Source organism: Acidovorax sp. Leaf191 (assembly GCF_001424425.1).
Lineage (GTDB): Bacteria > Pseudomonadota > Gammaproteobacteria > Burkholderiales > Burkholderiaceae_C > Acidovorax.
The window spans coordinates 229,999-285,804 of record NZ_LMPT01000012.1 but is presented as its reverse complement, the minus strand read 5'-3'; the positions used below and the strand labels follow the sequence as shown (position 1 = coordinate 285,804).

Sequence of the window (55,806 nt, the reverse complement as noted above, 5' to 3'; positions counted from 1 at the left end):
ATGAAAAATGCTGGCCGCCAGCACCGCGTCCGCCCCGCCCTGCTGCACGCCGTCGGCCAGGTGGTCGAGGTTGCCCACGCCGCCCGAGGCGATCACGGGCACGCTGACCGCGTCGCTCACAGCACGGGTCAGGGTCAGGTCAAAACCCGCCTTGGTGCCGTCGCGGTCCATGCTGGTCAACAGGATTTCGCCGGCGCCGCGGCGCGCCATCTCGGTGGCCCAGGCCACCACGTCCAGGCCCGTGTTCTTGCGGCCGCCGTGGCTGTAGACGTCCCAGCCTTCGCCCACAGGCTGGCCGTGGGCGCCGATGCGCTGCGCGTCCTCGGCCGAGCGGCGCTTGGCGTCGATGGCCACCACGATGCACTGCGCGCCGTACTTGGCGGACACGGCATCGATCACGTCGGGGTTGGCAATCGCGGCCGAGTTGAAGCTGGTCTTGTCGGCACCCGCGTTCAGCAGTCGGCGCACGTCTTCCACCGTGCGCACGCCGCCACCCACCGTGAGCGGAATGAACACCTGGCTGGCCACCGCTTCGATGATGGGCAGGATCAGGTCGCGGCCGTCGCTGGTGGCGGTGATGTCCAGGAAGGTGAGCTCGTCGGCGCCCTGCGCGTTGTAGCGCGCGGCGATCTCGACGGGGTCGCCCGCGTCGCGCAGCTCCAGAAAATTGACACCCTTGACCACGCGGCCTCCGGTGACGTCGAGGCAGGGGATGATGCGTTTGGCGAGCATGTCGGTCAGTCAGTCAGCGATTCGTGGATGGGGCGCTGCCGAGGCCAGCGGACGCCGGGGACCTGGCTTCGCCAGGCCACTGGCGTCGTGCCCCCGGGGGCAAGCGGCGCAGCCGCTCAGGGCGGATGGGAGGGTCACCCGTTCAATTCGTCGGCACGGGCCTGTGCAGCCGCAAAGTCGAGGTCTCCGCTGTAGATCGCGCGGCCGCAGATCACGCCTTCGACGCCCTCGCCCTCGACGGCGCACAGCTGCTCGATGTCGGCCATGTTCGACAGGCCGCCCGATGCGATCACCGGAATGGCCAGTGCCTGCGCGAGCTTGACGGTGGCATCGATGTTGATGCCCGACAGCATGCCGTCGCGGCCGATGTCGGTGTAGATGATGGACTCGACGCCCCAGTCCTCGAACTTCTTGGCCAGGTCCACGACCTCGTGCCCCGTGAGCTTGCTCCAGCCATCGGTGGCGACCTTGCCGTCCTTGGCGTCGAGCCCCACGATGATGTGGCCGCCGAAGGCGCTGCACGCGTCCTTCAGGAAGCCGGGGTTCTTGACCGCCGCCGTGCCGATGATCACGTAGCGCAGGCCGCCGTCGATGTACTTTTCGATGGTGTCCAGGTCGCGGATGCCGCCGCCCAGCTGCACGGGGATGTCGTCGCCCACTTCCTTGAGGATGGCCTTGATGGCGCTGTAGTTCTTGGGCACGCCCGCGAACGCCCCGTTCAGGTCGACCAGGTGCAGGCGCCGCGCGCCTGCGTCCACCCACTTGCGCGCCATGGCGGCCGGGTCTTCGCCGAAGGTGGTGGATTGGTCCATATCGCCTTGCTTGAGGCGAACGCAATGACCGTCTTTCAGATCGATGGCGGGAATGAGCAGCATGGTGGTGGTGGAGGGTTCGGGAAAAAAGGACGAGTCAGTGCTCGGACCGAACAGGCTGGTGGAGTAAGGGGTGAACGAGGACGGAAGGATCAGGGGTTCCAGTGCAGGAAATTGCGGTACAGGGCCAGGCCGTGCTCCGCGCTTTTCTCTGGATGGAATTGCGTGGCAAAAATATTATCGCGCGCAATGGCCGCTGCGAACAAACCGCCGTAGTCGGTCTGCCCCGCGCAGTGCGCAGCATCTTGCGGTTGCGCATAGAAGCTGTGCACGAAATAGTAGTAGCTGCCGTCGGGCACGCCCGCCCAGACCGGGTGCACCGCGCCCGCACGGCCGGCGTCCGGCATCTGGTGCACCTGGTTCCAGCCCATCTGCGGCACCTTGTAGCGGCTGCCGTCGGGCTGGGTGCGGCCGATCAGGTCGAACTTGCTCACCCGGCCGTGGATCAGGCCCAGGCCCGGGGTATCCCCCTCGGCGCTGTGGTCCAGCAGCATCTGCATGCCCACGCACACGCCGAACATGGGCTTGCTGGCAGCGGCTTCGAGCACGGATTCCTGCAGGCCCGATTCGCGCAGCTCGCGCATGCAGTCGGGCATGGCGCCCTGCCCTGGCAGCACGATGCGCTGTGCGGCGCGCACGTCGTCGGGCCGCTGGGTGACGACCACGGTCCAGCCGGTGCCCTCGGCGGCGGCCTGAACGGCCTGCGACACCGAGCGAAGGTTGCCCATGCCGTAGTCCACGACTGCGACGGTTTTTGCTTCCATATTCATAGCTGCTAGCGCTTATCCATCAAGCGCTAGCGCTTGATTTGATTCAAAAAACTCACAAGGAACCCTTGGTGGACGGGATGACGCCCGCCGAGCGCGGGTCGCGCTCCAGCGCCGCGCGCAGCGTGCGCCCGAACGCTTTGAAGATGGTCTCGCACTGGTGGTGGGCGTTGAAGCCCTTGAGGTTGTCGATGTGCAGCGTGACGCCCGCGTGGTTCACGAAGCCCTGGAAGAACTCGTACACCAGCTGCGTATCGAGCTGGCCGATGCTGCCGGCCGTGAACTTCACGTCGATGTGCAGCCCCGGGCGGCCCGAGAAATCGACCACCACGCGCGACAGCGCTTCGTCGAGCGGCACGTAGGCGTGGCCGTAGCGGCGGATGCCCTTCTTGTCGCCCACGGCACGCGCAAAGGCCTGGCCCAGCGTGATGCCCACGTCTTCGACCGTGTGGTGGCCGTCGATGTGCAGGTCGCCTTCGCAGTCGATGTCGAGGTCGATCAGCCCGTGGCGGGCGATCTGGTCGAGCATGTGGTCGAAGAAGCCGATGCCCGTGTGCAGCTTGGCCTGGCCCGTGCCGTCGAGGTTGATGCGCACGCGGATGCGCGTCTCGGCGGTGTTGCGGCTGACTTCGGCGATGCGGTCGGCCAGGGGGTCGGTGGTCGTGGAGGTGACGAGTGCGGAGGAAGTCATAGGGAGGCTTGCAGGGCGGCCAGCATCTGCGCGTTGTCGGAGGCGGCGCCGACCGTCAGGCGCAGGCAGTTGGCCAGCAATGGGTGCATTGTAGAAACGTTCTTGACGAGGACCTTGCGGTTTTTCATGCCGTCGTACGCCCGGGCGGAATCCGCCACGCGGACCAGGATCATGTTGGCCTCGCTGTCCCAGCATTTTTCGATGCCGGGCATCTGGCGCAGGGCCGCCAGGACCTTGGTGCGCTCGGCGCGGATCTCGGCGGCCTGCTCGGCGAACACTTCGGCGTGTTCCAAGGCGAACAGCGCGGCCTCGCAGTTGAGCACGCTCACGTTGTAGGGCGGGCGCACCTTGTCGATCTCGCTCACGAACGCAGCGGGGCCGATGAGGTAGCCCAGGCGCACACCCGCCAGGCCGAACTTGCTGAGCGTGCGCATCAGCAGCACGTGGGCATTGCGGGCGGGCTCGGCCCGCATGCGGTCGATGAAGGTGCGGCTGGCGAACGGCTGGTAGGCCTCGTCCATGACCACGATGCCGCCCTGCGCGCCCGCGGCGTCGATGATGCGCTGCACCGCGCCCTCGTCCCACAGCGTGGCCGTGGGGTTGTTGGGGTAGGCGATGTAGGTGATGGCGGGGTTGTGCTGGGCGATGGCGGCCAGCATGGCGGGCTCGTCCAGCTCGAAGTCCGGCGTGAGCGGCACGCCGACGAAGTCCAGGCCCTGCAGCTGCGCGGACAGCGGGTACATCACGAAGCCTGGCATGGGTGCGAGCATGGTGGCGCGCTGACCGGTGCCGGGTTGCGCGCAGGCCAGCGCCAGCAAGGTGATGAGTTCGTCCGAGCCGTTGCCCAGCACGATACCGTAGCCCTCGGGCAGGCCGGCGTACTGGGCGAGGGACGCCTTCAGGTCCAGCAGGCGGTCGCCGGGGTAGCGGTTGAGCGCGAGCGCCCCCAGGCGCTGGCCCAGCGCGGCCTGCAGATGTGCGGGCAGGCGGAACGGGTTCTCCATCGCGTCCATCTTGAGCATGCCGGTGGACGGCTGCACGCCGTACGCGTGCATGGCGCGCACATCGGCGCGGATGCGGGCCAGGGCCTGGAGCGGTGAAGATGGAGCGGCGGAGGTGGTCATTCGGCGGTGTCCAATTCTGAAGGTGCAACGAGGAAGGGGTTGATGGGCCGCACCGCGTCCAGCGGCTGGTCGTGCGGCAGCGCCTCGGTCAGCAGATAGCGGCAGCCCTGCTGGTGGGCGGACGAGAGGATGAGCGCATCCCAGTAGCCCAGGCGGTAGCGGTCCTGCAGGTCCCAGGCGCCGTCCACGGTGTAGGAGTCGAGGTGCGGCGGCAGCCACACGCGCAGGCGGCGCACCTGGGCGCGCACCTGCTGCAGCACCTGCGGGCCATCAAAACGCTGGATGGCCTGGTTGTACAGCTCGTTGAGCACCTGCGAGCTGATGCGGCCGCTGCGCGTCTGCCAGCAAAAGCTGATCCACTCGCGGGCGCGCGCCTGGCGCTCGGCATCGCGGTCGTCCACGCTGGCCAGCAGGATCTCGGTATCGACAAAGATGGGGACGGTGCTCATGCGTGTCGCGCCATTCAGCGCAGGAACAAGGTCTCGCGGGGCACGTACGGCCCCGTGGACGCGCCCCAGGATTCAAAGCCCAGCGCCTCGCGCATCGCCTGGGCGTAGGCGTCTTCCTGGCGCATCTTTTCGGCCAGCCATTCACCGAGCAGGCGCGACACGCTGCTGCCGCGCTTGGCAGCTTCCACGCGCACCCATTCGGCAACGGTGTCGTCCATGGTCACGGTGACGTTTTTCATGCGGTTGATATTACACGAAGTTCGTGCCCCACGAAGTTCGTGTATTTTATTTGCTTTTGCCGTTGGAATACGCCGCCTGCCGCTGGCTCTGCAGCATCTGCGTGGCCATGTCGCCCACGGTGCGCAGGGCCTCCAGGTGGGCGGGCGACCAGTCGCCTCCCACCCCGATGCGCAGGCAGTTGCGAAAGCGCCCGCTGGTGCTGAACACCGTGCCCGGCGCGATCAGGATTTGCCGGGCCAGACAAGCCTCGTGCAGTTGCACCGAATCGAGCGCGCGTGGCAGCTCCAGCCACATCAGGAGGCCGCCGGGCGGGTCGCTCACCCGGGTGCCCTGCGGGAAGTGCGATGCGATCACCCGCCGCGCCTCGTCCATGCGCGCCGCCACGCCCGCACGCAGCTGGCGCATGGCGGCGGCGTGGCCGGCCTGGGTGATGAGGTCGGCCAGCGCCAGCTCCAGCACGGCCGACTGCCCGCCCGCCTGCAGGTCCTTGATGCCACGCACCTTGTCGCTCCAGCGCCCGGCCTCCAGCCAGCCCAGGCGCAGCCCCGGCGCCAGCGTCTTCGAAAACGAATCGCACAGCATCACGTGGCCCGTGGTGTCGTACGACTTGACCGTGCGGCGCATCTCGTCGACCTCGACCAGGTCGTTGTAGATCGCGTCCTCGATGACTGCCATGTCGTGCCGCGCCGCCATCTGCGCCAGCCGCTTGCGCTCGGCCTGCGGCATGCAGCTGCCCAGCGGGTTGCTGAGCGTGGGGACGATCATCACGGCCTTGACCGGCTGGGTGTCCAGCGCCAGCTGCAGCGCATCGAGCGACAAACCGTGGCGCGGGTGCGTGGGGATCTCCAGCGCGCGCAGGTGCAGGCCCTGCAGCACCTCCAGAAACGAAAAATGCGTCGGCGACTCCAGCGCCACCACGTCGCCCGGCTGGGTCACGGCCCGCAGGCACAGCGCGATGGAGTCCATGCAGCCGCCGGTGACCACGATGTTCTCGGGGTCCAGGCTGCAGCCCATGCCGACGGCGTAGCGCGCCAGGGCGCGGCGCGCATCCTCGTGCCCCGCCGACGTGGGGTAGGTGCACAGCAGGTTGCGGTGGCGCTGCGCGGCGCGCACCACGGCGCGGCGCACGCGGTCGGGGTTGAACAGCTCGAAGCCCGGCGTGCCGCTGCTGAAGGAGATCATGTCCTCGGGCTGGTTGCGCCCCAGGATGCGCTGGCCCAGCCAGTCCACAGACACCTCGCGCGGGCGGCGCATGGGGCGCGGCGTGCTGGGCTCGGGCAGGCTCACCGGCCGCGCCGCCACGAAGAAACCCGAGCGCGGGCGCGCGGTGATCAGGCGCGCATCCTCCAGCCAGTGGTAGGCCTGCACCACCGTGGTCTGCGCCACGCCGTGCTGGCGGGCCAGCTCGCGCACCGACGGCAGCTTTTCGCCGCGCGCGAGCGTGCCATTGCGGATCAGCTGCGCGAGCTGTTCGCCGATCTGGAGGTAGAGCGGGGGTGCGTCGTCGGTGGAGGCCATGGCTGCATTCTGTACTGGCAGCCGCAAAAACAGCCAGTACAGAGCAAGTGCACCCCGTACAGTACAGATGGCCAGTACAGACCATCTGTACTGGATCAGGTCGTGCGAGCCTGTCCGTGGCGCCGCGCGGGGCCTGGCCGCACAGTGAAGGCATGAACACGCTACACCACACCCCCACCCCGCCGTCGCCCACGCTGCCCGCCCAGCTTGCGGTGCCCCTCACACTGCAATGGAAGCGCCAGCCGCTGCCCCCACTGCAGGCCGTCCAGGTGCTGGACTTCCGCGCAGGCGACATCGCCCTGCTCGAAGTCGAGCAAGGCCGCGTCTGGGTGACCTGCGACGGCCTGCTGGAAGACTATTTTCTGGAGGCCGGCCAGCGCCTGTCGTTCGCGGGCCCCGTGCGGCTGCGGGTGAGCGCAGAAGGCAGCCAGCCCGCGCGGCTGAACTGGGCGAAGCACCGTGCGGTGCAGGGCGCTGCGTATCCGCCTGTGCCCTCGGCAGCACCCCAGGCCCTGGCCGTGGTGCCGCACACCGGCAGCGCGGCGGGTGGGGCGAATGGGGCCCTGCCCCTGGGCCCGGTCGGCGCCGTCAGCGCGGCTTGAGCGGGGTCTTCAGGCGCATCTCGGCCGCCTGCGCGTGGGCCTGCAGGCCCTCGCCGTAGGCCAGCTCGGCGGCGATGGTGCCCAGCACCTGGGCACCGGCTTCGCTCACCTCGATGATGCTGCTGCGCTTTTGGAAGTCGTACACGCCCAAGGGCGACGAAAAGCGTGCCGTGCCGCTGGTGGGCAGCACGTGGTTGGGGCCCGCGCAGTAGTCGCCCAGGGACTCGCTGGTGTAGGCCCCCAGGAAGATCGCGCCCGCGTGGCGCAGCAGCGGCTCCCAGCGGTGCGGGTCGGTAGAGCTCACTTCCAGATGCTCGGGTGCGATGCGGTTGCTGATCGCGCAGGCTTCTTCCATGTCCTTGGTGAGGATCAGCGCACCCCGGCCGTTGAGGCTCTTGGCGATGATTTCGGCGCGCGGCATGGTGGGCAGCAGGCGGTCGATCTCGCGCTGCACGGCGGCGATGTAGGCGGCGTCGGGGCACAACAGGATGCTCTGGGCCAGCTCGTCGTGTTCGGCCTGGCTGAAGAGGTCCATCGCGACCCAGTCGGGCGGCGTGCTGCCGTCGGCCAGCACCAGGATTTCGCTCGGGCCCGCGATCATGTCGATGCCGACTGTGCCGAACACGCGCTTCTTGGCGCTGGCCACGTAGGCGTTGCCCGGGCCGGTGATCTTGTCGACCTTCGGAATCGTGGCCGTGCCATAGGCCAGCGCGGCCACGGCCTGCGCACCGCCGATGGTGAAGGCACGCGTGACGCCCGCCACGTAGGCGGCCGCCAGCACCAGGTCGTTGCGCTCGCCCTTGTCGGAGGCAAGCTGCGCGCCCGAGCCACCCGTGGCCACGCTGCCGCGCACGGGCGTGGGCACGACCATGATGATTTCCTGCACGCCGGCCACGTGGGCCGGGATGGCGTTCATCAGCAGGCTGGACGGGTACGCCGCCTTGCCACCGGGCACGTAGATGCCCACGCGGTCCAGCGGCGTGACCTTCTGGCCCAGCAAGGTGCCGTCCTCGTCACGGTAGCTCCAGCTTTCGCCCGAGGCTTTTTTCTGCGCCTCGTGGTAGCTGCGCACGCGCTTGGCAGCGGCCTGCAGCGCGTCGCGCTGGGCCTGCGCAATGGCGTCGAACGCGGCCTTGAAGTCGGCCTGGGTCAGCTCCAGTGCCGCCACGTCGGGGGCCGAGAGGCCGTCGAATCGGGCGGTGTAATCCAGCACGGCGGCATCGCCCCGCTCTTGCACATCGGCCAGGATGTCGGCCACGCGCTGCTCGATGGCGGCGTCGGTGTCGGCAGACCAGTGCAGGCGCTGCTGGAATTTTTGCTCAAAATCGGCTTCAGCCGTGGACAGGTAAGCGGGGGCAGCTATTGATTTCATAGTCATTCTTCAGTCGGTGGCCTCATCCGGCTGTCAGGGTGGATGTGTCCCGCCAGCGGTGCGACTTTCGCGGGGCAGCACGGTGCGCTCGAACGGAGCGGTTTTGAACTGCCGCTCCAGCGTCCCTTGCCCTGCACCGCACGCAGACGCAGGCAGCACTCACGTTTTTCGGGGCGCGGCTCTTGGCCCAGGATGATGAGGTGGTGTGTCCCAGGCCATTGTCTCCGCAGTGCCGAGACAATTTGCGCATCGGGGTACGCCTCGTCAAACTGCCGCATCCGCAAGAGGTTCGGCCGGGTGAAGCCTCGCAGCACCAGCTGCGTCTGCGCCATGTAGTCCGCCAGCTGCGCCACCACCCCATCACCCCACTCAGCCGCTGCAATCTTGGGGCTGATGCGCTCGCCGATCTGCCAGTACAGCTCGACCAGCAGGGTGTTGACCGCCTGCACGGCCTGCTGCCGGCTGGCGGCGATGAGGCGCGCACTGTCGGCGGAATCGGCGGGCTGTGGGACGCTCGTCACGGCGCTGGGCGGGGGCGACAACAGTCAGTCTTTGGGAATGGCACCCGCAAACGCATCGATGATGCGGCGCAGCGGCGCCTGCTTGAGCTTGAGCGCGGCCTGGTTCACGACCAAGTAGGAGCTGATGTCCATGATGCGTTCGACCTCCACCAGGTGGTTGGCCTTGAGCGTGTTGCCGGTGGAGACCAGATCGACGATGGCGTCGGCCAGGCCGATCAGCGGGGCCAGTTCCATGCTGCCGTACAGCTTGACCATGTCCACGTGCACGCCCTTGCTCGCAAAGAAGTCGCGGGCGATGCTGGTGTACTTGGTGGCCACCTTCAGGCGCGAGCCCTGCTTGACGGCGCGCTCGTAGTCGAAGTCGCTGCGCACGGCCACGCTCACCCGACACTTGGCGATGCGCAAATCGAGCGGCTGGTACAGGCCCTGGCCGCCGTGCTCGATGAGGGTGTCCTTGCCGGTCACGCCGATGTCGGCGCCGCCGTATTCCACGTAGGTGGGCACGTCGGTGGCGCGCACCAGCACCACGCGCACGTCGGGCTGGTTGGTGGTCAGGATGAGCTTGCGGGATTTTTCGGGGTCTTCCAGCACCTCGATGCCGGCGGCGGCCAGCAAGGGCAGGGTTTCGTCGAAGATGCGGCCTTTCGAGAGGGCCAGGGTGATCGTCATTGCAATTGCTCCACTGTTCTTTGGTAGGCCCCAAACCCTATGAAACTGGCACGCCGCAAGCATGGGCCGCCGTGTAAGGGCCGCCCCGCCACACGGGCGGCGTCCCCCTTCCCGCATTGCGCAGCAAGGCGAGAGAAGGGGGAAGCGGCGAAGCCGCTCAGGGGGTTGTTCTTCATGTCATCCGTTCAATGTGGGCGCCGATGCCGCGCAGTTTGGCTTCCATGCAGTCGTAGCCACGGTCCAGGTGGTAGATGCGGTCCACCACGGTTTCGCCGTCGGCCACCAGGCCCGCGATGACGAGGCTGGCGGACGCGCGCAGGTCGGTGGCCATCACGGTGGCGCCGGACAGGCGGCTGGATGTGGTGCTCAGGCCTTCGATGATGGCGACCTTGCCGTCGGTCTGGATCTTGGCGCCCAGGCGCACCAGTTCGTCGACGTGCATGAAGCGGTTCTCGAAGATGGTCTCGGTCACCGTGGCCGTGCCCTGCGCGATGCAATTGAGCGCCATGAACTGGGCCTGCATATCGGTCGGAAAGCCGGGGTATTCGGTGGTGCGGAAACCCTGGGCCTTGAGCGTGGCGCCGCCTGCGCTCTTCACGCGGATGCCGCCGTCCACGCCCTGCACTTCCACGCCGGCTTCGCGCAGCTTCTCGATGACGGCGTCCAGGTGGTCGGCGCGGCCATGGCGCAGCGTGACGTCGCCGCCCGTGGCGGCCACCGCGCACAGGAAGGTGCCGGCCTCGATGCGATCGGCCACCACACGGTGGGTGCAGCCGCGCAGCTTGTCGACGCCCTGGATGCGGATGCGGCTGGTGCCGTGGCCTTCGATCTGCGCGCCCATGGCGATCAGCATCTCGGCCAGGTCGATGATCTCGGGCTCCTGCGCGGCGTTCTCGAGCACTGTTTCACCCTCGGCCAGAGCCGCGGCCATGAGGAAGTTTTCGGTGCCGGTCACGGTGACCATGTCGGTGGTGATGCGAGCGCCTTTCAGGCGCGTCCAGCCGGCGGGCAGCTTGGCGATCATGTAGCCGTGCTCGACCACGATCTCTGCGCCCATGGCCGTGAGGCCCTTGATGTGCTGGTCCACCGGCCGCGAGCCGATGGCGCAGCCGCCGGGCAGCGAGACGGTCGCCTCGCCAAAGCGCGCCAGCAGCGGGCCCAGGGCCAGCACCGACGCCCGCATGGTCTTGACCAGCTCGTACGGTGCCTCGGGCGTGCTCAGCGCACCGGCGTCGATGAGCACCGTGCCGTCGTCCGAGCGGCTGGCCGTGACGCCCATGTTGCGGATCAGCGTGAGCATGGTCGCCACGTCCTGCAATTGCGGCACGTTCAGCAGGGTCACCGGCTCGGCGGTCAGCAACGCCGCACACAGCTCGGGCAGCGCGGCGTTCTTGGCGCCGGAGACCAGCACCTCGCCCTGCAGGCTGCGTCCACCGCGGATCAGGAGTTTGTCCATCTCGAAAAGAACCAGGAATAGGGGTAAAAAATGCCGCTACCGCGCTTTCAGCAAGCGGCAGCAGCTATAAAAATCATAGCTATTAGAGTTACTTCGGCTGCGCGGCCCATTCGGCGGGCGTGAAGGTCTTCATCGACAGCGCGTGCACCTCGTCGGTGTGCATTTTGGCGCCCAGCGTGGCGTACACCCGCTGGTGGCGCTGGATGGAGCGCTTGCCTTCGAACTCGGCCGAGACGATGGTGGCGTACCAGTGGCGGCCATCGCCTTCGAGCGTGATGTGTTCGCAGGCGAGGCCGGCGGTGATGATGTTCTGGAGCTCTTCTGCAGTCATGTCATGGGTCCATTGCTGGGGGTAGCATTCACGCCGCTGAAACACGCACGGCGCAGGCGCGAAGCGACTCGGAGGGATGCGCGCTAGTTCCTGATTTTGTAGCCGGTGCGCAGCAGGTGCACCGCCAGCGCGCTCACGGCCAGCCAGGCCACGCCCACGATGCTCAGGCTCAGCCAGGGCGAGGTGTCGCTCTGTCCGAAGAAGCCGTAGCGAAAGCCGTCGATCATGTAGAAGAACGGGTTCAGGTGGCTTACCGTCTGCCAGAAGGGTGGCAGCGACTGGATGGAATAGAACACGCCCGACAGGAAGGTCATGGGCACGATGATGAAGTTCTGGAAGGCGGCCATCTGGTCGAACTTGTCGGCCCACAGGCCCGCCAGCAGCCCCAGCGTGGCCAGCAGCGCCGCACCCAGAAAGGCGAACGCCAGGATCCACAGCGGCGCTGCGAATTCGGGCCGCGCGAACGCCAGCGTGACGATGAACACCCCGAGCCCCACCGCCAGACCGCGCACGATGGACGAGCCCACGTAGGCACAGAACCACGCCCAGTGCGACAGCGGCGTGAGCAGCACGAACACCAGGCTGCCCATGATCTTGCTCTGGATGATGCTGGACGAGCTGTTGGCAAACGCGTTCTGCAGCACGCTCATCATCACGAGGCCGGGCACCAGAAACGCGGTGTAGCTGATGCGGTCGTAGACCTTGACGTGGTCTTCCAGCACATGGCCGAAGATCAGCAGGTACAGCACGGCGGTGAGCACCGGGGCGGCCACGGTCTGGAAGCTGACCTTCCAGAAGCGAAGCACCTCTTTATAAAACAGGGTCTGCCAGCCGGTCATAGTGGCGCCCCCACGCTCGGCACTGGCGTGTCCTCGCTGCCCCCCGAGGGGGCCACGCCTTGCTTGGGGCGGCCCGGCGCTGCGGCGGACGCGATCTTGTCCAGGGAAATATTCGATGCGGAGGTGCCCGACATCACCTGCAGGAACACATCTTCCAGGTCGGGCCTGCGGATCTCCATGTCGTGCACGTCGACACCCGCCACACGCAGCGCGGCCAGGTGGCTTTCGATCTCGGCGGCGTCGTGCGCGGGCAGTTGCACGATGCGGCCCGTGACACGTGCCACGGTCGCCAGCGACGGCGGCAGCGCGGCATCGGTCTTGAATTGCAGCACGCTGCCCGAGGCCGCCTGCAGCAGCTCGCTGGTGCGGTTGAGCGCCACGATCTGCCCGGTCTTGAGCATGGCGATGCGCCCGCACAGCGCCTCGGCTTCTTCGAGGTAGTGCGTCGTCAGCAGCACGGTGTGGCCTTCCTTGTTCAGGCGCGCCACGAAGTGCCAGAGCGTCTGGCGCAGCTCGACGTCCACACCGGCGGTGGGTTCGTCCAGCACGATGATCGGCGGCTTGTGCACCAGCGCCTGCGCCACCAGCACGCGGCGCTTCATGCCGCCCGAGAGCTGGCGAAGGTTGGAGTTGGCCTTGTCGGTGAGGCCCAGGTTCTCGAGCAGCTCGTCGATCCAGGCGTCGTTGTTCTTCACACCGAAGTAGCCCGACTGGATGCGCAACGATTCACGGACGTTGAAGAACGGGTCGAACACCAGCTCCTGCGGCACGATACCGAGCTTGCGGCGTGCGTCGGCATAGTCGGCCTGCACATCGCTGCCCTGCACGAGCACCCTCCCTTGGCTGGCGCGGGCCAGGCCCGCCAGGATGCTGATGAGGGTGGTCTTGCCCGCACCGTTGGGGCCCAGAAGGCCGAAGAACTCGCCCTCCTGGATATCCAGGCTGACGTTGTTCAGCGCCTGGAAAGGGCCCTTGGGCGTGGAGAAGGTCTTGGAGACGGCTTGGAATGAGACTGCGGGCATGAAGCCCCTGATTTTACGGCCTAGCCCCGAACTGCGCCCGCGTGGGGGCGGAACGACGATGCCGCGCCGGCCGTGTGGCGCGGCAGCACCGCAGGATCAGGACGCCGGAGTGAGCAAGGTGCCCACGCCGTACAGGCCCGCCATGCCCCGCAGCGCGGTGGGCAGGCCCTGCACCGAAAACGTCTTGCGCATGGCCAGCGCCTCGCGCCGGCATTCGAGCAGCACGGCGAGCGCCGACGTATCGAACACGGTGAGCGCATTCGCATCGACCACCACCCCCGGCTCGCGGTGCACCTTCAGGCCCTGCAGCAGCATGCGCAGGCAGGCCGTGGCCTGGCGGTGGGTGAGTTCGGCGGGCAGGACGAGCATCTCAAATTCCCCCGACTGCAAACGCAACGCGCGGCCGTTGCAACCGGCGCCACCCAGCCAGCGCACCAGCGGAACTGACTCCGGTGCGCCCCCCTCCCGCAGCGCGCAGCTCAGCGAGAAAGGGGGGTGACGCGAAGCGACTCAGGGGGATCATCACTTACTTACTTACTTGCGTTGCTCTTGTTGCGAGCCACCAGGGTCTCGATGAGGCCGTCGACGCCCTTGGCATTGATCTCCTGCGCGAACTGGCCGCGGTAGGTTTCCACCAGCCACACGCCCAGCACATTCAGGTTGTAGATCTTCCAGCCGGCACCGTCGCCGGGGGTTTTTTCCAGGCGGTAGTCGAGCTGGATCGGGTCGCCACGGCCGACGATCTCGGTGCGCACCAGCACGTCCTTGTCCTCGGGCGCTGCCCGCAGGGGCTTGACCTGGATGGTCTGGTCGTTCACTTGCGCCAGCGCGCCGGCATAGGTGCGCACCAGCAGGATCTTGAACTCGTCCTGCAGGCGCTTTTGCTGCTCGGGCGTGGCCTGGCGCCAGCCGGGGCCCACGGCGGCGGCGGTCATGCGGCGGAAGTTGACATTCGGCATCACGGTCTTGTCGACCAGCGCGATGATCTTGGAGAGGTCACCGCCCTGGATGGCCTTGTCGGACTTCACGGTGGTCAGCACGTCGGCCGACAGGCGCTTGATCAGCGCATCGGGCGCTTCGTCCGCCGCCAGCGCAGCAAAGGGCAGGCCCAGTGCGGCCACAGCGGTCAGGCACAAGGCGGCTTGGCCCAGGGTGCGTCGGTTCATCATGATGGTGTCTACTTTCTTGTCGAAGGCTGCGGGCGCCGGTGGCGCCCTGCATTCATTTCATTGTGGGCGCAGCACAATGGCCCTGTGCGTCGCCCGGGTTGCGGGTTGCAAGCAAGTGCAACGAACGCGCCGCGGCGACTACGCCACGGCGCGGCGCGCATTCAGCGCGGAGGCTCCTGGGGCAGCACGCCGTCGTTGCCGTTGCGGTCTTCCTTATCGTCGCCGTTCACTGCCGTGCTCACCAGCTGCTGGCTGCGCACCTGCAGGAACACGTCACGCGTGAAGCTGTACTTGTCCAGCGCGGCGCTGTCGAGCACGGAGCCCGCGCGCAGCAGGTTGGCGCGCACGTCCACCGCACGCAGGGCGTACAGCGAGTTGCGGGCCGACACCGGGTCCACATAGCTGACCACATTGCCCTTCATGTCCACCGGCAGCGCCAGCGTGTCGCGCACGGTCGATGGCCCCAGGATGGGCAGCACCAGGTACGGCCCCGTGTCCACGCCCCAGTAACCGAGCGTCAGGCCGAAGTCCTGCTTGTAGCGGTCGATGCCCAGTTCGCTGGCGATGTCGAGCACGCCGCCCAGTCCCATGAAGGTGTTCACATTGACCCGCATGAAGGTGGATGCGGCCGCCTCGCCGCGCAGTTGCAGCACATTGTTCACGAACGACCACACGTCGCCGATGTTGGCGAAGAAATTGCTCACGCCGGTGCGCACCGGCGCCGGCGTGACGTCCTTGTAGGCAATCGCCACCGGCCGGAGCACCAGCGCATCGACCTGCTCGTTGAAGTTGGTCATGCTGCGGTTGTACGACTCGAACGGATCGCGCGGGTCGGGGTTGGCCACGGTGGCGCAGCCGGTGAGCAGTGCGGCTCCCAGCAGAAAGGCCAGCCACGCGGCGGCGCGGGCGGCGGGTTGGGAGAGCTTGGTCATCGTCGTCATTTCTTGTCACCTGCCCCTGCGGGCTTGCTGTTGCTGCCGTCTTCGGCCTTGTTGTAGAGGAATTGTCCGATCAGGTTCTCGAGCACCACGGCGGACTGCGTGGAAGTGACCATGTCGCCGGCCACCAGATTCTTTTCGTCGGCACCGGCCTCGATGCCGATGTACTGCTCGCCCAGCAGGCCGCTGGTGAGGATCTTGAGGGAGCTGTCCTTGGGGAAAGCGTAACGGTTTTCCATCGCCAGCGTCACGCGGGCCTGGTAGGTCTTGTCGTCGAACGTGATGGACTCCACGCGCCCGACCACCACGCCCGCGCCGCGCACCGCGGCCTGGGGCTTGAGCCCCCCGATGTTGTCGAAGCGCGCGGTGATGCGGTAGCCCGGCTGGAGGTTCAGGCTCAGCAGGTTGGCCGACTGCAGCGCCAGAAACACCAGCGCCACCGTGCCGAGCATGACGAAAAGCCCTACCCAGAGATCGTTTTTGGATGGTTGCATTGTTTGGATTCCTCTTGGCCAGCGGCTGTGCCGGCGTCAGATACTGAACATCAGGGCCGTCAGGATGAAGTCGAGCGCCAGCACGGCCAGGGACGCCATCACCACCGTGCGGGTCGTGGCGCGCGCCACGCCCTCAGGCGTGGGCTTGGCCGCAAAACCCTGCAGCAGCGCCACGAAGGTGACGGTGACGCCGAACACGAAGCTCTTGATCACGCCATTGCCCACGTCGCGCCAGACATCCACACCGCCCTGCATCTGACTCCAGAACGCACCGTGGTCCACGCCGATCATGACCACGCCGACGACCCAGCCGCCGATCACGCCGACGGCGCTGAACACCGCCGCCAGCAGGGGCATGGTGATCACGCCGGCCCAAAAGCGCGGCGCCAGGATGCGGCGCACCGGGTCGACCGCCATCATTTCCATCGCACTGAGCTGCTCGCCCGCGCGCATCAGGCCGATCTCGGCCGTGAGCGAGGTGCCCGCCCGGCCCGCGAAGAGCAAGGCCGTGACCACCGGGCCCAGCTCGCGCACCAGCGACAGCGCCACCAGCAGGCCCAGCGCTTCCGAGGCGCCATAGCGCTGCAGCGTGTAATAGCCCTGCAGGCCCAGCACAAAACCGACGAACAGCCCGGACACCGCGATGATGGCCAGCGAATAGTTGCCCAGGAAGTGGATCTGGTCGCGCACCAGCGCAGGCCGCATGAAAGCGGCGCCGCCCAGGCGCAGCAGCCGCGCGAACAGGCGCGCAGCCATGCCGATGTCGGCCAGCTTCTGGCGCACCGCGAAACCCACGTCGGACGGCTTGTACCAGCTCACAGCACCTTCCCTCCGAGCGGGCCGAAGTCCTCTTCCGCGGAGGGCCCTGCGTAATGAAAAGGAACCGGCCCCGTGGGCAGCGCGTTCACGAACTGGTGCACCAGCGGGTCGGTGCTGGCACGCACTTCATCGGGCGTGCCCTGCGCCGCCACCACGCCGGCGCCCAGGATGATCACGTGGTCGGCCAGGCGAAAGGTCTCTTCCAGGTCGTGCGAGACGATGATGCTGGTCAGGCCCATGGCGTCGTTGAGCTGGCGGATGAGCTGCGCGGCCGTGCCCAGCGAGATCGGGTCCAGCCCCGCAAAGGGCTCGTCGTACATGACGAGCTCCGGGTCCAGCGCAATCGCCCGCGCCAGCGCCACACGCCGCGCCATGCCGCCGGAGATCTGGCTGGGCATGAGGTCGCGTGCGCCGCGCAGGCCCACGGCGTGCAGCTTCATGAGCACCACGTCGCGGATCAGCGTATCGGAGAGGTCGGTGTGCTCGCGCAGCGGAAACGCCACGTTCTCGAACACCGACAGGTCGGTGAACAGCGCACCGAACTGGAATAGCATGCCCATGCGCCGGCGGGCTGCGTACAGGCCCGCGGCATCGAGCCCTGCCACGTCCTGGCCGTCGAACAGCACCTGGCCGCTCTGGGCCTTCTGCTGCCCGCCGATCAGGCGCAGCACGGTGGTCTTGCCGCCCCCGGACGCGCCCATGAGGGCCGTCACCTTGCCGCGCGGCACGGAGAGCGTCACATCGCGCAGGATCGTGCGGTCACCGTACGAGAAGGTGACGTTGCGCAATTCGGCAAGAAAGGAGGACTCAGGCATGCAGGACGGGATGGATTTCAGGCGATCCAGGCTGGCCGGAGCCAGAAAACAAGGGAAATGGCAGCTGCGATGGTAGCCGAAGACTTAAACATACATTCATGTATGTTTGCAATTTGAAGCACCTGCAGAGGGGGTTAAAGAACCGCTCATGGGTGTTTGCCCCCTACCGCCACAGACCTCGATTGTGCCAAGAAAGGCAAAGCTGGGTGTGGGCGGTGCCCATGCGGCACAGAATGCTGTCTCGGCGGTCGCCCGAGCCGCGCCGCCCTCAGGGAACATCGGGCTGGCTTGGTGCATGAAGCGATCAGGCCGTCACCGTCCCAGGACCGCCCTCTCCAAGAGTTTCACGGCCGCGCCCGTTGCGTTACGACGTCCTTCCAGCGCCCTGCCCGACCCCAAGCACCTGCCCCACAACTGCCGATCAACTGCCACGCCCCCGGCGTTTGTGTCGGTTGCGGCCCCCCCTGCGTCACAAGAAAAACGGCGCCCGAAGGCGCCGTTGGCAGCCCGCGGCACGCAGGCTCAGGGTCCAGGTCCGAGCCCGCAACCGCTCAGCGGGGCAGGTCCGAATAGCCCATGAGGAATTCGTCGACGGCCCGTGCCGCCTGGCGGCCTTCGCGGATCGCCCACACCACCAGCGACTGGCCGCGGCGGATGTCGCCGGCTGCAAACACCTTGGGCACGTTGGTCGCATAGCCACCGTCGAATTCGGTGGTGGCGCGCGCGTTGCCGCGGGCGTCCTTGTCCACGCCGAAGGCTTCGAGCACGGCAGCCACAGGGCTCACGAAGCCCATGGCCAACAGAACCAGGTCGGCCTTGAGCACCGTCTCGGAGCCCGCCACTTCGACCATCTTGCCGTCCTTCCACTCCACGCGCACGGTCTTGAGGCCGGTGACCTTGCCCTTTTCGCCGATGAACTCCTTGGTGGAGATGGCGAACTCGCGCTCGCAGCCCTCATCGTGGCTGGAGCTCGTGCGCAGCTTGATCGGCCAGTAGGGCCAGGTCATGGGGCGGTTTTCTTCGGCGGGCGGCTGGGGCATCAGCTCGAACTGCGTGACGCTCACGGCGCCGTGGCGGTTGCTGGTGCCCACGCAGTCGCTGCCGGTGTCGCCGCCACCGATCACGATGACGTGCTTGCCATCGGCGCGCAACTGGCCCTTGAGCTTGTCGCCCGCGTTGACCTTGTTCTGCTGCGGCAGGAATTCCATCGCGAAGTGGATACCGTCCAGGTCGCGGCCGGGCACGGGCAGGTCGCGCGACTGCTCGGCGCCACCGGTCAGCACCACGGCGTCGAAGTCCTTTTGCAGCTGCTCGGGCGTGATAGTTTCCTTGGCCCAGTTGGTCACCTTGGAATCCTTGCCCAGGCCGTCCTTGGCGGCACCGACGAACACGCCGGTGCGGATGGTCACGCCTTCGGCTTCCATCTGCTTGGCGCGGCGGTCGATGTGCGACTTCTCCATCTTGAAGTCAGGGATGCCATAGCGCAGCAGCCCGCCGATGCGGTCGTTCTTCTCGAACAGCGTGACGCTGTGGCCGGCGCGCGCCAGTTGCTGCGCCGCCGCCATGCCTGCAGGGCCCGAGCCCACCACGGCGACCTTCTTGCCGGTCTGGTGCTTGGCGGGGCGCGGCTGCACCCAGCCTTCGTCCCAAGCGCGGTCGATGATGGCGTGCTCGATGGACTTGATGCCCACGGCGTCGTCGTTCACATTGAGCACGCAGGCAGCCTCGCAGGGCGCGGGGCAGATGCGGCCGGTGAACTCGGGGAAGTTGTTGGTGCTGTGCAGCACCTCGATCGCGCTCTTCCAGTCCTGGTGATAGACCAGGTCGTTGAAGTCCGGAATGATGTTGTTGACGGGGCAGCCGCTGTTGCAGAACGGCGTGCCGCAGTCCATGCAGCGCGCGCCCTGGATCTTGGCCTGCGAGTCATCGAGGCCGATGACGAATTCCTTGTAGTGCTTCAGGCGCTCGCCGACGGGCTTGTAACCCTCTTCGATGCGCTCGTACTCCATGAAGCCGGTGGTCTTTCCCATGACGGTGTCCTTGAATCTTTGGTCTATGAACGGTGAGGTGTGGGTCGCGGCTCGCCTTACTTGGCGGGCACCGCTACCTTTTCAGGAGCTGCTACCGCAGGTGTAGCGGGCTCTTCCAGCACTTTTCGTTCATAAATTTCAGCCAGTGCGCGCTTGTACTCGGTCGGGAAGACCTTGACGAACTTGCCGCGCGACGCGGCCCAGTTGTCCAGCAGTTCGCGGGCACGCTTGCTGCCGGTCCAGCGGTTGTGGTCTTCCAGCAGCTTCTTGAGCTGCGCTTCGTCGCTCTGGCCACCGTGCCAGATGGAACGGGGCACCGTGGCCTCTTGCTCCGAGGCGGGCAGGATGCGCTCCAGCGTCACCATGGACATGTTGCAGCGCGTGTCGAACTGGCCGTCCTCGTCGTACACATAGGCCACGCCACCGCTCATGCCCGCCGCGAAGTTGCGGCCGGTCTTGCCGAGCACCACCACGGTGCCGCCGGTCATGTATTCGCAGCCATGGTCGCCCGTGCCTTCCACCACCGCAGTGGCACCCGACAGGCGCACGGCAAAGCGTTCGCCGGCCACGCCGCTGAAGAAGGCCTCGCCCGTGGTGGCGCCGTACATCACCGTGTTGCCCACGATGGTGTTGCGCACGGATTCACCGCGGAAGTCGATGCTGGGGCGCACGATCACGCGGCCGCCGGACAGGCCCTTGCCGGTGTAGTCGTTGGCGTCGCCAATCAGGTACAGCGTGATGCCGCGGGTGAGGAACGCACCGAACGACTGCCCGCCCGTGCCTTCGAGCTGGATGCGGATGGTGTCGTCCGGCAGGCCTTCGGGGTGCACGCGCGTCACGGCGCCGGAGAGCATGGCGCCCACGGAGCGGTTCACGTTGCGGGCCACCTCGATGAACTGCACGCGCTCGCCCTTTTCGATGGCGGGCTTGCTGCGCTCGATGAGCTTGCGGTCCAGGGTGTTGGTGATGTTGTGGTCCTGCACGTCCACGTGGAAGCGCGGCACATCGGCGGGCACATTGGGCTGGGCGAACAGGCGGCCGAAGTCCAGGCCGCGTGCCTTCCAGTGGGCGATGCCAGAGCGGGTGTCGAGCAGGTCGGAGCGGCCGATCAGGTCGTCGAACTTCCTGATGCCGAGCTGCGCCATGATCTGGCGCACTTCTTCGGCGATGAAGAAGAAGTAGTTCACCACGTGCTCGGGCTTGCCCGAGAACTTCTTGCGCAGTTCGGGGTCCTGCGTGGCCACGCCCACGGGGCAGGTGTTCAGGTGGCACTTGCGCATCATGATGCAGCCCTCGACCACCAGCGGTGCCGTGGCGAAGCCGAATTCATCCGCGCCCAGCAGCGCGCCGATGGCGACGTCGCGGCCGGTCTTCATCTGGCCGTCGGCCTGCACGCGCACACGGCCGCGCAGGCGGTTGAGCACCAGGGTCTGCTGGGTTTCGGCCAGGCCGATCTCCCACGGGCCGCCTGCGTGCTTGATGGACGACCAGGGCGATGCGCCCGTGCCGCCGTCGTGCCCGGCGATCACAAGGTGGTCGCTCTTGCACTTGGTGACGCCCGCGGCGATGGTGCCCACGCCCACTTCTGACACCAGCTTGGTGCTGATGGTGGCGTGCGGCGCCACGTTCTTCAGGTCATGGATCAGCTGGGCCAGGTCTTCGATGGAGTAGATGTCGTGGTGCGGCGGGGGCGAGATCAGGCCCACGCCCGGCACGCTGTGGCGCAGCTTGCCGATGTAGTTGGACACCTTGCCGCCGGGCAGCTGGCCGCCTTCGCCGGGCTTGGCGCCCTGGGCCATCTTGATCTGGATCTGGTCGGCCGACGACAGGTACTCGGCCGTGACGCCGAAGCGGCCCGACGCGACCTGCTTGATGCGGCTGCGCAGCGAGTCGCCGTCCTGCAGGGGCAGGTCGACCTCGACGTTGGCGGCGCCGATCACGCTTTTGAGCGTATCGCCCTTCTTGATCGGGATGCCCTTGAGTTCGTTGCGGTAGCGCGCAGCGTCTTCGCCGCCTTCGCCGGTATTGCTCTTGCCGCCGATGCGGTTCATGGCCACGGCCAGCGTGGCGTGCGCCTCGGTGGAGATGGAGCCCAGCGACATCGCTCCGGTGGCGAAACGCTTGACGATTTCCTTGGCGGGCTCGACCTCGTCGATGGAGATGGCCTTGGAGGGATCGATCTTGAACTCGAACAGGCCGCGCAGCGTGAGGTGGCGCTTGCTCTGGTCGTTGATGATCTGGGCGTATTCCTTGTACGTGTTCCAGTTGTTGGCGCGCGTGCTGTGCTGCAGCTTGGCGATCGCGTCGGGCGTCCACATATGGTCTTCGCCGCGGGTGCGCCACGCGTATTCGCCGCCGGCGTCCAGCATGGTGGCCAGCACGGGGTCGTCGCCGAACGCGGCCTTGTGCATGCGGATGGCTTCTTCGGCGATCTCGAACACGCCGATGCCTTCCACGCGGCTGGCGGTGCCGGTGAAGTACTTGCCCACGGTGTCGGTGTTCAGGCCGATGGCCTCGAACAGCTGCGCGCCGCAGTAGGACATGTAGGTGCTCACGCCCATCTTGGACATGATCTTGGACAGCCCCTTGCCGATGGCCTTGACGTAGTTGTAGATGGCCTTGTCCGGCGACAGGTCGCCTGCCAGACCCGAGTGCATCTCGGCCAGGGTTTCCATGGCGAGGTAGGGGTGCACGGCTTCCGCGCCGTAACCGCCCAGCACGGCGAAGTGGTGCACTTCACGCGCGGTACCGGTCTCGACCACCAGGCCGGCGGTGGTGCGCAGGCCTGCGCCCACCAGGTGCTGGTGGATGGCCGACAGGGCCAGCAGCGCGGGGATGGCCACCTGGGTGGCACTCACGGCGCGGTCGCTGACGATCAGGATGTTGGCGCCGCCCTTGATGGCGTCCACGGCCTGCGCGCACAGCGACGCGAGCTTGGCTTCCACGCCTTCACGGCCCCAGTCCAGCGGGTAGGTGATGTCGATGGTGGCGCTCTTGAACTTGCCCTGCGTGTACTTCTCGATGTTGCGCAGCTTGGCCATGTCAGCGAAGTCCAGCACGGGCTGGCTCACTTCCAGGCGCATCGGCGGGTTGACCTGGTTGATGTCCAGCAGGTTGGGCTTGGGTCCGATGAAGGACACCAGCGACATCACGATGGCTTCGCGGATCGGGTCGATGGGCGGGTTGGTCACCTGCGCGAACAGCTGCTTGAAGTAGTTGTACAGCGGCTTGTTCTTGCCCGAGAGCACGGCCAGCGGGCTGTCGTTGCCCATGGAGCCGATGCCTTCTTCGCCGTTCCTGGCCATGGGCGCCATCAGGAACTTGATGTCTTCCTGGGTGTAGCCGAAGGCCTGCTGACGGTCGAGCAGCGGCAGGGGTGCGGCGTCGGGAGTGGACGCAGTGTCGGTGCCCACGCTGTCGAGCTTGATGCGCAGGTTTTCGATCCACTGCTTGTAGGGCTTGGTGTTGACGATGTTGGCTTTCAACTCGTCGTCGTCGATCATGCGGCCCTGTTCCAGGTCGATCAGGAACATCTTGCCGGGCTGCAGGCGCCACTTGCGCACGATCTTGTTCTCGGGGATGGGCAGCACGCCGGATTCCGAGCCCATGATGACCAGGTCGTCATCGGTGATGCAGTAGCGCGAGGGGCGCAGGCCGTTGCGGTCCAGCGTGGCGCCGATCTGGCGGCCATCGGTGAACACGATGGAGGCGGGGCCGTCCCAGGGCTCGAGCATGGCGGCGTGGTATTCATAGAAGGCGCGGCGGCGCTCGTCCATGGTGGTGTGCTGCTCCCACGGCTCGGGGATCATCATCATCACGGCCTGGCTGATGGGGTAGCCGGCCATGGTCAGCAGTTCGAGGCAGTTGTCGAACGTGGCGGTGTCGGACTGGTCGGCAAAGCTGATGGGGTAGAGCTTTTGCAGGTCGGCGGCCAGCACGGGCGAGGCCATCACGCCTTCGCGCGCCTTCATCCAGTTGTAGTTGCCCTTGACGGTGTTGATTTCACCGTTATGCGCCACGTAGCGGTACGGGTGGGCCAGCGGCCACTCGGGAAAGGTGTTGGTGGAGAAACGCTGGTGCACCAGGCCGATGGCCGAGACGCAGCGCTCGTCGGACAGGTCCTTGTAGTACACGCCCACCTGGTCGGCCAGCAGCAGGCCCTTGTAGACCACGGTGCGGCTGGACATGCTGGGAACGTAGTATTCCTTGCTGTGCTTGAGCTTGAGGTTCTGGATGGCGGCGCTGGCCGTCTTGCGGATCACGTACAGCTTGCGCTCCAGCGCGTCCTGCACGATCACGTCGTTGCCACGGCCGATGAAGACCTGGCGCAGGATGGGCTCCTTCTTGCGCACGGTGGGCGACATGGGCATGTCGAGGTTGACCGGCACATCGCGCCAGCCCAGCAGCACCTGGCCTTCGGCCTTGATCGCACGCTCCATCTCCTGCTCGCAGGCCAGGCGCGATGCATGCTCCTTGGGCAGGAAGATCATGCCCACGCCGTATTCGCCGGACGCCGGCAGCGTGATGCCCTGCTTGGCCATCTCTTCACGGTACAGCGCGTCGGGGATCTGGATCAGGATGCCCGCACCATCGCCCATCAGCGGGTCGGCACCCACGGCACCCCGGTGATCGATGTTTTCCAGGATCTTCAGGGCCTGCGTCACGATGTCGTGGCGCTTCACACCCTTGATGTGGGCGACGAAGCCGAGCCCGCAGGCGTCGTGTTCGTTACCGGATGAATACAAACCGTGTTGTTGCAGATGCTGGATCTCGGCGGCCGTCGTGGTCATGGCGCACTCCTCATGTTTTTCGCAGGGAGTTGGAGATTAGTGCATTGCAACATGCGTTGCAAGCATATTAATTGGGGTCAGATTCCATTTTATTGTCCTACTAAATAAATACGGAATTTATTGGGGACAAGTCAAAAATGATAGCAAATGGCACACATCCATACAGCGAAAGCGCCTAAATCTCTTCAGAAACCGTCAGCAACACCGGGCGCCCGGCCTTACCGCGCACCACACGGCGCGGCGTCTGCTTTTGCAATTCGGCGACAAATTCCGGGTCACCCAGCGCCCAGCCGCTGAGGGCGGAGGTGGTCAATGCTGCTTGCTCCCGCGAGCTGATGCCCGCTTGCACTGCAGCGCCATAGGCCGCTTCCCGCGCGAACGGCGTATTGCCCAGCGCCCAGTACAGTGCGTGCGGGGTCAGCAAACGGTCCACCCGCAGGCCCAGCCAGTGCGCGTGGCTGGACCACGGATAGTCGACGGCTTGCACGACAGCGCCCGAGCGGACCGGATTCAGGTCGAGGTACACCATGCAGGGCAGCAGGTACCGCTCGGGCTGCAGCACCGTGGAGCGGTAGCGGCCCTCCCACAGCGTGCCGGTGCGGCCGTGCCGGCGGTTGAAGTACTGCACATAGCGGCGCCCCACCGCCTGCATCATCTGCGGCAGGCCGTCCGCGGTGGACGGCGTGGCCATCAGGTGGAAGTGGTTGTCCATGAGCACATAGGCATGGACGGCGACCGCGTGGCGCTGGGCGTTGTCCGCCAGCAGGGCGAGCATGGTCTCGAAGTCTTCGCGGTCCACGAAGATGGGCTGGCGGTTGTTGCCCCGCTGGATGACATGGTGCAGATGACCTGGCAGGGTCAGGCGCGGCAGGCGGGCCATGGGTAGGTAGGTCTCGGGGTGGCTGTTGGGATTGTCCGACACGCGAGCGTACCGCGGGACGACATCGCCCGCAGCATCGAGCGGCGACCATGCGGGCAGAAGCAACAACACGGAAAGGACCCCATGTCTTTTGCACTTTACATGCTCGGCTTCCTGATCTTCCTGGCCGGCGTGATCTGGGCGGCAGTGACTGCCGGGGTACCCCAGGTTTACATCGGCATCGGCGCACTGATCTTGCTGGGCATCGGCATCTTCAGCGCGGTCAGCAAGACGCGCTCCAAGGACCCACCGCAGAGCTGATCGGCTGCATTGCCGCAGGGCCGGGCCCCTGTGGCAGCACAGCACCTGCTGCGCAAGCTACGCGTTCGGCAGGCCCGGATACCGCAGCTTCTCCATCGATTGCAGCCCGAACTCTGCCAGCAGTGCGCGCAAGCGTTCTGCTGCGCTGCGCTTTTTTTGGCCGGTGTAGCGGGCGATGATGAGTTCGTTCTTCATGCTGTGCTCCCACCCCACGAGCTCCGTCACCGTGACCTGGTACCCGTTGGCCTCCAGGTACAGGCACCGCAGCACGTTGGTGACCTGGCTCCCTAGCTCACGGGTGTGCAGTGGGTGGCGCCACAGCTCGGCCAGCGGCGTGCGCGTGAGCTGCAGCGCCTTCCCCTGACGCAGACAGGCGGCCATCTCGGCCTGGCAGCACGGCACCAGCACCATCGCACGCGCCTTCTTGTGCAGGCCAAATGCGATAGCGTCGTCGGTGGCGGTATCGCACGCATGCAGCGCCGTCACCACATCGATCTGCGGCGGCAGTTCGTCCGCATCGGTGGATTCCGCCACCGACACATTGAGGAACGACATGCGTTCGAACTCCAGCTTTTGCGCCAGCGCACGGGATTTTTCGACCAGCTCGGCGCGCGTCTCCACCCCGTAGATGCGCCCGCGTCCCAATGCCTTGAAGTACAAGTCGTACAGGATGAACCCCAGGTACGACTTGCCCGCCCCATGGTCGGCGAGCGTGGGCCCCTGATCGCTGCCGGACAGCTCGCCCAGCAACGGCTCGATGAAGTTGAACAGGTGGTACACCTGCTTGAGCTTGCGGCGCGAGTCCTGGTTCAGGCGACCCTCGCGGGTCAGGATGTGCAGCTCCTTGAGCAGCTCTACAGACTGCCCGGGCCGCAGCTCCGCCAGCTCGTGGGCCTGCGTGGCGGGGGCATTGGCGCCCTTGCCGTGACCCTTCTTGCCGCCCACCTTGTCATTGCCTTTGTTTTTATCTTTGCCCTTGCCGGGAGCTGAACCGGTGGCTGCCGTGTCGCGGGCCATTGCGTGATTCTTCATGGTGCGACCGCCCTTGCCGCCGTGGCTGCACCCGCCCCACCGCCCGCACCGGGCCCCACATCCAGATCCGCCCACCCCTGGTTGCCCAGTGCCTGCAGCACGTCGATGTTGCGCTCGAAGATGCTTTCCGCCTCGGGGAACACCTCGACCGCACGGTCGATGCTCTCTTCGCGCAGCAGGTGCAAGGTGGGATACGGAGATCGGTTGGTGCAGTTGGTGACATCGTCCGCATCGGTCCCGGCAAACTGGAACTGCGGGTGAAAGCTGGCGATCTGCAGGGTGCCCTCCAGCTCCAAGTCCTCAAGCAGCGCCTCGGCGCGGCCCAGAAAGTCATTGAAATCGAGGAAGTCGTCCAGGCAGTGCGGCAGCACGATCAGCGTCGTATCGCGCTCCTGCGCAGGGGCTGCCACCAGCGCTGCAAGTTCCTCACGCAGCAGGTCCAGTACGTCTTGCGCATTGTCGGTCAGCGCCAAGGCATAGTGGATCTGGCCCTTGACATGGACGCCCTTGGCAAAAGGGCACAGGTTCAGGCCGATCACCGCCCGCTCCAGCCAGCGCACGGTGTCGCCGATGAATGGGGATGTCACAGCCAGACCGGAGGATGGTGCCGAAGCAGCGGGGGAAGTAAGCGTCATGAAAAGGAAAGTGCGCGTGGCGCGAGGAGGAGCCTGATTTTACCGGTGTGCCTTTTCTCGGCGGTGGATCCAACTCCATGACCGCACCGGCCGCGCGGCGCACAGCACGGCGCCATCACGGGTGCACACCGGCCCAGCAAAAGGCGCGGGACGCCCGGCATTGACATTGAAATTGCGGACCTGCGGGCTGCACCGTGCCGCTTCCGCCCCTTCACCGCCGTACCACTCACGCAGACAGGAGACGCTGCCCCGTCAACCGCTCGTGTTCTCGCGCCGCAAAGCGGTCCGTCATGCCCGCGATGAAATCGGCCACCGCCCTGGCCCGCAGAGGCCCCTCGTCCAGCGACGCCTGCTCGGCGAAGGCGGCTTTCATTTCCTGGGGGGATGCGGTGTACGCGGCGAACAGGTCCCGCACCACCTGCTGCGCCAGGCCCGTGGTCTCCATCACCTGCGGGTGGCGGTACAAGTTCTTGAACAGAAAGCGCTTGAGCACCTGCGAGCGCTCGCGCATGGCGTCACTGAACATGACCAAGGCCGGCGCACGGCGCACGGCATCGACGCTGTCGGGGCCCACGCGATCAATGGCGGCTTGCGTGGTGTCGATCACGTCGTAGACCTGGTCGCTCAGCATGCGCCGGATGGTTTCGTACAACAGCCGGCGCTGGCTGGAGGGCTGCGCCAGGTCCGGGAAGCTGGCGATGGCGGCCACCCGATAGTGCTCGAACAATGGCACGTCCTGCAACTGCGCCATCGATATCAATCCCGAGCGCACGCCATCATCGATGTCATGCGCGTTGTAGGCAATCTCGTCCGCCAGATTGCACAACTGCGCCTCCAGGCTCGGCTGCTCGCGGCGCAGAAACCGGGCTGCGACGCCATGGGGCTCCACGGCTTCCAGCTGCTCGGCATGCACGCGGGAGCAATGCTTGAGAACGCCTTCGCGTGTTTCGAAAGTGAGGTTCAGCCCGTCATATTGCGGGTAGCGCTCTTCCAGCTTGTCGACGACCCGCAGGCTTTGCAGGTTGTGCTCGAAACCGCCATGCTCCAGCATGCAGGCGTGCAGCGCGTCCTGCCCGGCATGCCCAAACGGCGTGTGGCCCAGGTCGTGCGCCAGAGAAATCGCCTCGACCAGGTCTTCATTGATGCGCAACGATCGCGCAATCGAACGGCCCAGTTGCGCCACCTCCAGCGAATGCGTCAGGCGCGTGCGGAACAGGTCGCCCTCATGGTTCAGGAACACCTGGGTCTTGTAGACCAGCCGGCGGAACGCGGTGGAATGCACGATGCGATCCCGGTCGCGCTGGTAGTCCGTGCGTGTGGGTGCCGGCAGTTCGGGATAGCGACGTCCGCGCGTCGAAGCCGGATCGCAAGCGTAGGGAGCCAAGGAGGACATGGGCGTGGTGAAGCAGTGACCGGCGATCTGAGGGTTGATCCAGGGACCTATCGCCCGCAACCGCGCGCAGTCCTGGTCACGGGGCGCAGCAATCGTCGATCACTGAACGCACCAACGCGTCCGGCGCCGCCCGCACCGCTGCGCGGCCAGGGCCATCGATCACGACAAACCGGATTTCTCCGTCTTCGGCCTTCTTGTCGACGCGCATGAGCTGCAGGTATCGGCCCGCGTTGTCGCCGGCATCCAGCACCGCACCCCGCACAGGCAGGCCTGCTCGCACGATCAGCGTCGTGAGTCGCTGCACAAAGGCTGCATCCACCAGCCCCAGGCGGTGCGACAGCTCGGCCGCCATCACCATGCCGGCACCGACGCCCTCCCCATGCAGCCACGCGCCGTAACCCATGCCCGCCTCGATCGCGTGACCAAACGTGTGGCCAAAATTCAGAATCGCTCGCAACCCGGATTCGCGCTCGTCCTGCCCGACCACCCAGGCCTTGATCTCGCAACTGCGGCGCACGGCATGCGCCAATGCGGTACGGTCCCGCGCCATCAACGCATCGATGTTGGCCTCGAGCCAGTCCATGAATTCCATGTCGGCAATCGGCCCGTACTTGATCACCTCCGCCAAACCGGCACTGAACTCGCGCGCCGGCAGCGTATCGAGCACATCCAAATCGCACACCACCAATTGCGGCTGATAGAACGCGCCGATCATGTTCTTGCCCAGCGGATGGTTGATGGCCGTTTTTCCGCCCACCGAAGAATCGACCTGTGCGAGCAAGGTGGTCGGCACCTGTACGAACGGCACGCCGCGCATGTAGCTCGCGGCCGCAAAACCGGTCATGTCGCCCACGACGCCTCCGCCCAATGCGAACAGGACGGTCTTGCGGTCGCAGCCTTGCTCGAGCAAGGCGTCAAAGATTTTTTGCAGGGTTTGCCAATTCTTGTACTCCTCGCCGTCGGGGAGTTGGACTTCGTGGATGTGCGCGTACTGCCCTGCCAGCGAAGAGCGCAATCTCGCCACATACAGGGGAGCTACCGTGGTGTTGGTGACCAGCACGGCAGCAGCTGCGGTAGGCTGGCCCCCAAGTTTGTCCAGCCGGTCAAGAAGGCCGCTACCAATGACGATGCGATAGCTGCGATCTCCCAAATCAATGGAAACGGTTTGTTGGGCAATGGTCATAGGCAAGTTTATATCGTCAATTGACCGGCCCGCTTTCAACAATGACATCGAAAAGACCAGTGCATACGTTTCTACAGATAGCAGATCGCCGCGAGTGACAGGCGGGGGAGTGCATTCGCACCAGTGACCCAGTACCTCCAAAGACAAAAAAAATCCCCGGACGAACCGGGGATAGTCAAACTATGGAGGAGCTAGCAGGCATCCTCTCAGGCACAGCGTCACTTTAAGGCTTGCAAGTACCCGCTCCGGAACCGAACGACAGCAGCACTGTGCGCGTGGCCGTCTTGCCACCACGGGTCGCGGTGACAGTGAATGCAGCGCTCTTGCAATCCTGCAGCGCGGGCGCCGTTACAGCATCGGTGTGCGTGATCGTCAAGATACCATCAGCCGACAACGACAACCAAGACGGCTTACCGGCGATGGTCCACACCGCACCACCTGTCCCAGGCCCTGTAACAGTGAGCGCGTACTGATAGTGAATACCGTTAGCTGGAGCGACCGCCGCTGGATTACTGACAGGCAAAATGCACAGATCCGTACCGCAGCCGCTATTTGTAATTGACAAAGGAGTGGTCACAGGGTCTGCGGCAGCGCTCGCGGCAATTGCCAACGGGAAATTGCCAGTTACAGAATTACCTTGGCTATCTGTAACACGCACAGCAACCTGGAAGGTACCGACCTGTTTCACTGCTGGGGTGCCGCTCAGAATACCATTGGCGCTGAGGGTTAGTCCTTCAGGAAGCCCGCCGAGCGCCGTCCATGTATATGGAGCAACACCACCAGTGGCGCTGAATGCATAGCTATAAGGCAAGCCGTTTGTACCAGCAGGGGGTGTCGCAGCAACCAGAGTGAGAGCCGGCGCCGGCGTGACGACTGACTCGCCTCCTGAAACGGTCACGACGTAAAGATGAACGATCGGGTCCTGAATTCCATTCGTCACGTCGTTATCTGCACGATCAGTGGTTGATTCCAACAGAATAGATCCGTTGCTGGTGCCGCTTGACAGTGCAAACATGCCCACACCGCCGATAGTGCTCAACTGCAGCACGCTGCCGCTTTGCGCTCCCAAAAGCAATCGAGCCCCCTCAGATGCTCCCCCGCCAACGATTGCCACCTGCAAATTGGGCTTTGTAGACGCCGGTACTGGTTGATTTGCATCATCCCATACATAGCCTTCGATAGCCGTGCTGGTTCTCTTATTGACAATATTTCCTTGGCGCCCCAGATCAGTATATTGGGCAATGGTCTTAATGCTAGCAGCCTTACCCGTCGACGCCCCCACCACAATGTCCACACTCGCAGACACAGCCTTGCCGTCACTTGGATTAGTGACAGAGCAAACTATCCGCACAGTGCCTGCTTGATCACCTGAGTGGAAATGGAATGAATTGCCCCCGGAATTCGCACCAAGGATAATACTACGATAGGCATTAGGTACTTTTGTCGTCCCTCCGCCTGGCAGATCGACTTCCGTCTGATGCTCATCCTTACCATCGAGGTAATACAAAGATCCAGAACTCAATCCACCAGACACATTGCACCCAAAGACTTCTGTTGTACCGGCAGGAATCGGTACGCTGCCTTTACGCGCATCCACATAAAGAGTGGTAGTAAAAGGATGCTCGATACCAATTCCCGGACCGCTTCCGCCTACATTAAGAGGTAGCTGGGTCTTGTCTGCGCGAAGGGTGATACTGTACGGCTCATTGGTCGTACCAGAACTTCCCCCTCCGCCGCCACAAGCAGCCAGCAGCGACGTCAATAAAATGGCGGATAATTTGTGAAGTTTTGACATTTCTCTTTCCTATTAATCAATTACAAATCACCGCGAAGCAGCACGCTCCGTCAACACCTTCGGCGTTATAAAAATCAACATTTCCTGCTTGTTGGCTTGCTTTGTCTTCGTTTTGAAGAGGTTACCTACCCCAGGGATGTCTCCCAAAAATGGCACTTTAGCCTCTGCATCATCCTCGAACAATTCAAAAATCCCACCAATCACCACAGTACCACCATTTTCAACCAAGACCTGGGTTTTGATGTGCTTTGTGTTGATGGCTCGCACGTTCTGCAGAATCTCACCAGGACTATCCTTGTTGACATCCAAATCCAAAATAATATTGCCTTCTGGAGTTATTTGTGGCAGCACTTCCAGTTTGAGCACCGCTTTCTTAAAGGCAATGACTGTACCTCCGTTAGGTGCGGTCACTGGATAAGGGAACTCCGTACCCTGTTCTATCGAAGCCTTGGTTTGGTCAGCAGTGACGACACGAGGACTGGAAACGATCTTTCCTTTTCCATCAGCCTCCATCGCAGAGATCTCCAGATTCAGAAAGCGGTTTGCAGCAGAATTGAATATGGATATGGCGAAACTCGCGGGGTCGAAGCCTCCTTGCGCTTGCGCCGGCAGGTTCACAAAGTTACCCAGAGTGTTCGTAGAACCGCCGGCACCAGACGATGCAACTGCATTGCTGTAGCTAGTTCCGAATGCCAAACTATTGCCCCCACCAAAGGTATACCCACCAGTTCCCCCTCGGTTGGCACGCAAATCCGTAGCACCCAGTCGGATCCCCAAAGACCGGCCAAAGGTGTCCGAGGCTTCAACAATACGTGCCTCGATCATGACTTGTCTGACAGCAACGTCCAGAGTAGCCAGAAGCTTACGGACTTCCTCCAACTTGCTGGGCGTATCTGTAACAAAAAGCTGATTAGTACGCGGTTCTGCAATGGCACTTCCCCGCTCAGACAAGAATCGGTTGGAGGTCCCGCCAGATCCTCCACTGGACGTCGTAAGCTGCGTAATCATGTCTACAGCTTTCGCGTAATTCATCTGAAAGGCTTGCGTACGCAGCGGCTCAAGCTTCTGTATAGCTTGGACAGCTTCGTAATCCTTCTTCAAGCGATCATCAATCTCGTCTTTGGGAGCGATCCAAAGCACAGTGCCAGTCTTACGCATCCCCAGACCCTTGGCTTCCATAATAATTTGGAGCGCTTGATCCCACGGTACATCCTTGAGCCGCAGCGTGAGTGAGCCCGTGACGGTATCGGACGTAACGATATTGAAATTCGTAAAATCAGCGATAACCTGCAGCAATGAGCGTACTTCAATGTTCTGGAAATTGAGCGATAGTTTTTCACCGCTATATCCAGGTCCTTGGGTGAGCTTATTGAGGTCGATTTTCTTTTGTCGGATTTCTATGACGAATTGGCTATCGCTTTGATAAGCGCTGTGCTCCCATTCGCCTACCGGATCGATCGTCATTCTCACCCGCTCGCCCTGTTGGGTCGTGCTGATCGACTGTACAGGCGTTCCAAAATCTGCCACATCCAGGTTACGGCGCAGCCCTTCCGGTAGAGAGGACTTTAAAAAGTCCACGACCAAGCCTTTGCCTTGCTGGCGAACATCTACACCGACTTGGCTTGATGGCAGTGTCACGACGACCCTGCCAGAACCATCTGCCCCTCGTCGAAAATCGACGTCTTTCAACACTTGAACGTCACTTGTCCCAGGCTCAGCGAATACCTGGGAGGGAGCTGGCCTTGCAGCTGCACCGGTACCCGCACCTGCGACGCTTGATGCCAGAGAGATAAATAGTGAGCGACCTTGGATTTCGGCACTGTAGGATGTCGCCTGCTTGAGATTCAAGACAACTCTGGAACGATCACCTGCTTGTACAACATTGACCGATCTCAGATTCCCCTGATTGATGTCAAAAATGTTTTTCCCACTTCCATTCACAGTGTCCGGAAAGTCAAGAGCCACACGAGGGGGACTTTGCACAGCAAAACCGCGGGGCAGTTCAGCCAAAGGCTGAGCAAAATCGATCCGAATTACATCCACACCGTTCTGAACACTGCCAACAACAGACTCAAGAACAGTTTGCGCCAATAGACCTGTAGATATCAGGGTCAGAAAAGAACCTGCAATCAAGCCACGTATTTTCGAGTATTTCATTTCTTCCCCTCTTGCAGATCCAACGAAGTCGTACGCTCCACCCAATCGCCTGTGGCATCTTGCACGATCTCTCGTAGCTGGACTGCGCTCTCGGTTATTCGGATGATCTTGCCGTAATTCTGACCTATATAGTTACCTACGCGCACCTGATACAAAAGACTGTCCACCTTGAGCAATGCAGTCGGCTCGCCTTTCTTGTCGAGACTACCAACCATTGCCATTACATCTAGAGGATAAGCCTCTAAAGGTTCCTTGCGCCTGGCCATCTCTGGGGCGATCAACGCTGCGTTGGAAGCAAGTTGATTGGAGTCCTTACGCAATGCCTGGGTGAGCTTGAGTGGATTGAACGGCTCAATGCCTGACTCCATCGAATATGCCTGGGGCAAAAATTGCTTGGGCTCCGTCAATGGCGTGACGTTAGGCTTGGTAGTGGCTCGAAGATCAGACATCCACTGCCGCAAATCGTCATCCTGTGAAAAACCGCAACCGGACAAGAGAAAAGCGATCAAGATAAAAAGGCGTGGAATTGTCATTTTTTGGTAGCTCCAGCCTTCTTTTGCGCCTGAATTTCATCGGGATCAAGATACCGAAAAGTTCGGGCGGTTGCATTCATCGTCAACATACCAACATCTTTTGACGTATTTGACACGGGAGCAATGGCAATGTTGTTCAAGGTCACAATTCGCGACAGCTGAGCAATATCAGACGCAAACGCACCCATGTCATGATATTTACCAGTAACCTTCACATCGATTGGCAGCTCTGCGTAATACTCTTTAACAACAACCTGACCGGGACGGAACAAATCAAACTGCAAGCTTCTACCAAGGCCCGCTTGATTAATATCCGACAACAGCGCAGCCATCTCCGCCTTGCTTGGCAGCTGCTTTTCCAACTGAATCACATATTGTTGAACTTGCTCACGCTGCCGCTTCAGTGCTTCAAGGCTGACAGCCTTGACCAGCTTCGCCTGGTAGTCAGCTCGCAGCGTCTGCTCCTTTGCTACCTCAGCCATCAACTCTTCTTCATAGTCCTTGATTTTTGCAAACCAGAGCACGACAGCTACAACTGCAGCAATGACCACGCAAAGAAGGACTTTAGGAGCAACAGGCCACGATGAGGGATCTTTGGTATCTAGATTCCTGAACTGCCTGGCAAGGGAATCCTGAACAGCAGAGAAATCAATCTGTTTTGTTTGCTTCTTGGGCATATTACTTCCCCTGCGCAGCGCTGGCAGCTACGCTTGCAGATTTTATGTCACCCGTACGCATGAGCCTGAATCGCAGATTGAAAGCAAACACCCGCCGCTGATCCTTTTGCGTCAATGCAATATTGCTCGCAATAATTTCAACCAACTCAGGTTTTGACAGCCAAGGAGTATTATCAGTCAAGTTTCTCAACAACTCTGAAACCCGCTCGTTAGACTGAGCCACACCTTGCATAGCAATCACGCTTTCCGTTTGCTTGATGCTCGTGATGTAGGCCCCCTCAGGAACCTGCTTAACCAATTCGTTAAGCAAATGAACAGGAAGATTGCGATCCGATTGCAGGTCTTCCACGGCTTTTTGACGCGCTTTCAAAGCCGCGATTTCATCTTCAATTGTCGCAATTTCCTTTATTTGATCCTCAAGGATTTTAATTTCTCCTTGGAGAAAAACATTCTTCTCTTGCTGCGCAGTGATCATCATTTGAAACCACCAATAGATAGCTCCAGCAATCACCAAACCAATGAGAAACGACCCAAACATGGTCGCTTGAAACAATTCTTTGCGGCGCTTGCGTGCGGCTTCCCGATGAGGTAGAAGATTGATGAGAATCACTGCAAAAATCTCCGCATGGCAAGACCACAAGAGGTCAGATAGGACGGCGCTTCACGCACCATTTTTTTCAAACGCACGGAACTTCCAATTTCCATGCCGTCAAATGGATTGACTGCACTGCAGGCAAAACCGGTTTGTTGCGTCACCGCCTCCGTCAGACCCGGCAAAGGTGCCGACCCCCCAGCCAGCATGATGTGATCGACGCGATTGTGTGGAGTACTCGTAAAGAAAAATTGCAGAGCCCGGCTGATTTCTTGGGCCATGCTATCCACGAACGGACGCAGCACTGCCGTCTGGTAGTCCTCGGGGAGGTCACCGCTTCGCTTTTTGCTTTCGGCTTCCTCCAATGAAAACCCGTATTGGCGAACTATCAACTGCGTTAGCTGAGCGCCTCCAAACGCCTGGTCGCGATCGTAAAGAATTTCGTCGTTACGAATCACTTGCATGCTGGTAGTAATGGCTCCCACTTCGAACAGCGCCACGATGGAGTCCACGCCTTTGTTGGGAAGCGCTTCTATCAAGCGGCCCGCGGCGAGACGCGAAGCATTCGACTCGATGTCAACCACCACAGGCTTGAGTCCCGCAGCCTCTGCCAAGCCTTGGCGGTCTTGGACCTTCTCTCGGCGCGACGCGGCAATCAGCACCTCGACATCCCCCGGAGCACTCTTGCTAGGACCGATAACGCAGAAATCGAGACTTACTTCATCCAGCGAAAATGGGATGTACTGGTTGGCCTCTGACTCAACTTGAACCTCCAGTTCTTGTTCAGTCATGCCGCCAGGCAACGTGATTTTTTTGGTGATGACCGCTGACGGAGGCAGCGCCAAGGCAACGTTCTTCGTTCGCGTGCCGCTTTTCTTCACCAGACGGCGCAGCGCATCGGCAACTTCGTCGAATTTCTCGATGTTTCCATCACTGATCCAGCCCCGCTCCAGAGGCTCGATCGCACATCGCTCCAGAACCAAGGCACCCGACTTGTTACGCGCAAGTTCGACCAGCTTGACACTGGACGAACTGATGTCTATTCCCAGTAGCGGCGCGGATTGGCGACTGAACAACGACCCAGCTGAGCTCAAGATTGGTCCCCTAAAACTTGCCAAAACGAGGCAACAAAACTTAACACTTCACATGAATGCTATCAGTAAGGTACTTCTCCAGCAAAGATTTTTCCCCGTGTAACGTTGTTGGAGCGTTGCCAAAAGCAGACGATTTTCAGTCCCTGCGCAACACCGTTCAGCGGCGACTTCCCACCTTTCGGCGGGCGATCGGACTACATGAACACAGGATTTCCCCTTCCAGGGACACGCATTTTTTATAATGGGCGGTCTTACCCCCTCGGAGCGATATGTCGCCCTCTCCATCGAAGCCTTCCGACAAGTCGGACTCCCCCGCCCCTCGCGCTCGCCCCACTTGGCTTCGCTGGATCTTTCTTGCCTTCGCCTGGACTGCAGGCCTGGCGTTGGCCGGCGCCTTCGGGCTGGCCCTGACCATTGCAGTCGCCCTGGCGGTGGCCTATCCCAACCTGCCCGACATCTCTGACCTAGCGGACTACCGCCCCAAGCTGCCCTTGCGGGTCTACTCCTCCGAGGGAGCCTTGCTGGGCGAGTTCGGCGAAGAACGCCGCAACCTGACACCCATCAAGGAAATCCCCACGGTCATGAAAGACGCGGTGCTCGCCATCGAGGACGCCCGCTTCTTCCAGCACGGAGGGGTCGACTACAAGGGTGTCGTGCGCGCAGGCCTGGCCAATCTAGGCCGCGTGAAGAGCCAGGGCGCCTCGACTATCACAATGCAGGTGGCGCGGAATGTTTATCTGACGTCAGAAAAAACATTTACTCGCAAAATTTACGAAATCTTACTCACGTTCAAGCTCGAGCATTTATTGACAAAGGATCAGATTCTCGAGATTTATATGAACCAGATTTATCTGGGGAATCGAGCCTATGGTTTTGCCGCGGCGTCCGAGGCCTATTTCGGCAAACCATTGAAATCAGTATCGATTGCGGAAGCTGCAATGCTGGCCGGCTTGCCCAAGGCTCCTTCGGCCTACAACCCGATCAGCAACCCCAAGCGCGCCCGTTCGCGGCAGCTCTACATCATCGAGCGCATGCAGGAGAACGGCTTCATCACCGCCGAAGAAGCCGTGGCGGCCAAGAAGGAAGAGCTCAAGATCCGCTCGGGCCCCGACAACACGCGCGTGCATGCAGAGTACGTGGCAGAAATGGCCCGCCAGCTCATCTTCACGCAGTACGGCAACGAGGCCTACACCCGCGGCCTCAATGTGTACACCACCCTCAATGCCGCAGAGCAGGAAGCCGCATACACGTCCCTGCGCCGCGGCATCATGGACTACGAGCGCCGCCAGCAGTACCGCGGCCCTGAAAAGTTCGTGGCCCTGCCCACCAGCGCTCAAGAGGTGGAAGACGCCATCGACGATGCGCTGGCCAACCACCCCGACAACGGCGACGTGCTGTCTGCAGTAGTCCTGGAGGCGTCGGCCCGCAAGATTGTTGCGGCGCGTGCCAACGGCGACACCCTCGAAATCACCAGCGACGGCCTCAAGCCCGCGCAGTCCGGGCTGAGCGACAAGGCGCCGCCCAACATCAAGATCCGGCGTGGCGCGGTGATCCGCGTGGTGAAGACGCCCAAGAATGCCTGGGAGATCACGCAGCTCCCTGAAGTGGAAGGTGCTCTCGTGGCGTTGGACCCCCGCACTGGTGCAATTCGCGCTCTGGTCGGCGGCTTCGACTTCGACAAGAACAAGTTCAATCATGCAGCGCAGGCATGGCGCCAGCCGGGCTCGAGCTTCAAGCCCTTCATCTACTCCGCGGCGCTGGAAAAAGGCTTCACGCCCGCCACCGTCATCAACGACGCGCCGCTGTTCTTCGATGCGGGCACCACCGGCGGCCAGCCTTGGGAGCCCAAGAACTACGACGGCAAGTACGACGGCCCGATGAGCATGCGCACGGGCTTGGCCAAGTCCAAGAACATGATCTCGATCCGCATCTTGCAGGCGGTCGGCCCCAAGACGGCCCAGGAATGGGTGTCGCGCTTTGGCTTCGATGCGGAAAAGCACCCGGCGTATCTGACGATGGCGCTGGGTGCCGGGTCGGTCACCCCGCTTCAGATGGCGACCGCCTATTCCGTGTTTGCCAATGGTGGCTACCGGGTGAACCCCTGGCTGATCGCGAAGGTGACCGACCACAAGGGCCGCGTGATCTCAGAAACGACGCCACCCGAGACCAGCGAGCAACCCCGCGCCATCGACGCCCGGAATGCGTTCATCATGAACAGCCTGCTGCAGGAGGTCACGCGCTCTGGCACGGCGGCCCGCGCGCAGGCCACGCTCAAGCGCCCGGACCTGTATGGCAAGACCGGTACGACGAATGACTCCGTGGATGCGTGGTTTGCAGGTTATCAGCCCACCGTCGCGGCAGTCACCTGGATCGGCTACGACACGCCGCGCAACCTGGGCAGCCGCGAAACCGGCGGGGGCCTGAGCCTGCCGGTGTGGATCAGCTTCATGGAGCGGGCGCTCAAGGGCGTGCCGGTCATGGAGGCCAAGGTGCCGCCAGGCGTCGTGAACGTGGGCGGCGAGTGGTTCTATGAAGAATACGCCCGCAATGCAGGCGTCGCGAATGTGGGGCTGGACGACCGGTCTGCCGCATCGCCCGCAGGTGCGGCCCCCCACGCACCACCGCCTACCGAAGAGCGAAACCGCATCCTCGATCTGTTCCGCAACTGACAGTCCCGGAGCACTCCCCGAAGGACTGGTGGCCGGACAGCGAACGGCCGCCAGCCAGAAGCGCCTGCATTCAGCGCAGCGGGCTGCTGCTGCTGCTTCCTATGTCCTGCTTTTGCTATCAGGAAAAGTTTCCCATCAGGCGGTGAACTGCAGCGGCATCCCGGACTGCTGCGTGGCATCACGGGTCAGGCAGGCGAAGAAGTCGCCGGCGCCCTTGGTGTCCTGCCAGGCGGTGCCGTCAAACTTGTAGTGGTAGCCACCGGACTTGGCGGCCATCCATACTTCGTGCAGCGGCCGTTGCAGGTTGATCACGATCTGGGTGCGGTTGGGGAAGGTCAGCGTCACCATGCCGCCCGACCGCTGCGCATCCACATCGGCGTCCGTGTCATCGTTGATGCGATCACAGCTGCGCTCGACGGCGAGAAGCAGTTTTTCGGCGTGGTCCAGGAATTCGAGGTCGGTCATTACAATTTGCGCATGTTGAAAGCTTCCCAAATTCTAGTCAGGACGCTTGTCCTTGCTGCCAGTGCGGCAGCGCTTGCCGGTTGTGGTCAACGTGGGCCGCTGTATCTGCCCACCGACCCTGCGGCAGCGCAGCGCGCCACGCTCCCGCAAACCCTCACGCCCAGCAGCATGAACATCAACAGCAGTACCGGCACCGGCGCAGGTGTCGATACGGACAGCTCCGCCAGCCCGTCCGCGCCCGAGGCCACCGCGCCGGCCCCAGCCGCTGCGGCCTCCACCCCGCGCTGAACGCGCACGTGCAGCCGCAGCCAAGCCCGGACAAGCCCGCTGCGCATCAATCCTCTGACCCTTGATTTCCATCAAGGACGTTGCGAAGGGGCCATCGTAGATTCGGTGCTTTATTGCACTGCAGGATGGCCATGGCCCTGGAACTCTACCGCGACAAGAACCATGCTTGTCTGATGTTCACCGACCTGATCGAGGAAGACGGCCAGGCCGTGCAGGCCAATCAATTCCTGATCGTGGACGACGACACGGGCGCCATCATCGACCCGGGCGGGAACCTGGCCTTCAACGAGCTGTTCATGGGGATGACCAAGCACTTCCCCCCGCACAAGCTGTCCTACCTGATTGCATCCCACGCGGACCCGGACATCATCGCTTCGCTGGACCGCTGGATGACCAGCACCAAGGCGGACCTGGTGATCTCGCGCGTGTGGGAGCGGTTTGCCCCCCACTTCACCAAGGTCGGCAAGACCGAAAACCGCGTTATCGGCGTGCCCGACAGCGGCGGCCACCTGCCGCTGGGGCGCCATGAGCTGGTGCTGTTGCCGGCGCACTTCATGCATTCCGAGGGCAATTTCCACTTCTACGACCCGGTCAGCCGCATTCTGTTCACGGGCGACCTGGGGGTGTCGATGATGTCGGGGGCCGAAGCGCGCGTGCCGGTTACCGACCTCAAGCCCCACATCCCGCGCATGGAGGGGTTCCACCGCCGCTACATGGTCTCCAACAAGATTCTGCGTCTGTGGACGCAGATGGCGCGGAAGCTGGAGATTTCCATGCTGGTGCCGCAGCATGGCGCTCCCATCATGGGCAAGAAGGCCATTGGCGACTTCTTCGACTGGATCGAGAAGCTGATGTGCGGCATCGATCTCTTTGACGACCGGGCCTACCAGATCCCCACGGCCCACATCGATCCGGTGAGCCGGCAAATGCGTGCCCAGCCATTGCGCTAGCGCGCAGCTGGTCTTCAAGGGTCAAAATCCCCTCTGCCGCTTGATAGTCAAGCGCTGTCAGCTATCATTTTAATAGCAAATCAAGCCGTTGCGCTTCTTCAGGATTTGGCGCGTGCGGCCGGCGTTGCAGGCCGGCTGGCGGCCCCGCCACGGTGGGCCGCAACGCGGTCCTTGCGCAGCCGGTGCCACAGCCGCCAGCCCAGCAAGGCGGCCAGGATGGCGGCGTACACCGCGACCTCGCCAAAGTTGTTCTTGCCGGCGCGCATCCAGAAGAAATGCAGGATGCCGAGCCCCGCCACGGCATAGACCGTGCGGTGCAGCGCCTGCCAGCGCTTCGCACCCATGGCCTTGATGGCGCGGTTGAACGATGTGGCCGCCAGCAGGGTGAGCAGCAGCAAGGCCAGCGATCCCACCAGGATGAAGGGCCGCTTGGCGATGTCGCGCAGGATGTCCGGCAGATCGAACCCCATGTCGAACCAGCCGTAGCTCAACAGGTGCAGCACGGCGTAGAAGAACACGAACAAACCCAGCATGCGCCGAAACCGCGCCAGCTGCGGCGTGGCAGTGATGACGCGCACGGGCGTCACCGCCAGCACCAGGCACAGCGCACGCAGCGTCCAGTCACCGGTGGCGCGGATCAGCGCCTCCGCCGGGTTGGCGCCTAGCTGGTTGGCGGCCGTGGCATACACCAGCCAGGCCAGGGGCAGCAGGCACAGCACGAACACCACGGGCTTGGCGGCCGGATGAAGCAAGAGTTTTTGCATGGGGTGCCCAGGCTGGGGGATCGGCGTTCTGGCGTGCAGACTTAATGTCGCAGGTGTGTAGTTGGGTATCGGAGGCCGAGCGGGCGCTGGTCGGTGGCCCTGCCCGGCGCCCGCAGTTCAGTAGAACTTCTTGAGGTCCATGCCCGCGTACAGCTGGCCGACCTGGGCTTCATAGCCGTTGAACATCAGCGTCTTGCGCTTCTTGGCGAACAGGCCGTCTTCGCCGATGCGCCGCTCGGTGGCCTGGCTCCAGCGGGGGTGGTCCACTTCGGGGTTCACGTTGGAGTAGAAGCCGTATTCCTGCTTGGCCGCCTTGTTCCAGGCGGTGCCTGGTTCCTTCTCGACGAAGCGGATCTTGACCAGGCTCTTGGCGCTCTTGAAGCCGTATTTCCATGGCACCACCAAGCGCACCGGCGCGCCGTTCTGGTTGGGCAGCACCTCGCCATACATGCCGAAGCTCAGGAGCGTGAGCGGGTGCATGGCTTCGTCCATGCGCAGGCCTTCCACATACGGCCAGTCCAGCACGCGGGAGCCGACAAAGGGCATGGTCGCCTTGTCTGCCAGCGTCACGAACTCCACGTACTTGGCGCTGCCCTGGGGCTCCACGCGCTTGATCAGCTCGGCCAGCGAATACCCCACCCACGGCACCACCATGGACCAGCCCTCCACGCAGCGCAGGCGGTAGATGCGCTCTTCCTGCGCGCTCAGTTTGAGCAGGTCTTCGATGCTGTACTTGCCCGGCTTCTTGACCAGGCCCTCGACTTCCACCGTCCAGGGGGTGGTCTTCAGGGTGTGAGCATTGCGGGCAGGGTCTGCCTTGTCGGTGCCGAATTCATAGAAGTTGTTGTAGGTGCTCGCGTCCTTGTAGTCGGTGAGCTTTTCCATGGTGACCGCCCCGGCCACCGTCGACCGGGTGCTGGCCAGCGCGGCCAGCTTGCCGGGCTTGGGCACTGCCGCCGCCTGCGCCATGGCCTCGCGCCCTGCCCAGGCCGCCAGGGCAGCGCCTGCGGCACCACCGGCCATCAGGCGCAGCATCTGGCGCCGGTCCTCGTAGACCGAGCGCGGCGTGATCTCCGAGGAGTGCGGGTGGTTGAAGCCTTTGTCGCGGGGCGGGATCAGCATGGCGGTCTCCGGTGTTCTCGGGTTGAAACAGTGTGACGATAGAGCAGAACAACTGCTAGTTCGTTCCCTGTACCGCTCAGGTTACACCGAAGACGCAATAGTTTCCATCGCGCCGACCCCACCGCCCCGCTCGCACCACGCCATACCCCGGGGAATGGCGCCCCGGCGTTCTTCTTACAGCGTGCCGTAGCTGTGCAGCCCCGACAGGAACATGTTCACGCCCAGAAAGGCGAACGTGGTCACCGCCAGGCCGACCAGCGCCCACCAGGCTGACAGGGTGCCCCGCAGCCCCTTCATCAGGCGCATGTGCAGCCAGGCCGCGTAGTTGAGCCAGACGATCAGCGCCCAGGTCTCCTTCGGGTCCCAGCTCCAGTAGCCGCCCCAGGCCTCGGCCGCCCACAGGGCGCCCAGCACGGTGGCGATGGTGAAGAACGCAAAGCCCACGGCGATGGACTTGTACATCACGTCGTCCAGGATCTCGAACGACGGCAGGCGCGCCGCGATGCGCTTGCGGCCCAGCAGGATGCCCGCGACGATGAGCGCGGAGATGCCGAAGTACACCATCCAGTAGCTGCCGCCGTTCTCGGTGGCACCCTGGCGGAAGACGATGGGCTCGAAGCACAGCACCACGCCCAGCAGCCACAGCGGGGCCAGCTTGTACCAGCGGGTTTCGGTGGCCTGCTGCTTGATCAGGTAGGCAAAGGCCACCATGGCAGCCAGCGCGAAGGTGCCGTACCCGATGAAGTTGGCGGGCACGTGCAGCTTCATCCACCAGCTTTTCAGGGCCGGCACCAGGGGCTGGATCTCGTGCGCCTCGCGCACCACGGTGTACCAGAGCAGAAAGCCCACCGCCGCGCTCACCACCAGCATCACGAAGCCGCCCAGGGCGCGCGTGTCGTACTGCTGCTCGTAGTACAGGTAGAACGCTGCGGTCATCCAGCAGAACAGCACGAACACCTCGTACAGATTGCTCACCGGGATGTGGCCGATGTCCGGGCCGATGAGGTAGCTCTCGTACCAGCGCACCAGCGTGCCGATGAGCGCCATGGCCACCGCCACCCAGGCGATGCGCGAGCCCAGCAGGCTCATCGTGCGGCCTTCGCCGCGGGAGAACATGCCCACCCAGTAGAAGATGGTGCTCATGAAGAACAGCATGCTCATCCACAAAATGGCGGACTGGCTGGACAGGAAGTACTTGAGGCCGAACACCGTGTCGGCACGCGCCAGGCTGCCCGCGCCGTCGTGCTGGTACAGGCCGATGGCCATCAGCGCCACCGCCGCCACCACCAGCAGCAGCACGCGCAGCGGGCGCCAGAACCAGCACAGCCAGATGGTGCACGGGATGGCGCCCAGCAGGATGCCCTTCTCGTACACATCCATGAAGCTGCCGTAGCGCTGCAGTGCATACAGCCCCCCTGCCACGACGATGGCGGCAAACAGCCAGTCGAACCAGTTGCGGCGGGCGAAGAACCCCTCGTTCAGGGTGATCACGGTGGTCGTGTTGCGGGTGGCGGTGTTCATGCGGTGCCTTCCGGGGCCTTGGTGGCCCCGATCAGTTTCTGTGCGAGCTGGACGAACTCATGGTCGCCGTCCATGGTTTTTCGATTGGTCGACAGGGCCATGACGGCGTGGCTGCGCGTGCCATCACCGTCGCGGGGTGCGAGCCAGACCCATACGCGGCGCTCGCGGACGTAGAGCATGGCAAAAACGCCCAGGATCAGCAAGGCGCAGCCCAGATAGACAATGTTCTTGCCCGGGGCGCGTGCCACCTGGAACACGCTGGCCTGCACCTGCGTGAAGTCCTTGAGCTCGAACACCAGCGGTGCGGGGTAGATCTGCGCGTCGGACAGCGACAGCACCGCCTGCGTCATGAAACCCTGCGTCTTTTCATCCTGCGGCAGCGGCGGCAGGCCGGCGCGCTGGCGCGACAGCTGCGCCACCTCGAACAGCGTGCCGTTCAGGATGCGCACCAGCACTTCGCCAGCACGCGCGCGCTCGGCCTCGGGCACGTTGGCTTCCATGAAGTCCGACACCGCCTGCAGGCCGCCGGTGGGCTTGCCATCGACCATGCCCCGTCCCGCGAACAGCGCCAGCGCGCGGGATGCAGACTGCCGCAGCTGCTCGGCCAGCTCGGGGCGCGAGGCATCGATGGCCTGCGCCACGTAGCGACGCACTGCCACCTCGCGGGCCTCCGGGTCGGCCAAGGCGGCCTTCATGCGCAAAAAGCCATCCATGCTGCCCGCATCATCGGCCGGCACGCGCAGGTAGCGAAACGGCTCGGACGGTGTCTCGCGCACGCCCAGCAGGAACACGGGCGCGCCATCGCCGGTGTCCACCGGCAGCATGTAGTTGTGGAATTCGCGGGCCTGGCCAGCGGCGTCGCGTAGCTTGTAGCTCACGCTGGGGCCGACATTGCGCAACTCTTTCTTGGTCACCGTCTTGTTGGCCGCGCCCAGGCGCGACTCCACCGATTCGCGCAGGTCGACCTTGCGCACATCCACGCCGGTGCTGCCGGGGCCGGCGCCCGCGAAGTTCTCCACGTTGATGGTGCGCAGCGCGGTGAATTCGAGCGTGAGCTTGTCGCTGCCCGGGCCGCCGCCCTTGTTGGTGAGCTCGGTGGAGTTGCCCACCACGCCCTCGATGTCGAACGGCTTGGCACCCGCCACCATGGGCACGGCACGCAGCTTCAGGTGCGAGCCGCCGTCGTCGAAGCTCGACTGGTAGATCTCGATGCCTTTGTAGCTGGCCGGGTGGTTCACCTCGACGCGCGCCGGGGTCTTCTCGCCCGTGGCCTTGTCGTGGATGACGATCTCGCTGGCAAACAGCTTGGGCATGCCGGTGGAGTAGTGCTCCACGATGAATTTCTTGAGCTCGATGGCGAACGGCAAGTCCTGCAGCAGCACGCCGTCGGACTGGTTCAGGATGGCCGTGCTCGACTGCGTGCCTTCGGCCACGAGCAGGTTGCCCCGGAACGTGGGGTTGCGCTCGGACAGGCGGTGCTCGGGCTTCACGTCGGCGATCAGGCCACCGCCCTGGTAGGGCGTCTTGCCGCCCAGCAGCATCTGGGCCCGCACGATGAGGTCGCCGTCCAGCAGCCCCCCCAGGCACACCAGCACGATGGCGCTGTGCGCAGCGATATAGCCCAGCTTGTTGGCCGCGCCCGCTTTGGCGGCCACCATCCAGCCCGTGCCCGGGCCGGCCGCCGTGTCGCGCTGCTGCAGGCGCACCTTCCAGCCGCCGCCGGCCAGCATGGTGCCGATGCGGCGCGCCTCGGCTTCGGCCGACTCGTTCAGGTCGGCCTCGGCCTTGTGGTGAAAGGCCTTGAGGCTCTGCTCGCGGATGTTTTCCTTGTAGACCTTGAGGTCCGTGAGGATCTTGGGTGTGTTGCGCGCGATGCACAGCGAGGTGCTGGTCACCAGGAACGCCAGGATGAGCAGGAACCACCAGGCGCTGTACACCGCGTTGAGCTGGATGGCGCCGAACAGCTCGGCCCAGAATGGCCCGAACTGGTTGACGTAGTTGACCGCCGGCTCATGCTGCTTGAGCACCGTGCCGATCACCGAAGCGATGCAGATCACCGTCAGCAGCGAGATCGCGAACCGCATGGAGGACAGCAGTTCGACCCCGGCGCGCAGGGCTGCTGAACCAGACTGGACGCGAAGGCCCTGGGTGTTGTCGGACATGGATGAAGAGGAGAAAGAGCGGGTGCTGCGAGGCGCGGGAAGTGGAAAGCAAAAAGGGCGGGGCCATCCGTGCGATGGACCCACCCTTTTTGGGGTTGTTATTGGCGGTAGGTTCCGTGCGGCGCCCTTAAAAAAGCCGCCGTGGGTTGACGAGGATCAATCAGCGCAGGCCGGCGATGTAATCCGACACGGCCTTGATTTCCTTGTCGTTCAGCTTGGCGGCCACTTGCGTCATCTGGATGCTGTTGGCGCGCTTGCCTTCGCGGAACTCCACCAGCTGCTTGACGGTGTAGTCGGCATGCTGGCCCGACAGGCGGGGGTACTGGGCCGGGATGCCGGAGCCATTGGGGCTGTGGCAGCCGGCGCAGGCGGCGATGTTGCGGTCGGCGATGCCGCCGCGGTAGATGCGCTCGCCCAGCGAGACCAGTTCCTTGTCCTTTGCGAAACCAGGCTTGGCGGTCTTGGAGGTCACCCAGTAGGCGATGTTCTTCATGTCCTCGTCCGACAGGGCCGAGGCGAAGCCCTTCATGACGGGGTCGTTGCGCTTGCCGGACTTGAACTCCTGCAGTTGCTTGACCAGGTATTCAGGGTGCTGCTGCGACAGCTTGGGGTTGGCTGCGATGGCAGAGTTGCCATCGGCGCCATGGCAGGCTGCGCACACAGCCGTGAAGCTGGCCTCGCCTTTGACCAGATCGGGCTTGGCCGCCTTGGGCGGTGCCGCAGGAGCTTCCCCCGCTGCAAAGGCCGAGAAAACAGGTGCTGCCAATGCGGCAGCTGTCAACAAGGAGGCAAGCAACTTCATATCGAGGGTCTATGTTATGGGCGCAAAAACCTCGCGATTCTACAATGAGGCTCTCTCGTAACCCAATACTCCATGACGACCTCCCCCACTGCGCCAGTTGCTGGCTCCCTCCCGCCCGCACCCGACGCGAAGATCGCCATGGGCTGGATGCACACGGCCAGGTTCCTCACCACGGCCGCCCAGCTGCACCACCTGCCGCCCATCCACGTGCCCGAGATCGCCTTCGTGGGCCGCTCCAATGCGGGCAAATCCACCTGCATCAACACGCTCACCCAGCAAAAGCAGCTGGCGTTCGCCTCCAAAAGGCCGGGGCGCACGCAGCACATCAACCTGTTCTCGCTGGGCAAGCACGGCGTGACCGATGCGGTGCTGGCGGATCTGCCCGGCTACGGCTACGCGAAGGTGTCGCGCTCGGACAAGCTGCGCTGGCAGCAGGTGATGGTCAACTACCTGGTCAGCCGCCCCGGGCTCACGGGCATCGTGTTGCTGTGCGACCCGCGCCTGGGCTTGACCGAGCTGGACGAGGCGCTGCTCGAAGTGCTGCGCCCCCGCGTCGAGGAAGGCCTCAAATTCCTCATCGTGCTGACCAAGGCGGACAAGCTCACACGCTCCGAGCAAGCCAGGGTCCTGTCGATTACGCGACTGAACGCGGCGGGCGGAGATGTGATGATGTTTTCGGCCCTCAAGAAGCAGGGCGTGGACGAGGTGGCGCAGCTGCTGTGGCAGTGGGCGCACCCGGTGCAGCCCGGCGCCCCCGCCGCGTTGCCTGCCGATGGCCCCGCCACCGCCAGCGCCACGTCGGATGCGCTTGAGGATTCTCAGCAAAACTAGGCCTTAGCGCTGACCCAACGGGCGCTATCAGCTATTTAATTCATAGCGCCATGATCCAGACCCGCTCCGTCGCCCTGCCCCACGGCATCACCCTGCACTGCCGCGTGAGCGGCGTGGCCGGCCGGCCCGTGCTGCTGTTTCTGCACGGATTCCCCGAAGGCGCGTTCATCTGGGACGAGCAGCTGGCGTACTTTGCCCGGCCCGAGAATGGCGGCTACCGCTGCGTCGCCCCCTACCTGCGGGGGTTCGGCGCCTCCAGCAGCCCCGCCGAGGTCGAGGCCTACCGCGCCAAGCACCTGGTGCAGGACCTGGTGGCGCTCATCGCCGCCGAGTCACCGCAGGCGCCGCTCGAATGCCTGGTGGCGCACGACTGGGGCGGCGCCGTGGCCTGGAACCTGGCCAACCAGCAACCGCAGTTGATGAAGCGCCTGGCCATCGTCAACTCGCCGCACCCCGGTGCCTTCGTGCGCGAGCTGGCGCACAACCCGGCGCAGCAGGCCGCCAGCCAGTACATGCATTTCCTGTGCAGGCCGGACGCCGAAGCCCTGCTGGCCGAGAACGACTTCCGCCGCCTGTTCGGCTTCTTCGACGACCCCCAGGGCCGCGCCCCGGCGTGGCTCACCGAGAACGTGCGCGCCCAGTACCGCGCGCTGTGGCAGCAGGGCCTGACGGGCGCGTGCAACTACTACCGTGCCAGCCCCATCCGCCCGCCACGGGACGGGGAGCCCGGCGCGCAAGCGATCACACTGCCCGAGTCCATGCTCACGGTCGCCGTGCCCACGCTGGTGCTCTGGGCCATGGACGACCCGGCCCTGCTGCCGGGTCTGCTGGACGGACTGCCGGGCTGGATTCCGCAGCTGCAGATCCACAAGGTGGAGCAGGCCTCGCACTGGGTCGTGCACGAGCACCCGGAGCGCGTGGCGCTGGAGCTGCGCCGGTTTTTGCAATCAAATTGATAGCTGCCAGCGCCTGGCAGACAAGCGCCAGCGGCCATTTTCATGAGCATCTGCCATCTTGCCCACTGGCGCACCCCAGGCCAGTGCCACCGTGGAACCGGCTCTGCCAGGCCACGGGTGGCGGCCCCCGGAGAGGGAAGACGCCGCAAGCGGCTCAGTGGGGAATCAATACAAGCCTGGCTCGCCCTCGGGCCGCGTCTTGAAGCGCTTGTGCACCCAGTAGTACTGCTCGGGCATGGTGTCGATCACGGCCTGCAGCTCGCGGTTCATACGCTCGGTGTCGGCATCGACGTCGTCGGTGGGGAAGTTCGCCCACGCGGGCGAGACCTCGGCCACGTAGCCGGTGGGCGTCATGCGCGAATACACCCCGACCACCTTGGCACGCCCCAGCCGCGCAAAGCGCGACAGCGACGGGATGGTCGCGGTGGTCACGCCGTAGAACGGCACGAACACCGAATCGTTGCGGCCATAGTCCATGTCGGGCAGCAGGTACAGCAGGCCGCCCTGGCGCAGGTTGGCGATGATGGGCTTCACGCCGTGAGACCGGTTGAGCATGCGCACATCGCCGAAACGCTGGCGCCCCGCCATGAACCAGGCGTCCACGGCGGGGTCCGGGTGGGTGGCGAAGATGGAAGTGAATGCGCGGCTGGAATGCAACGGCAGCGCCAGGCCGCCCGCATCCATGCCGTAGAAATGCGGCGCGAACAGGATGGTGGGCGTGTCGCCCTCCAGCTCGTGGATGGCGCCTTTGAGCACGACGCGCCGCTCCACCACCTCGCGCGGCGCGGCCCACAGCCAGCTGCGGTCGAGCCAGGTCTGACAAAACGCCACGAAACTCGCCCGCGCGACCGCGCGGCGGCGCGCCTCCGTCCAGTCCGGAAAACACAGCGCCAGGTTGCGCAGCGCCACCCGCCGCCGGGGCGCCGCCAGCACAAAGGCCACCTGCCCCAGCAGCCAGCCCAGGCCCCGCAGCACCGGCAGCGGCAGCAGTGCCAGCACCCGCATGAACCACACGCCCAGGCGGCCGGTCATGCTGCGGTCTCCGGAGCCGGTGCAGCCGGCGGCGCGGCCTCGGCACGGGGCTGCTTGTAGCGGGCGTAGCCCCACAGGTACTGCTCGGGGCACTGGCGGATGAGGTGTTCCATGGCCTGGTTGATCTGCAGCAAGGCCTGGTCCATGTCGGCCGACAGCGGCGCCGGCAGCGGCTCGAAATGAGTGACGTAGCCACGGCCCCAGGACAGCCGCTCGCACCGCGCCAGCACCACCGCCGCGCCCGTCTGCTGCGCCAGCCGCGCGGCCAGGGTCATGGTGTAGGCATCGCGGCCGAAAAAGGGCGACCACAACCCCTGTCCGTCGGGCGGCACCTGGTCGGGCAGCAGGCCCACGGCCTCGCCGCGGCGCAGGGCCTTGATCATCTGGCGCACCCCCGCCAGCGTGGTGGGCACGGCCAGCATGCCGGGGCGGTTGCGCGCGGTCTCCATCACCTTGGCCAGCCAGGCCTGGCGCGCAGGGCGGTACAGCACGGTGATGGGGCCGCGCTCGGCGCTCCAGCGGCGCGCGGCAGCCTGGGCCGACAGCTCGAAGCACCCCTGGTGCGGCGTGAGGTACACGATGCCCTTGCCGGCCGCATAGGCCGCCTCGACGCACGCCTCGCCCTCCAGGCGGCAGGGCATGGGCGCGCCCAGCCACAGGCGGGGCAACTCGGTCACCATGCGGCCCGCGTGTGCCACGGCGGCACGCACCGCGCCGAACGGATAGCCCGCCAGCGCCACGTTGGCCAGAAAGCGCCGCCGGTACGTCGGCGACGCCGCAAACGCCACCCAGCCCATCGCCGCGCCGAGGGCGTGCAGCAACCACAGCGGGAACACAGAAAAGAAACGGAACACGACTGGCATTAAAATAACGGGGTCGCTGAGTTAAATGAGCAACTTGCAGGGCGACGTTAAAAAAATCTGCTAAAGCGTTCGCCACAGCTCCTTCGGGGTGAGGGCAACGCCCCAAATGCCGGAACACAGGAGTTTATTCAAATGGCGAACGACTTTCTCTTTACCTCGGAATCCGTGTCCGAAGGCCACCCCGACAAGGTGGCCGACCAGATCTCGGATGCGATCCTCGATGCGATCTTCAAGGAAGACCCCCGCTCCCGCGTCGCCGCCGAAACGCTGACCAACACCGGCCTCGTGGTGCTGGCGGGCGAAATCACCACCAACGCCCACGTGGACTACATCCAGGTGGCGCGCGACACCATCAAGCGCATCGGCTACGACAACACCGACTACGGCATCGACTACAAGGGCTGCGCCGTGCTGGTGGCCTACGACAAGCAGTCCAACGACATCGCCCAGGGCGTGGACCACGCGTCCGACGACCACCTGAACACCGGCGCCGGCGACCAGGGCCTGATGTTCGGCTACGCCTGCGACGAGACGCCCGAGCTGATGCCCGCGCCCATCTACTACGCCCACCGCCTGGTGGAGCGCCAGGCCCAGCTGCGCAAGGACGGCCGCCTGCCCTTCCTGCGCCCCGATGCCAAGTCGCAAGTCACGATGCGCTACGTGGACGGCAAGCCCCACAGCATCGACACCGTGGTGCTGTCCACCCAGCACCACCCCGACCAGAGCGAAACCCAGACCAAGATGAAGGCCTCGTTCACCGAAGCCATCATCGAAGAGATCATCAAGCCCGTGCTGCCCAAGGAATGGCTGCAGAACACCCGCTACCTGATCAACCCCACCGGCCGCTTCGTCATCGGTGGCCCCCAGGGCGACTGCGGCCTGACCGGCCGCAAGATCATCGTGGACACCTACGGCGGTGCCTGCCCGCACGGCGGCGGTGCCTTCAGCGGCAAGGACCCCACAAAGGTGGACCGCTCGGCCGCCTACGCCGCCCGCTACGTGGCCAAGAACATCGTGGCTGCCGGCCTGGCCCGCCAGTGCCAGATCCAGGTGGCGTACGCCATCGGCGTGGCCGAGCCGATGAACATCACGGTCTACACCGAAGGCACTGGCGTGGTCCCGGACGAGCGCCTGGCCGAATTGGTGCGCGAGCACTTCGACCTGCGCCCCAAGGGCATCATCCAGATGCTCGACCTGCTGCGCCCGATCTACGAAAAGACGGCTGCGTATGGCCACTTCGGCCGGGAAGAACCCGAGTTCAGCTGGGAGAAGACCGATAAAGCTGCCGCACTGCGTGCGGCAGCCGGGCTGTAAAGCCCGCCGCGCTCCTCGCGCGGCATCGGTCTTCGGGCGCAGCTCATATCGCGCAGCGATGTGAACGGAGACCAAGGTACGGATACACCCGCCGCCGCATCCTGGCCCCCCAACAGTCCCCATCAAAGCCGCAACGCCCCGCGTTGCGGCTTTTCTTTTGCCTGCTCACCAAACACCAGGTCCGCGCAAACCTTGCCCCGGCGACTCTCTCCTACACCCGCATCCCGCCCATGCTGACGGCTGTGCCCAGGCCCCGCCGGTATCGTTCCAGCACACCCTCACGCAGCCCCGGGCTGCTCTTCAACCCCCGCTAGGAGCGACCATCATGCTGAAGTACGCCATCATTTTTGCCCTGATCTCCCTGGTTGCAGGCGCACTGGGCTTCACCGGCGTGGCTGCCGGCGCCGCAGGCATTGCCAAGGTGCTGTTCGTGATCTTCCTGATCATCGCCGTGGTGTTCGTGATCCTTGCTGCCGTGGGCGTAGGTGCAGCGCGCAAGGCGCTGAAGTAACCGCACCGCCGGCTTCACCCCACGATCGACACAAGAAATCAGGACTCCCATGGCACTCAACATCTTTGAAGCACTGCGCGAAAGCCACGAACGGCAACGCGAGCTGTGCAAGCAGCTGGTCAACACCAGCGGCGACACGCCCGAGCGGCACGAACTGTTCGAGCAGCTCAAAACCGAACTGCTCGCGCACGAGCTGGGCGAAGAGCGGCATTTCTACATTCCGCTGATGGCGCACGATGCCGGCGTGGATCTGTCGCGCCACGCGATCTCGGAACACCACGAACTCGATGAGCTGGTGGAATCCATCGAAGAGGCCGACCCTGCAACGCCCGCGTGGCTGCCGCTGGCCAAGAAGCTCGCCGAAAAGGTCGAGCACCACCTGAAAGAAGAGGAACACAAGTTCTTCCAGATGGCGGGCAAGCTGCTGACCGAAAAGCAAAAGACGCAGCTCGCCAAGGAATACCTGGCGACCTACGAAGAAGCCAAGACCACGACGGCCTGAGAACCTGTTGTCGCAGCGCGGGGCCCACGGGGCGCGACGCAGGCAGTCACGGCCGGGCTGCTGCGCTCCGCGCCCTGCACAGGCCTGAGCACAGCGCTCCAGAGGTGGTCAGGCTGTGGCATCCTCGGCCTGCACCACGCAGTTGCGGCCCTTGGACTTGGCCACGTACAGCGCGGTGTCCGCACGCTTGATGAGGGCGTGGGCATCTTCGTGGTGGTCCCAGGTGGCCACGCCAAAACTTGCGCTCACATGCCCCACCGAATCGAACGGCGCTCCGGCAATGCGTGCGCGCACCGCCTCGGCCATGGCCATCGCGGCGTCCACCGGCGTTTCCTTGAGCAGGATGATGAACTCCTCGCCGCCAAAGCGTGCGGCGCAGTCCGAGGTGCGCAGCAGTTCGCGCACCCGCAGCGCAGTGCTCTTGAGCACCACGTCGCCCGAGTCGTGGCCGAACGTGTCGTTGATGCGCTTGAAGAAATCGATGTCGAACATCACCACCGACAGGTGGCTCTTCTTGATGCGCGTGTCGGCCATTTCGGTTTCCAGCCGCTCGAAGAACCGGCGGCGGTTCACCAGGTCGGTCAGGAAGTCCTTGGTGGCCAAGTCCTCCAGCTTGGCGTTGAGCCGGGCCATGGGCTCGATCACCAGCGACGAGAGCGACAGGTTGAGCACCACGAACAACAGCACGAAGCTGGCCAGCAGCGCGCCCATCACGGTGTAGAAGGTCTGGCGCGCCTTCTCCAGCGGGAAGTACATCGGCACCTTCACCACCTGGATGCCGACCGTCTCGTTCATGCCCCAGCCAAAGCCGTTCTTGTCGCCATAGATCTTGAGCATGGTCGGCGGCGCGGCAGCCGGTGTGCTGTGGCAGGCCATGCACTGGGCCTGCTTGATGGTGATGGGCCGGGCCACGTACATGGCGCGGTGCATGCCCTCGCCCACTTCGCCCGTCACCTCTTTCTTCACGTCCACGCGGCCTTCGCGGAAGTCGCTGATGATGCGCTCCTCCCACTCGTTGGCACGGTCGCGCAGGTTGGTGGGGTTGAGCACCGCCTCCTTGTATTCGTAGCCGGCAAACCGGCCCTGCAGGCGGCGCAGGGTTTCGGTGGCGGCGTAGGCGGGCACGGTCTGCGGCAGGAATTTCTCGGCCAGCGTCACGTCCAGGTGCGGCTTGACCAGCTCGGTGGTGTAGTCCCGGATGGCCATGGCGGCGTGCATCATGATCTGCGAGTTGTGCTGCACCTCCTCGATGGCCGACTTCTGCAGGAAGCGATGCACATAGGCTCCCGCACCGACCAGTGCGAGCAGCAGCACGGCTGCCAGCACCAGGTTGAATTTCAGCCGCAAAGACATGGATTTCCCTCGGGTGCCAGCGTGGGTGGCCGGCTTGTTATGGGTACGGCGTGGGCCGCCGCTGCAGGCGGGGCGGCTGCCAGCGCACGCCACTCCCTCGTCAAAGCCTGCGTTTGTGCCAGATTTTGCAGGGGCGGTCCAACACTTTCTGCCACCGTGCCCCAGCGCAACACCCACGGCACACCGATGGCCCGGGCCCGCAGTTTGGCACTGGCAAAAAACTGCCTACAAGCCGCGCGCGCTCAGCGACAGGCTGCGCCGGTACGCCGGCCGCACCCGGTACAGCTGTGCGGGCCGGTGCGCACCACCCGTCTGCAGGGCGCCGGGCACGGGCTCCAGCATGGCCAGCTCGTCTACCTTGCGGCGAAAGCTCACCTTGTTGATGGCCTCGCCCAGCAGCGCTTCGTAGACCGCCTGCAATTGCGGCAGCGTGAAGGGCTCGGCGCACAGGTGCACGGGCAGCGACGAATACTGGCTTTTGCTGCGCACGCGCTCCACGGCGGTGTCGATGATCTGGCGGTGGTCGAACGGCAGGGGCGGCAACGCATCCACCGCCACCAGCTCCACGCGGCCCTCGGCCTGGGCCAGCGTCTCGGGCGGCACCAGCGCGCAGTACGCCACCGCCACGGACCAGCCCCGCGGGTCCCGCACCGCGCCCGAGAAGGTGGCCAACTGCTCCAGGTACGGGCTCTCCAGGCCCGCCTTGTCGCGCAGCACGCGGGCGGCGCTGGCCTGCGTGTCCACATCGTCCTGTGCATGGATGTAGCCGCCGGGCAAGGCCAGCGCCTGGGCGAACGGCGCCCGCTCACGGCGCACCAGGGCCACCTTCAGCTGGCTCTGCTCCAGGGTCAGCAGCACCACGTCCACGGTGCAGATCACGGCAGGGGCACGGTCGTTGTTCATGGCTCCATCACACAGTTCATTGCAGCAATATACGAACAAGGCTACCACCGCAGATGCAAAAACCCAAGCGCACACACAATACGCACGCTTCGCGGCGACACACCATGTTGCATCTTAGTTAGTTGCATTTTTAATTTAACAACCCTACACTGTCTTCAACACCCGAAGGAGAAGACCATGTCCCGCCACATCCAGTTGCTGGTGATCGACCCGCAAAACGACTTCTGCGACCTGCCTGCCGACTGGCTGCCTGCCCAGCCCCGCGGC

At 64.2% G+C, this 55,806-nt stretch carries 54 protein-coding genes and 1 pseudogene (2 of these 55 cut by a window edge); 11 read left to right on the top strand and 44 right to left on the bottom strand.

Going from position 1 to position 55,806, the window contains the following annotated elements; translation table 11 throughout:
* The 8 genes from hisF to ASG27_RS09785 form a co-directional block, all read right to left on the bottom strand.
* Positions 1-732 carry the 5' portion of an imidazole glycerol phosphate synthase subunit HisF gene (hisF, locus tag ASG27_RS09820; protein WP_056415415.1) on the bottom strand. 69 nt of this gene lie to the left of the window's left edge, so only the first 732 of its 801 coding nucleotides appear in the window; the start codon lies at positions 730-732; its stop codon lies off the left edge, out of view.
* Positions 733-866: 134 nt separating this feature from the next.
* Positions 867-1,607: a 1-(5-phosphoribosyl)-5-[(5-phosphoribosylamino)methylideneamino]imidazole-4-carboxamide isomerase gene (hisA, locus tag ASG27_RS09815; protein WP_056415412.1), complete on the bottom strand. Its 741-nt coding sequence runs from the start codon at positions 1,605-1,607 to the stop codon at positions 867-869.
* Between the two features lie 89 nt (positions 1,608-1,696).
* Positions 1,697-2,374, bottom strand: a complete 678-nt coding sequence (gene hisH / locus ASG27_RS09810) for an imidazole glycerol phosphate synthase subunit HisH (protein WP_056415409.1) — start codon at positions 2,372-2,374, stop codon at positions 1,697-1,699.
* Positions 2,375-2,426: 52 nt separating this feature from the next.
* The gene (gene hisB / locus ASG27_RS09805) at positions 2,427-3,062 is read right to left on the bottom strand and encodes an imidazoleglycerol-phosphate dehydratase HisB (protein WP_056415406.1); all 636 of its coding nucleotides are present in this window, start codon (positions 3,060-3,062) and stop codon (positions 2,427-2,429) included.
* On the bottom strand, positions 3,059-4,186 hold the full coding sequence (locus ASG27_RS09800) for a pyridoxal phosphate-dependent aminotransferase (RefSeq protein WP_056415403.1): 1,128 nt from the start codon (positions 4,184-4,186) through the stop codon (positions 3,059-3,061). The genes hisB and ASG27_RS09800 overlap by 4 nt, the downstream gene beginning before the upstream one ends.
* Positions 4,183-4,635 carry a PIN domain-containing protein gene (locus ASG27_RS09795; protein ID WP_056415400.1) on the bottom strand — a complete coding sequence of 151 codons (453 nt, stop codon included), beginning with the start codon at positions 4,633-4,635 and terminating at the stop codon, positions 4,183-4,185. The genes ASG27_RS09800 and ASG27_RS09795 overlap by 4 nt, the downstream gene beginning before the upstream one ends.
* A gap of 14 nt (positions 4,636-4,649) precedes the next feature.
* The gene (locus ASG27_RS09790; RefSeq protein WP_010462084.1) at positions 4,650-4,874 is read right to left on the bottom strand and encodes a hypothetical protein; all 225 of its coding nucleotides are present in this window, start codon (positions 4,872-4,874) and stop codon (positions 4,650-4,652) included.
* A 46-nt stretch (positions 4,875-4,920) separates the two neighbouring features.
* Positions 4,921-6,393 (bottom strand): aminotransferase-like domain-containing protein, encoded by a 1,473-nt coding sequence (locus ASG27_RS09785; RefSeq protein ID WP_056415397.1) that lies wholly within the window; start codon positions 6,391-6,393, stop codon positions 4,921-4,923.
* 152 nt (positions 6,394-6,545) lie between these two features.
* On the opposite strand from ASG27_RS09785, the gene ASG27_RS09780 reads away from it, so the two are divergent.
* Positions 6,546-6,995 (top strand): DUF2917 domain-containing protein, encoded by a 450-nt coding sequence (locus ASG27_RS09780; RefSeq protein ID WP_056416316.1) that lies wholly within the window; start codon positions 6,546-6,548, stop codon positions 6,993-6,995.
* On the opposite strand, the gene hisD is transcribed toward ASG27_RS09780, so the two are convergent.
* From hisD to ASG27_RS09700, 16 genes are all read right to left on the bottom strand, one after another.
* A complete protein-coding gene (gene hisD, locus ASG27_RS09775) occupies positions 6,982-8,367 on the bottom strand; it encodes a histidinol dehydrogenase (RefSeq protein WP_056415394.1) in 1,386 nt (461 codons plus the stop codon). The genes ASG27_RS09780 and hisD overlap by 14 nt on opposite strands.
* A gap of 2 nt (positions 8,368-8,369) precedes the next feature.
* Positions 8,370-8,888: a DUF1016 N-terminal domain-containing protein gene (locus ASG27_RS09770; protein ID WP_056422861.1), complete on the bottom strand. Its 519-nt coding sequence runs from the start codon at positions 8,886-8,888 to the stop codon at positions 8,370-8,372.
* 24 nt (positions 8,889-8,912) lie between these two features.
* Positions 8,913-9,557: an ATP phosphoribosyltransferase gene (gene hisG, locus ASG27_RS09765; protein ID WP_056415389.1), complete on the bottom strand. Its 645-nt coding sequence runs from the start codon at positions 9,555-9,557 to the stop codon at positions 8,913-8,915.
* Positions 9,558-9,729: 172 nt separating this feature from the next.
* Positions 9,730-11,013, bottom strand: a complete 1,284-nt coding sequence (gene murA / locus ASG27_RS09760) for a UDP-N-acetylglucosamine 1-carboxyvinyltransferase (RefSeq protein WP_056415381.1) — start codon at positions 11,011-11,013, stop codon at positions 9,730-9,732.
* 88 nt (positions 11,014-11,101) lie between these two features.
* Positions 11,102-11,344, bottom strand: coding sequence for a BolA family protein (locus ASG27_RS09755; protein ID WP_056415377.1), 243 nt, complete (start codon positions 11,342-11,344; stop codon positions 11,102-11,104).
* A gap of 83 nt (positions 11,345-11,427) precedes the next feature.
* Positions 11,428-12,183 (bottom strand): ABC transporter permease, encoded by a 756-nt coding sequence (locus tag ASG27_RS09750; protein ID WP_056415376.1) that lies wholly within the window; start codon positions 12,181-12,183, stop codon positions 11,428-11,430.
* On the bottom strand, positions 12,180-13,205 hold the full coding sequence (locus tag ASG27_RS09745; RefSeq protein ID WP_056415375.1) for an ABC transporter ATP-binding protein: 1,026 nt from the start codon (positions 13,203-13,205) through the stop codon (positions 12,180-12,182). Before ASG27_RS09745 ends, ASG27_RS09750 begins: the two co-directional genes overlap by 4 nt.
* A gap of 96 nt (positions 13,206-13,301) precedes the next feature.
* Positions 13,302-13,574, bottom strand: coding sequence for an STAS domain-containing protein (locus ASG27_RS09740; protein WP_056415374.1), 273 nt, complete (start codon positions 13,572-13,574; stop codon positions 13,302-13,304).
* A gap of 161 nt (positions 13,575-13,735) precedes the next feature.
* Positions 13,736-14,374 carry an MlaC/ttg2D family ABC transporter substrate-binding protein gene (locus ASG27_RS09735; RefSeq protein ID WP_056173461.1) on the bottom strand — a complete coding sequence of 213 codons (639 nt, stop codon included), beginning with the start codon at positions 14,372-14,374 and terminating at the stop codon, positions 13,736-13,738.
* Positions 14,375-14,535: 161 nt separating this feature from the next.
* Entirely contained in the window at positions 14,536-15,306 is a 771-nt protein-coding gene (locus tag ASG27_RS09730) for a VacJ family lipoprotein (protein WP_396503510.1), read from the bottom strand.
* Between the two features lie 5 nt (positions 15,307-15,311).
* Positions 15,312-15,806, bottom strand: coding sequence for an outer membrane lipid asymmetry maintenance protein MlaD (gene mlaD, locus ASG27_RS09725; RefSeq protein WP_056415367.1), 495 nt, complete (start codon positions 15,804-15,806; stop codon positions 15,312-15,314).
* Between the two features lie 36 nt (positions 15,807-15,842).
* Positions 15,843-16,625 (bottom strand): lipid asymmetry maintenance ABC transporter permease subunit MlaE, encoded by a 783-nt coding sequence (gene mlaE, locus ASG27_RS09720; protein ID WP_056415366.1) that lies wholly within the window; start codon positions 16,623-16,625, stop codon positions 15,843-15,845.
* Positions 16,622-17,440, bottom strand: coding sequence for an ABC transporter ATP-binding protein (locus tag ASG27_RS09715; protein WP_056415363.1), 819 nt, complete (start codon positions 17,438-17,440; stop codon positions 16,622-16,624). Before ASG27_RS09715 ends, mlaE begins: the two co-directional genes overlap by 4 nt.
* Positions 17,441-17,991: 551 nt before the next feature.
* Entirely contained in the window at positions 17,992-19,470 is a 1,479-nt protein-coding gene (locus tag ASG27_RS09710) for a glutamate synthase subunit beta (protein WP_056415360.1), read from the bottom strand.
* 56 nt (positions 19,471-19,526) lie between these two features.
* On the bottom strand, positions 19,527-24,260 hold the full coding sequence (locus ASG27_RS09705; protein WP_056415356.1) for a glutamate synthase-related protein: 4,734 nt from the start codon (positions 24,258-24,260) through the stop codon (positions 19,527-19,529).
* A 175-nt stretch (positions 24,261-24,435) separates the two neighbouring features.
* Positions 24,436-25,140 (bottom strand): transposase, encoded by a 705-nt coding sequence (locus ASG27_RS09700; protein WP_056416314.1) that lies wholly within the window; start codon positions 25,138-25,140, stop codon positions 24,436-24,438.
* A 123-nt stretch (positions 25,141-25,263) separates the two neighbouring features.
* Between ASG27_RS09700 and ASG27_RS27275 the strand changes: the two genes are divergently transcribed.
* The gene (locus tag ASG27_RS27275) at positions 25,264-25,440 is read left to right on the top strand and encodes a hypothetical protein (protein ID WP_056415353.1); all 177 of its coding nucleotides are present in this window, start codon (positions 25,264-25,266) and stop codon (positions 25,438-25,440) included.
* Positions 25,441-25,497: 57 nt separating this feature from the next.
* Here ASG27_RS27275 and ASG27_RS09690 read toward each other — a convergent pair whose 3' ends face one another.
* The 10 genes from ASG27_RS09690 to ASG27_RS09650 all read right to left on the bottom strand — a co-directional run bounded on the left by ASG27_RS09690 (position 25,498) and on the right by ASG27_RS09650 (position 36,531).
* On the bottom strand, positions 25,498-26,472 hold the full coding sequence (locus ASG27_RS09690; protein WP_235503985.1) for a class I SAM-dependent methyltransferase: 975 nt from the start codon (positions 26,470-26,472) through the stop codon (positions 25,498-25,500).
* The gene (locus tag ASG27_RS09685; protein ID WP_056415351.1) at positions 26,469-27,107 is read right to left on the bottom strand and encodes a DUF1415 domain-containing protein; all 639 of its coding nucleotides are present in this window, start codon (positions 27,105-27,107) and stop codon (positions 26,469-26,471) included. The genes ASG27_RS09690 and ASG27_RS09685 overlap by 4 nt, the downstream gene beginning before the upstream one ends.
* A gap of 226 nt (positions 27,108-27,333) precedes the next feature.
* Positions 27,334-28,500, bottom strand: coding sequence for a deoxyguanosinetriphosphate triphosphohydrolase (locus ASG27_RS09680; RefSeq protein WP_056415347.1), 1,167 nt, complete (start codon positions 28,498-28,500; stop codon positions 27,334-27,336).
* A gap of 76 nt (positions 28,501-28,576) precedes the next feature.
* Entirely contained in the window at positions 28,577-29,683 is a 1,107-nt protein-coding gene (gene aroB / locus ASG27_RS09675) for a 3-dehydroquinate synthase (RefSeq protein ID WP_056415345.1), read from the bottom strand.
* Between the two features lie 223 nt (positions 29,684-29,906).
* A complete protein-coding gene (locus ASG27_RS25890) occupies positions 29,907-31,478 on the bottom strand; it encodes an Ig domain-containing protein (protein ID WP_082485900.1) in 1,572 nt (523 codons plus the stop codon).
* Between the two features lie 27 nt (positions 31,479-31,505).
* On the bottom strand, positions 31,506-33,635 hold the full coding sequence (gene pilQ / locus ASG27_RS09670; protein ID WP_056415339.1) for a type IV pilus secretin PilQ: 2,130 nt from the start codon (positions 33,633-33,635) through the stop codon (positions 31,506-31,508).
* The gene (locus tag ASG27_RS09665) at positions 33,632-34,168 is read right to left on the bottom strand and encodes a pilus assembly protein PilP (protein WP_056415336.1); all 537 of its coding nucleotides are present in this window, start codon (positions 34,166-34,168) and stop codon (positions 33,632-33,634) included. Before ASG27_RS09665 ends, pilQ begins: the two co-directional genes overlap by 4 nt.
* Positions 34,165-34,845: a type 4a pilus biogenesis protein PilO gene (locus ASG27_RS09660; RefSeq protein WP_056415333.1), complete on the bottom strand. Its 681-nt coding sequence runs from the start codon at positions 34,843-34,845 to the stop codon at positions 34,165-34,167. The genes ASG27_RS09665 and ASG27_RS09660 overlap by 4 nt, the downstream gene beginning before the upstream one ends.
* 1 nt (position 34,846) lies before the next feature.
* Positions 34,847-35,455: a PilN domain-containing protein gene (locus ASG27_RS09655; RefSeq protein ID WP_056415331.1), complete on the bottom strand. Its 609-nt coding sequence runs from the start codon at positions 35,453-35,455 to the stop codon at positions 34,847-34,849.
* On the bottom strand, positions 35,452-36,531 hold the full coding sequence (locus ASG27_RS09650) for a pilus assembly protein PilM (protein WP_056415328.1): 1,080 nt from the start codon (positions 36,529-36,531) through the stop codon (positions 35,452-35,454). The genes ASG27_RS09655 and ASG27_RS09650 overlap by 4 nt, the downstream gene beginning before the upstream one ends.
* A 269-nt stretch (positions 36,532-36,800) precedes the next feature.
* On the opposite strand from ASG27_RS09650, the gene ASG27_RS09645 reads away from it, so the two are divergent.
* On the top strand, positions 36,801-39,200 hold the full coding sequence (locus tag ASG27_RS09645) for a penicillin-binding protein 1A (protein WP_056415323.1): 2,400 nt from the start codon (positions 36,801-36,803) through the stop codon (positions 39,198-39,200).
* Positions 39,201-39,335: 135 nt separating this feature from the next.
* Here the strand turns inward: ASG27_RS09645 and cyaY are convergent, their stop codons facing one another.
* Positions 39,336-39,665, bottom strand: coding sequence for an iron donor protein CyaY (gene cyaY, locus ASG27_RS09640; RefSeq protein WP_056415320.1), 330 nt, complete (start codon positions 39,663-39,665; stop codon positions 39,336-39,338).
* 12 nt (positions 39,666-39,677) lie between these two features.
* On the opposite strand from cyaY, the pseudogene ASG27_RS27985 reads away from it, so the two are divergent.
* Together ASG27_RS27985 and ASG27_RS09630 are read left to right on the top strand one after the other, a co-directional pair.
* Positions 39,678-39,746: pseudogene (locus tag ASG27_RS27985) on the top strand (LPS translocon maturation chaperone LptM); the annotation flags it as partial.
* A gap of 338 nt (positions 39,747-40,084) precedes the next feature.
* Positions 40,085-40,903: an MBL fold metallo-hydrolase gene (locus ASG27_RS09630; RefSeq protein WP_056416307.1), complete on the top strand. Its 819-nt coding sequence runs from the start codon at positions 40,085-40,087 to the stop codon at positions 40,901-40,903.
* A 98-nt stretch (positions 40,904-41,001) separates the two neighbouring features.
* On the opposite strand, the gene ASG27_RS09625 is transcribed toward ASG27_RS09630, so the two are convergent.
* From ASG27_RS09625 to ASG27_RS09605, 5 genes are all read right to left on the bottom strand, one after another.
* Entirely contained in the window at positions 41,002-41,667 is a 666-nt protein-coding gene (locus ASG27_RS09625; protein WP_056415314.1) for a sulfite oxidase heme-binding subunit YedZ, read from the bottom strand.
* A 117-nt stretch (positions 41,668-41,784) separates the two neighbouring features.
* Entirely contained in the window at positions 41,785-42,789 is a 1,005-nt protein-coding gene (gene msrP / locus ASG27_RS09620) for a protein-methionine-sulfoxide reductase catalytic subunit MsrP (protein WP_056415311.1), read from the bottom strand.
* Between the two features lie 174 nt (positions 42,790-42,963).
* On the bottom strand, positions 42,964-44,310 hold the full coding sequence (gene ccsB, locus ASG27_RS09615; protein WP_056415308.1) for a c-type cytochrome biogenesis protein CcsB: 1,347 nt from the start codon (positions 44,308-44,310) through the stop codon (positions 42,964-42,966).
* Entirely contained in the window at positions 44,307-46,472 is a 2,166-nt protein-coding gene (locus ASG27_RS09610) for a cytochrome c biogenesis protein ResB (RefSeq protein WP_056415305.1), read from the bottom strand. Before ASG27_RS09610 ends, ccsB begins: the two co-directional genes overlap by 4 nt.
* Before the next feature lie 160 nt (positions 46,473-46,632).
* The gene (locus ASG27_RS09605) at positions 46,633-47,274 is read right to left on the bottom strand and encodes a c-type cytochrome (protein ID WP_056415302.1); all 642 of its coding nucleotides are present in this window, start codon (positions 47,272-47,274) and stop codon (positions 46,633-46,635) included.
* A 72-nt stretch (positions 47,275-47,346) separates the two neighbouring features.
* Between ASG27_RS09605 and yihA the strand changes: the two genes are divergently transcribed.
* Both yihA and ASG27_RS09595 read left to right on the top strand, forming a co-directional pair.
* Positions 47,347-48,105 carry a ribosome biogenesis GTP-binding protein YihA/YsxC gene (gene yihA / locus ASG27_RS09600; protein WP_056415298.1) on the top strand — a complete coding sequence of 253 codons (759 nt, stop codon included), beginning with the start codon at positions 47,347-47,349 and terminating at the stop codon, positions 48,103-48,105.
* Between the two features lie 50 nt (positions 48,106-48,155).
* A complete protein-coding gene (locus ASG27_RS09595) occupies positions 48,156-49,061 on the top strand; it encodes an alpha/beta fold hydrolase (RefSeq protein ID WP_056415294.1) in 906 nt (301 codons plus the stop codon).
* Positions 49,062-49,226: 165 nt separating this feature from the next.
* Here ASG27_RS09595 and ASG27_RS09590 read toward each other — a convergent pair whose 3' ends face one another.
* Together ASG27_RS09590 and ASG27_RS09585 are read right to left on the bottom strand one after the other, a co-directional pair.
* Positions 49,227-50,093, bottom strand: a complete 867-nt coding sequence (locus ASG27_RS09590) for a lysophospholipid acyltransferase family protein (RefSeq protein ID WP_056415292.1) — start codon at positions 50,091-50,093, stop codon at positions 49,227-49,229.
* Positions 50,090-50,956: a lysophospholipid acyltransferase family protein gene (locus ASG27_RS09585; RefSeq protein ID WP_056415289.1), complete on the bottom strand. Its 867-nt coding sequence runs from the start codon at positions 50,954-50,956 to the stop codon at positions 50,090-50,092. The genes ASG27_RS09590 and ASG27_RS09585 overlap by 4 nt, the downstream gene beginning before the upstream one ends.
* Positions 50,957-51,088: 132 nt before the next feature.
* On the opposite strand from ASG27_RS09585, the gene metK reads away from it, so the two are divergent.
* From metK to ASG27_RS09570, 3 genes are all read left to right on the top strand, one after another.
* Positions 51,089-52,270: a methionine adenosyltransferase gene (gene metK, locus ASG27_RS09580; protein WP_056415287.1), complete on the top strand. Its 1,182-nt coding sequence runs from the start codon at positions 51,089-51,091 to the stop codon at positions 52,268-52,270.
* Positions 52,271-52,595: 325 nt separating this feature from the next.
* On the top strand, positions 52,596-52,781 hold the full coding sequence (locus ASG27_RS09575; protein ID WP_056415285.1) for a DUF1328 domain-containing protein: 186 nt from the start codon (positions 52,596-52,598) through the stop codon (positions 52,779-52,781).
* Positions 52,782-52,830: 49 nt separating this feature from the next.
* A complete protein-coding gene (locus tag ASG27_RS09570; protein ID WP_056415282.1) occupies positions 52,831-53,283 on the top strand; it encodes a hemerythrin domain-containing protein in 453 nt (150 codons plus the stop codon).
* A gap of 108 nt (positions 53,284-53,391) precedes the next feature.
* Here the strand turns inward: ASG27_RS09570 and ASG27_RS09565 are convergent, their stop codons facing one another.
* Together ASG27_RS09565 and ASG27_RS09560 are read right to left on the bottom strand one after the other, a co-directional pair.
* Complete coding sequence (locus ASG27_RS09565) at positions 53,392-54,636, bottom strand: diguanylate cyclase (protein WP_056415280.1); 1,245 nt, start codon at positions 54,634-54,636, stop codon at positions 53,392-53,394.
* Between the two features lie 225 nt (positions 54,637-54,861).
* Positions 54,862-55,539, bottom strand: a complete 678-nt coding sequence (locus ASG27_RS09560; protein ID WP_056415277.1) for an NUDIX hydrolase — start codon at positions 55,537-55,539, stop codon at positions 54,862-54,864.
* A gap of 177 nt (positions 55,540-55,716) precedes the next feature.
* On the opposite strand from ASG27_RS09560, the gene ASG27_RS09555 reads away from it, so the two are divergent.
* Positions 55,717-55,806, top strand: the 5' portion of a protein-coding gene (locus ASG27_RS09555; protein WP_235508466.1) for a cysteine hydrolase. The gene runs 885 nt beyond the window's last position; the window shows 90 of its 975 coding nt (coding positions 1-90); its start codon is at positions 55,717-55,719; its stop codon lies off the right edge, out of view.

Bases quoted from the DNA above. Each gene is read 5' to 3' on its own strand.
- hisA (WP_056415412.1), bottom strand. From the start codon at position 1,607: ATGCTGCTCATTCCCGCCATCGATCTGAAAGACGGTCATTGCGTTCGC.
- hisH (WP_056415409.1), bottom strand. From the start codon at position 2,374: ATGAATATGGAAGCAAAAACCGTCGCAGTCGTGGACTACGGCATGGGC.
- hisB (WP_056415406.1), bottom strand. From the start codon at position 3,062: ATGACTTCCTCCGCACTCGTCACCTCCACGACCACCGACCCCCTGGCC.
- ASG27_RS09800 (WP_056415403.1), bottom strand. From the start codon at position 4,186: ATGACCACCTCCGCCGCTCCATCTTCACCGCTCCAGGCCCTGGCCCGC.
- ASG27_RS09795 (WP_056415400.1), bottom strand. From the start codon at position 4,635: ATGAGCACCGTCCCCATCTTTGTCGATACCGAGATCCTGCTGGCCAGC.
- ASG27_RS09790 (WP_010462084.1), bottom strand. From the start codon at position 4,874: ATGAAAAACGTCACCGTGACCATGGACGACACCGTTGCCGAATGGGTG.
- ASG27_RS09785 (WP_056415397.1), bottom strand. From the start codon at position 6,393: ATGGCCTCCACCGACGACGCACCCCCGCTCTACCTCCAGATCGGCGAA.
- ASG27_RS09780 (WP_056416316.1), top strand. From the start codon at position 6,546: ATGAACACGCTACACCACACCCCCACCCCGCCGTCGCCCACGCTGCCC.
- hisD (WP_056415394.1), bottom strand. From the start codon at position 8,367: ATGAAATCAATAGCTGCCCCCGCTTACCTGTCCACGGCTGAAGCCGAT.
- hisG (WP_056415389.1), bottom strand. From the start codon at position 9,557: ATGACGATCACCCTGGCCCTCTCGAAAGGCCGCATCTTCGACGAAACC.
- murA (WP_056415381.1), bottom strand. From the start codon at position 11,013: ATGGACAAACTCCTGATCCGCGGTGGACGCAGCCTGCAGGGCGAGGTG.
- ASG27_RS09755 (WP_056415377.1), bottom strand. From the start codon at position 11,344: ATGACTGCAGAAGAGCTCCAGAACATCATCACCGCCGGCCTCGCCTGC.
- ASG27_RS09750 (WP_056415376.1), bottom strand. From the start codon at position 12,183: ATGACCGGCTGGCAGACCCTGTTTTATAAAGAGGTGCTTCGCTTCTGG.
- ASG27_RS09745 (WP_056415375.1), bottom strand. From the start codon at position 13,205: ATGCCCGCAGTCTCATTCCAAGCCGTCTCCAAGACCTTCTCCACGCCC.
- ASG27_RS09740 (WP_056415374.1), bottom strand. From the start codon at position 13,574: ATGCTCGTCCTGCCCGCCGAACTCACCCACCGCCAGGCCACGGCCTGC.
- ASG27_RS09735 (WP_056173461.1), bottom strand. From the start codon at position 14,374: ATGATGAACCGACGCACCCTGGGCCAAGCCGCCTTGTGCCTGACCGCT.
- ASG27_RS09730 (WP_396503510.1), bottom strand. From the start codon at position 15,306: ATGACCAAGCTCTCCCAACCCGCCGCCCGCGCCGCCGCGTGGCTGGCC.
- mlaD (WP_056415367.1), bottom strand. From the start codon at position 15,806: ATGCAACCATCCAAAAACGATCTCTGGGTAGGGCTTTTCGTCATGCTC.
- ASG27_RS09715 (WP_056415363.1), bottom strand. From the start codon at position 17,440: ATGCCTGAGTCCTCCTTTCTTGCCGAATTGCGCAACGTCACCTTCTCG.
- ASG27_RS09710 (WP_056415360.1), bottom strand. From the start codon at position 19,470: ATGGGAAAGACCACCGGCTTCATGGAGTACGAGCGCATCGAAGAGGGT.
- ASG27_RS09705 (WP_056415356.1), bottom strand. From the start codon at position 24,260: ATGACCACGACGGCCGCCGAGATCCAGCATCTGCAACAACACGGTTTG.
- ASG27_RS09700 (WP_056416314.1), bottom strand. From the start codon at position 25,140: ATGGCCCGCCTGCCGCGCCTGACCCTGCCAGGTCATCTGCACCATGTC.
- ASG27_RS27275 (WP_056415353.1), top strand. From the start codon at position 25,264: ATGTCTTTTGCACTTTACATGCTCGGCTTCCTGATCTTCCTGGCCGGC.
- ASG27_RS09690 (WP_235503985.1), bottom strand. From the start codon at position 26,472: ATGAAGAATCACGCAATGGCCCGCGACACGGCAGCCACCGGTTCAGCT.
- ASG27_RS09685 (WP_056415351.1), bottom strand. From the start codon at position 27,107: ATGACGCTTACTTCCCCCGCTGCTTCGGCACCATCCTCCGGTCTGGCT.
- ASG27_RS09680 (WP_056415347.1), bottom strand. From the start codon at position 28,500: ATGTCCTCCTTGGCTCCCTACGCTTGCGATCCGGCTTCGACGCGCGGA.
- aroB (WP_056415345.1), bottom strand. From the start codon at position 29,683: ATGACCATTGCCCAACAAACCGTTTCCATTGATTTGGGAGATCGCAGC.
- ASG27_RS25890 (WP_082485900.1), bottom strand. From the start codon at position 31,478: ATGTCAAAACTTCACAAATTATCCGCCATTTTATTGACGTCGCTGCTG.
- pilQ (WP_056415339.1), bottom strand. From the start codon at position 33,635: ATGAAATACTCGAAAATACGTGGCTTGATTGCAGGTTCTTTTCTGACC.
- ASG27_RS09665 (WP_056415336.1), bottom strand. From the start codon at position 34,168: ATGACAATTCCACGCCTTTTTATCTTGATCGCTTTTCTCTTGTCCGGT.
- ASG27_RS09660 (WP_056415333.1), bottom strand. From the start codon at position 34,845: ATGCCCAAGAAGCAAACAAAACAGATTGATTTCTCTGCTGTTCAGGAT.
- ASG27_RS09645 (WP_056415323.1), top strand. From the start codon at position 36,801: ATGTCGCCCTCTCCATCGAAGCCTTCCGACAAGTCGGACTCCCCCGCC.
- cyaY (WP_056415320.1), bottom strand. From the start codon at position 39,665: ATGACCGACCTCGAATTCCTGGACCACGCCGAAAAACTGCTTCTCGCC.
- ASG27_RS09630 (WP_056416307.1), top strand. From the start codon at position 40,085: ATGGCCCTGGAACTCTACCGCGACAAGAACCATGCTTGTCTGATGTTC.
- ASG27_RS09625 (WP_056415314.1), bottom strand. From the start codon at position 41,667: ATGCAAAAACTCTTGCTTCATCCGGCCGCCAAGCCCGTGGTGTTCGTG.
- msrP (WP_056415311.1), bottom strand. From the start codon at position 42,789: ATGCTGATCCCGCCCCGCGACAAAGGCTTCAACCACCCGCACTCCTCG.
- ccsB (WP_056415308.1), bottom strand. From the start codon at position 44,310: ATGAACACCGCCACCCGCAACACGACCACCGTGATCACCCTGAACGAG.
- ASG27_RS09610 (WP_056415305.1), bottom strand. From the start codon at position 46,472: ATGTCCGACAACACCCAGGGCCTTCGCGTCCAGTCTGGTTCAGCAGCC.
- ASG27_RS09605 (WP_056415302.1), bottom strand. From the start codon at position 47,274: ATGAAGTTGCTTGCCTCCTTGTTGACAGCTGCCGCATTGGCAGCACCT.
- yihA (WP_056415298.1), top strand. From the start codon at position 47,347: ATGACGACCTCCCCCACTGCGCCAGTTGCTGGCTCCCTCCCGCCCGCA.
- ASG27_RS09595 (WP_056415294.1), top strand. From the start codon at position 48,156: ATGATCCAGACCCGCTCCGTCGCCCTGCCCCACGGCATCACCCTGCAC.
- ASG27_RS09590 (WP_056415292.1), bottom strand. From the start codon at position 50,093: ATGACCGGCCGCCTGGGCGTGTGGTTCATGCGGGTGCTGGCACTGCTG.
- ASG27_RS09585 (WP_056415289.1), bottom strand. From the start codon at position 50,956: ATGCCAGTCGTGTTCCGTTTCTTTTCTGTGTTCCCGCTGTGGTTGCTG.
- metK (WP_056415287.1), top strand. From the start codon at position 51,089: ATGGCGAACGACTTTCTCTTTACCTCGGAATCCGTGTCCGAAGGCCAC.
- ASG27_RS09575 (WP_056415285.1), top strand. From the start codon at position 52,596: ATGCTGAAGTACGCCATCATTTTTGCCCTGATCTCCCTGGTTGCAGGC.
- ASG27_RS09570 (WP_056415282.1), top strand. From the start codon at position 52,831: ATGGCACTCAACATCTTTGAAGCACTGCGCGAAAGCCACGAACGGCAA.
- ASG27_RS09565 (WP_056415280.1), bottom strand. From the start codon at position 54,636: ATGTCTTTGCGGCTGAAATTCAACCTGGTGCTGGCAGCCGTGCTGCTG.
- ASG27_RS09560 (WP_056415277.1), bottom strand. From the start codon at position 55,539: ATGAACAACGACCGTGCCCCTGCCGTGATCTGCACCGTGGACGTGGTG.